Genomic DNA, 57,156 nt, shown 5'->3' on the forward strand with positions numbered 1-57,156 from the left:
CACCGCCCGGGCCAGCACATCACGAGCCCGCGGCGCCGCCCGTGCACCACGAGCCCGCGGCGCCGCCCGTGCACCACGAGCCTCAGGCGCCGCCCGCGCACCACGAGCCCGCGGCGCCCACGGCGCATCACGAGCCCGCGGCGCCTCACGAGACGCATCGACCGCGCATTTCCGCGACGACGCTTCCCGAGGGGCTCTCTCCCGAGGAGCTGCAGCGGCACGAACGGGCGCGGCGGCTGGCGCGCGTGCTCGCGTCGGACATCGCGATCTACAACCGGGAGAAGCGCGAGCGGGGGATCCGCGACGGGAATCTGGTCGCGGTGCTCGGCTATGAGATCAAGAAATCGTGGGAGACCTACAAGGAGCGGGTCGGGGTCGACTTCGCCAACTCCACTCCGTACTTCCGCGACGCCCTGAACGAGATCGTGGCGGAGGGGAAGAAGATCTTCTAGACGTCCGCGCGGCCGCGGGCCGCGCTCAGGCCGGCGCTTCCTTCCCGCGATCTCTTGCCCGCGCTCCCTTCCCGCGATCTCTTGTCCGCGCCGTGAACGCCAGCGTCAGAGCCCCCGCGATGAGCAGCGCGCCCGCTCCCGCGACCGCCCATTCCGCCCGCACCACACCGCGCCCGAGCAGCACGCCGCAGAGCCCCGCCGAAGCGAGCACCAGGAGCCGGGCCGTGAAGTCGCGCAGCGCGAAGACCCGCGCCCGCGCCACGGGGCCGATCGCGCCCTGGAGGGCGGCCTCCGTCGTGACGAGCAGGAGCGCCACGAAGGCCCCGGCCCCGAAGCCGAGCGCGAGGTCCGCGCCCGTGCGATGCGAGCGCGCGAAGAGGAGGAGCGCCGCTCCCGTTCCCGCGAGCCCGGCCGCCGTCCGGCCCCAGGGTGAGCCGCCGCCGCCGCGCGCCGCCAGCGCGAGGGACCCCGCCACCATGCCCGTGGCCGTCGCGGCGAGCAGCGCGCCCACGCCGGCCACGATCCCGCGCCCGCGGCTCGCGAGCAGGATCGGAGCGGCGACGTGAAGGGCTCCCCCCGCCACCCAGAGCAGTCCCGTCGCGGCGATCACGCCCAGGGCGCGGGGGCTGTGCAGCGTGATGCGGGCGCCCTCGCGCACGTCGGCGTAGAGGGCGCGATAGGCATCGCGCGCCCTCTGGGGCGGGCGCGGCACCGCCGGCACCGCGGCGAGCGTCTCGCCCGCCGCGCCCGTCGCGGCGTGCCGCTCTCCCGCGGCCACCGCCACCCGCGGCGGGACCCGGATCCAGAGGAGCGCGGCCACCGAGACGAAATAGGTGAGCGCGTCGAGCGCGAATCCCACTCTCCAGCCGAAGCGGGCGATGGCGACGCCTCCCGCGAGCGATCCCGCGATCGTCGCGCCGACGCCCGCCAGCGTGACGAGCGAGTTCGCCTCGACCAGGCGGTCCTCGGGGACCATCTCGGGCAGGATCGCCGAGCGTGCCGGGAGGAAGAAGGAGTTGGCGACATAGAGCGCGAAGACGAGCCCGAAGGCTCCGGTCAGGCCGGCGCGGGGCACCACGACGAGGAAGAGGAGCGCGACGATGCCGCGCGCCGCGTCGGAGAGGACCAGGACGCGCTTCCGGTCCCACGTGTCGACGAGCGCCCCGATCCAGGGGCCGAAGAGGATCGTCGGAAGGAAGGAGACGACCGGGATCCAGGAGAGCTCGGCGGCGGGGTTTGCGGGGGTGCGCGCGTGCTCGATGACGACCGCGAGCAGGGCGAGGTAGGTGAACCGGTCGCCGAAGACCGAGACGACCTGGCCGATCCAGAGGGCCCGGAAGCTCGTGTCGCGGAAGAGCCGGAGCGATGCCGCTCCTCCCATCAGACCGCGGCCGGCGTCTCCGGCGCCTCGGCCGCCGCCCGCTCCGGCGGCGCCGCGCCGCGGGCGCCCAGCACCGAGGCGTAGATCCGCTCCAGATCGCGCGCCACCCGGTCCCAGCCGTAGCGCGCCGCGGTGCGCACCCCGGCGGCTCCCATCCGCGCGCGCCGCGCAGGGTCCTCGATCAGGCTCCCGAGCGCGGCCGCAAGCGCCTCGGGGTCGCGCGGCGGCGTGAGAAGCCCCTCCACCCCGTGGCTCACGACGCATCGGTAGCCCGGGATGTCGCTCGCCACGACCGGGACGCCGAGCGCCATCGCCTCGAGGAGCACGAGACCGAAGCTCTCCGAGCCGCGCGCGGGCGAGCAGAAGAGGTCGGCGGTCGCGTAGTACTGCGGCAGCCGCTCGTGGGGCACCTGGCCCTCGAAGACGACGCGCCCCGGAAGCGCGCGGCGCGCCCGTCGCTCGAGGGTGCGCCGGAGCCGGCCGTCCCCGACCAGGATCAGGCGGAAGTCGGTCCCATGCGCCGCCAGCCGCTCGCAGGCCTCCAGCAGCTCCGGGAGGCCCTTCCGCGGATCGAACCGCCCCACGAAGAGAAGATTGGCGCGGCCGTCGGCGTAGCGCTCGACCGGCGGCACGCCGGGACGGAAGCGCGCGAGGTCGACCCCGTTGGGGACCACCGAGATGGGGCGCCTGAACGTGCGGAGCACGTCGTCCCGCGCGGCTTCGGAGACTGCGATCACGTGCGCGAGCCGCTCGAAATACGGACGCAGGATCGGCCGGAAGATCCGGAACGCGGCGTGGGAGTCGGACACCGAATGGAACGTTCCCACCACCGGCTGCCGCGCCGAACGGATGGCGAGCATCGGCAGGCTGGGGGAGAGCGGACAATGCACGTGCACCACGTCGTAGGCGCCGCGCTCGAGATGGTCGCGCAGCATCCCCTCGAGCCCGAGACCGAGCGTGATGTTGTTGTCGGCTCCGTTGTAGAGCAGCGTGAAGTTCCTGCCCATGCGGAAGACGCCCGGCTCGGCGCCGTTCGTCCCCGGATGGCGCGACGTGACGATGGTGACGTGATGGCCGCGCGCGCGCAGCGCCGCGGCGGTCCCGTCCACGTGCTGGGTGACGCCGCCCACCGTGGGATGGTAGGCCTGCGTGACGATCGCGATCCTAAGCGGCATCGGCCGGCGCCCCCGAGGCTCCGAAGAAGGGGCGGAAGATGCACCATTCGCCCACGTGCGCGGCGATGTTCCGCTCCTGCGCCGCGGCGACCCGCGCGGTCAGGCGCTCCAGATCGCGCCCGAGCGGAATCGCGCGGTCGGGGAGATCGGCGCCGTCGAAAACGACGCGGTGCCCGCCCGCTTCCCGCGCCGCATGCGCGTGGAGGAGCGGCGCGCCCGCGCGGCGTGCCAGGAGCGCCGGGCCGGCGGGAAAGGAAACGGCGCGCCCGAAGAACCGCGCGGTCAGGCCCCTCGTGTAGACGTCGCCGTCCACGAGCAGCACCACGAGCCCGCCCTGACGCAGCGTCGCGATCAGCGGGGTGAACCCGTCTTCGGGCGTGCTCACCGCGATGCCGGAGCGTTCCTTCAGCTCGCGCACCGCGCCGTGGAGCAGCGGGTTCCACTGGGTCCCGGTGACCACGTGGACGCGAAAGCCGAGCCGGGCGAGGGCCAGGCCGCCAAGCTCCCAGTTGCCCAGGTGCGATGCCGCGATCACGGCACCCCGTCCCGCGGCCGCGGCCCGGTAGAGGTGCTCGGTCCCCTCGAAGCGGAAGCGCGCGTCCCACGCGCTCGGCGAAAGGCGGCCCTGGCCGAGGAACTCGGCGAGGTGGCGATGATAGGCGCGAAAGACGGACCGCGCGCAGCGCTCCCGGTCCGCGGGGCGCGCGAGCAGGGGATGCCCCGCGCGCGCGATCTCCCGGAGGTTCGCGTGCACCGCTTCGCGCCGCGTCGGGCTCAGGCGGTACTCGAGCGAGGCGACGGCCGCGGAGGCGGCGTTGGCGAACGAGGGTGGAATCCGGCCCGCCAGGCCGAGCGCGATGCGGAGGAGGATGCGGGCGAGTGCCGGCGTTTCTCGTGAGGCGTCGTCGGGGACCGTCACCGCGGCAACTATAGAAGGCGAATCCGGCCTGTCAAGGCGCGCCGGGCGGCGCGGTGTCGCCCGTCCGGGTATCGCCCGTCCGGCGGCGGGCTTCCGAGCCCGAAACATTTGACTCGCCGGGGCGCCCTGACTAGAGTGGCGGGGCCTCCCCGCTCAGCACCATGTGGTCGATCGCGCAGTCAGGGCGTCGGGTCGTTTTCGCCGCCCGTATTCGGCTCGAAGAGCGCGTCGGCGGTTTCCACGCCGTGCAGGCAAGGACACGCCTCGGCGCGCTGCGCTTCGGGACACGATGCGACCATGCGATTTTCGCGGCGGCAATAGACTTCGGGGGTCAGCCGCGCGAGGAACCACGGGGCGGTGGAAATCACGGTGCGTTTCATGCGGTCCTCCGGGGCTCGCTGGGTCTCGAGCCTTGGTCCCGGTGCGATTCCGGCTCCGTTTCGGAGGTTGCATGACGTGTGCCATCGGCGGCTTCCACGGGCAGGGGTGAGGGGATGGCCAGTCAAAAACTCGTACGCTGCGAGTTGCGGAAACCGGGTGAAGACGCCGGAAGCGTCCGCTACGTCCCTCTGGAGATTTACGGTCTCTGGGAATTCCTGATGCGCAACAAGCACCGGTTCGACGTCGCGCGGAGCGTGGCGTCGCTCTGGATCGACGTGGACGAAAACCCCGAGGTGGCCTACGGGGAGAATCAGTACGAGCGGGTCACCGAGGTGACGCTGCTCCGCTACTCGGAAAGCGACGGCATGTTCAGCAAGGTGAACCGCTATTTTCCGACCCAGGAATGTTCGGAGCTAAAAAATCTGCTGCTCCGGCACTACGAGTCGGTCCACGAGCCCGGTGCTCCGGGTCTCCAGTTCCGGGAGCGCCAGGGGATCTGGATCCGCCGCGAGGCGAGGGGGCGCTGACCCTGTAAGCCCTTGCGATCGTGCGATCCGCACGATCCGTACCCCCGCCCGCACGCTCCCCCGGCCGCTTCCGGCCCTCCCGGGCGATCCCATGGCCGCGCAATCACTTGCGGCCACGAGGCTCCGCCGGACCATCCTCCTCTCCGGCTCGTCCTGGCACGTCTCGTGCTCATCAGGCCTGCGGCCGGCGCCAGGACAGGCGACCGCGCCTCGCACCCGAAACGCACATTTCAAGCCGGGAGCCCAGCCATGGTCGTGGTCAGCTATTCGGGACGGGAGATCAACGCCAAGATCGTCTACTACGGCCCGGGTCTGAGCGGCAAGACGACCAATCTCGAAAAGATCTACGACAGCGTCCCCGAGTCCAATCGCGGCCGCATGGTTTCCATGAAGACGCAGACCGACCGGACGCTCTTCTTCGACCTGCTCCCGCTCGATCTGGGCGAGCTGTCGGGCATGAAGACGCGCTTCCTCCTCTACACCGTTCCGGGCCAGGTCTACTACAACGCCACGCGGAAGCTCGTGCTGAAGGGCGTGGACGCCGTCGTCTTCGTCGCCGACTCCAGTCCCGACAAGATGGCCGAGAACCGGGAGAGCCTGACCAACCTCGAGCAGAACTTGAAGTCCTACGGCCTCGACCTCAAGACCATCCCGTGGGTGATCCAGTTCAACAAGCGGGACCTTCCGGACGCGCTCTCCACGGACCAGATGAACAAGGAGCTGAACCGCTGGAACGTTCCGACCTACGAGGCGCAGGCGGCGAACGGGACCGGCGTCTTCGAGACGCTGCGCGGCGTCTCGAAGCTGCTCCTCTCCAAGATCTCGAAGGACGTCGTGGAGAAGGACAAGGGGCTCGGCGCGCCGCGCGGATCCAAGGCGGAGCCTGCCGCGGCCGAAGAGCGTCCCGCCAAGCCCGGGATCCTGCAGGCGCTGAAGCGCGGCGGAAAGCCCAAGCCGGAGCCCGAGCCGGCGCAGGAAGCGCCGATGCTCTCCGAGGACGCCCTCGTCGAGGAGGCGCCGGCGCCGATGTACCTCGAGCGGAACCCGTTCGCGGATCCTCCTCCCGCTTCGATCCCGCCGCCGCGCGAGGAGATGGTGCTCGGCGATCAGGATCTCGTGGTCGAGCCCGAGGAGCCGCAGATCGTCCGCGCCAAGGACGACGGCATCGTCCGCTCCCGCGACGAGGACGGAATCCTGAGCGATGGGGAGATCGAGCGCGAGTCGTCGTACGAGGCGGAGCGCTCCACCGTCTCGTCGGCGGGCGGAAAGTCGATCGTCGTTCCGATCGACCTGGGTTCGCTCCCGCGCACGGGCCGCCTGCGCGTCACCTTCGAGTTCACGATCGACGTGGTCGACGGCGAGCCGAAAGCGGCCAAGGCGCGGCACACCCACATGCGCGACCTCGATCCCGTCTGACCGTTCGCGCGCCGCGCGACGAAAAATCGTATACAGGCCCGCTCCGCGGGCCTTTTTCGTTGACGGGAACGCGCCCGATTCCTAGGCTGCGGCGGTGGATCGCGCCATTCCCATCTCCGTCCCCGAAGGAACCCTCGCCGGCGCCGAATCGACGCGGGCCGAGAGCCTCACCGTCGCCGAGAACCTCGCCCGCGGCGCGGCCGACCCCGAGCACGCGCTTCAGGCGGCGCGCATCTTCTCCCTCGAGGGGCAGCGCGATCGTGCGATCGACATCCTCCGCCAGGGAACCCTCGCCCATCCGCGGCACGTCGGCCTTCTCGGAACGCTCGCCGATCTCCTCTCCAGGGGCGGAGCCTTCGAGGAGGCGGACCTCGTCTTCCGGCAGGCGCTGGAGTACGGCCCGGGGGACGCGGATGCGTGGTACCGCGCGGGGCTGCACGGCGCGCGCCAGGGACAGCTCGAGGCGGCCCGCCGCGCCTATGAAGAGACGGTGCGGCTCGACCCCACGCGCGTGCGCGCCTGGGTGAACCTGGGGCTGGCGCGGGCCGACCTGGGCGATCGCCGCGGCGCGCTCCAGGCGCTTCTTCGCGCGGTGCAGGCCGATCCCGCGTGCGCCGAGGCGCATTCGAACCTGGGCGTGCTCTATCACGAAGAGGGGATGCGCGCCGAGGCGATCGAGTCGTTCCGCCGCTCGGTCGAGCTCGCCCCCGACTCGAGCGAGGCGCACTTCAACCTGGGCTGGGCCCTCCTCGCCGACCAGGAGCTGGAGCAGGCCGAGACGATGCTCGAGGCCTCGGTTCGGCTCGACCCCGCGAACGTGGAGAGCCTGTACGCGCTGGCGCTCCTCCACATCCGCGTGGGGAAGTACGGCCGCGCGGTCGGCTCGCTCCGGCAGGCGGTCGAGCACCAGCCCGACGACGCGCGCCTCCACTATCAGCTGGGGGTCGCCTACAACCGCCAGGACGCCGTGGACCAGGCGATCCTCGCGCTCGAGACCGCCGCGCGGCTGAACCCCGACGATCCCCGCCCGCACCACCTGCTCGGCGTCGCCTACGACAAGAAAGAGCTCCCCGCGCTGGCGCGCGAGGCCTATCGGCGCGCCGCCGCGCTGAACGGCTGACCGTGCCGGGCGTCGGGCGCGCGTTCGATGCGGCCCGGCGCGAGCGCCGCGGCGCCTTCATCGCCTACCTCGCCTCCGGCTATCCCGACCTCGCGGAATCGGACCGCCTCGCGGGCGCCGCCTGCGAAGCGGGAGCGGACGTGCTGGAGCTGGGGGTCCCCTTTTCGGATCCCGTCGCGGACGGACCGGTCATCCAGCGCGCGACCCAGATCGCGCTGGAGGGCGGCGCGACGCTCGCGAGCGCGATGCGGCAGGCCGCCACCCTCCGCGCGGCGCACGGGACCCCGATCGTCCTCATGTCCTACCTGAATCCGATCCATCGCTACGGGGTGTCGCGCTTCGCCCGGGACGCCGCGGCGTCGGGCGTGGACGGCGTGATCCTGGTGGACCTCCCGCCCGAGGAAGATCCGGAGACGTGGGAAACGATTGTGGAAGCGGGGATCGACACGATCGCGCTCGCCACCCCGACCACCGCGCCCGCGCGCCTTCCGACCATCGCGGCGCGGGCCCGCGGCTTTCTCTACGTGGTCGCGCGCCTCGGCGTCACCGGCGCGGGAGGAGCCGATCCCGATACGGCGGCGCTCCTCGATCGGTGCCGCGGGCTATCGCCCCTGCCGCGGGCGATCGGCTTCGGCATGTCGCTCGAGAGCGATCTCGCGCCGTATCGCGGGCGGGCCGAGGGGGTCATCGTCGGCTCGGGGCTGCTCGAGCCGATGCTGCGCGAGCCGGATGCGGCCGCGCGCGAACGGACGCTCGTCGAGCACGTCCATGCTTTCCGGATGAAGATGGAGTCCCTGGGATGAGGGCTGAGAGGCGCGGCTAGGGAAGGTTCGAGAGCACCCAGAGGGCCTGACCGCCGCTGGTCGACACCGTCACGATCCTGGTCTCATCGGGCGACCAGCAGGGGGTGGCCACAACCGAGCCGATGTCGCCGAAGGCAACCGCCTTGAGGCTGGATGCGGCTCCTGATGGCGAGATGGTCCAGATCCCGGGGCGTCCCGTCCGTTTGTTCGACGCGAACAGAATGCGGGTACCGTCGGAGCTGAACCGGGGTGTCATGTCGAAGTAGGGCCCGGTCGTCAGCTGAACCGGCGTGCTGTCTCCTGCCGCCAGCGTGAGCATCCAGACGTGCCGGTACGTCGAGCTGTCCGCCGTGAAGCAAATCCGTTGCCCCGCCGCGTCCCATGCCGCCTCGCCACAGTCCTGCGTCGCGCCTGTGAGGTAAATCTGCTCCGGAGTGGCGACCGTGTAATCGGGAATCAGGACGAGGCGACCCTTGGCTTGCTGCTGCGTGTACACCAGCCCCGTCGTCCCGGGACGCGGCGCGGGCGAGGTCTCGCTGCCCGCGAACGCGGTCAGCTGCCGGATCTCATCGGTCGCGAGATTGCGTAACCACAAGTCGTACCCGGTCGTGGAGGACGAGGATCGCAGCCTGTAGATCAGGACCGAGTCGTCCGCCCACCTCGCCTCCAGCTGGTCCTCCGACGCGCCCTTGGAGAGATAGGTCATGTCCGAGCCGTCCGGCCGGCAGGTGGCGATGTTCGCGTGGGTGCCATCGGAGAAGGAGAACGCGATCCGGTCCCCTCGCCAGTCGGGATAGCTGGCCAAGGGGTTCGTCGAGGGGTTCGTGATCCGGCTCCATTGAACGCCCGTATTCACGGGGGCCGCGATCTGGCCGGAGTCGCAGCCCACCAGCGTGAGGCTCAGCGCTGCCACCAGCGCCGCTGCGCGCCGCGTCCAGAGCCGCTTTGTGCCGGGGATCACGCATTCCATCTTATCAGTGCCAGTGCCCATCCTCAAGGTATCGACAGGTTACGGCGGGTCGTGAGCCCCGAGCGGTGGCTGAATCGAACCGCTCGGCGGTTCGGGTTTCGCGCCGCCCCTTCCTTGCCGCTTCGCCGCCGCCATCGAGCGACGCGGTGAGGCGCCCGGTCGCCGTACGGTGCCCTTTCGCGTTCAGATGCCCACCCCCATTGCCGATCACAGGAACGAGGTCCGAGCGGCCCCGCGCACGAGGCGCGGCGGTCGTGGCAGGAACCCCGTCCGGCAGGAAGCCGGAGGTGCGAGGGCACGATGCTCCTCTTGACGCGGAAGCTCGGCGAGAACATCCGGATCGGTGACGACGTCAAGATCACCATCGTGGAAGTGAAGGGAAACCACGTGAAGCTGGGCATCGACGCGCCTCCGAGCGTGAAGGTGCACCGCGAAGAGATCTACGAGCGGATCCAGCAGGAGAACCGCCGGAATCAGGCCCAGGCCGCGGCGGGGGCCCAGCCGGGCGCCGCTCCGGGAAGCGCGGGAACGGATGCCTCGCAGTCCGCCAACGGATCGGACAGCGCGCCTCACGCCACGGAGGGGAAGGGCGATGCGAACGGTGAAGGCGCCTCGCGAGCCTGAGAGCGAGGAGTGGCTGGTCCGCGGCGAGGAGGTCACCGCGCTCTTCGACTGCGCGCTCCGCTACGTGGGCGAGGGAAACCGTCCGGTGGCCGAGCGCTCGGTTCTCGAGCTGATGCGCTGCCTGAACTCGGGTGGGCGCGGCGCGGGAGCGCGGGTCCTGGCGCACTTCGACGCCTGTCTCGCGCAGCTCGAGCGGGGTGATTTCGACGATGCCTTCGAGAATCTCCTGATGCTGAAGGATTCCTGGGTGGAAGCGCTCGCGGAGCTCCGGAGGGACCGCACCCGTGCCTCAAACATCAACTAAACGCCGCTCCGAATCGAAGAGCGACCTGCTCGATTCCGAAAGCACCGAAACGCCGGTGGAGCGCGCCCGTCGCCGCATCCGCCAGGGCTACTACGACCGCCCCGAGGTGCGCCGCACCCTGGCCACGCTCATCCTCCACCGCGCCGCCCGGAAGAACCTCGCCTGATTCCGCTTGACCCCTCCCGAGGGCCGCTGGTAAAGATGTAGCCGCTCCCGTAACCAGAATCCACAAGCGGAGATTGGCTCAGGGATGACGCCGACGATCGGCCTGGACGCCGCTTCGTGAGACCCCGCCCCGCCACCGATCTTTCCCCCGCGACCAGGCCCCGGCTGCGCCCGGCGCGGGCCGTGGCCGAGAGTCTCTATCGCTATGCGCCCTTCGGGGTTCTGGCGGTGGACCGCGAGGGACGGGTGGTCGCGGTGAACGAGACCGCCTGCCGGCTCCTCGGCTATGCGGCCGAGGAGATGCTCCAGGAGCCGGCCTCGCTCCATTTCCGGGCGCCGAAGGGAGACGGGCACGTCCTTCCGGGCGCGTGCGCCGCGCCGGAGGAGCCGCGCGAGGTCGAGGTGGCGACCAAGAACCAGGACGCCCTCCCGATCTCGCTCCGCCTGCTTCCCCTCGAGACCGAGTCGGGAGCGCTCGGCGGGACCCTCGCCCTCTTCGTGGACCTTCGCGGCGAGAAGTCGCGCGACGAGCAGTGGCGCCGCCGGGACCGCCTGGCCTCGCTGGGCGCGCTGGCCGCCGGCGTGGCGCACGAGATCCGAAACCCGCTCGCCGGGATCGGCGCCTCGGCGCAGATTCTCGCGCGCAGGCTTCCGGCGGGGGATCCGCGCGCCTCCTTCGCCACGCTCATCGTCGAGGAGGTGGCGCGCCTCGACCGGATCGTGGAGAGCCTGCTCCAGTTCGCGCGCCCCGCCACGCCCAAGCTGGCCCGGCAGTCGCTGCTGCCCGCGCTGGAGAAGGCGATCACGCTGATGCACGAGCCGGCGGTGCGGCAGAAGGTGTCGCTGGTCGCCGACCGCGCCGAGCGCGTTCCCGAGATCTACGTCGACGTCGACCAGATCCTCCAGGTGCTCGTGAACGTCGTGAAGAACGCGATCCAGGCGATGCCCGACGGCGGCGAGATCAAGGTCGGGATCGGCGTGAAGCGGAAGCGGCTGGTGGAGCGGAGCGCCATCGGCCGGCGGGCCTCCGACCGCCTGGAGTCGGCGCGGCCGATCCCGGAGCAGGAGGTCGTCGAGATCCGCGTGCAGGACAACGGCCCCGGGATCCCGGCGGCCACGCTGGCCCGCGTCTTCGATCCCTTCTTCACGACCCGTGCCCAGGGGAGCGGCCTGGGGCTTTCCATCTGCCAGACCATCGTGCGCGAGCACGGAGGCGTGATCACCGTCGAGAGCACCGTCGGACAGGGGACCACCGTCACGATCGACCTTCCCGTGGAGAAACGACATGGAGACCGACGCACCGATCCTCGCTAAGCCGTCCGCCGGCGTGCTCGTGGTGGATGACGAACGCTCGCTCCGCTTCACGCTCAGCGAGAGCCTCTCGGAAGAGGGCTACCGCGTCGAGACGGCGTCGGATGGCGCCGAGGCGCTCTCCAAGGTCGAGACCGGCGACTTCCAGCTGGTCCTGCTCGATCAGAAGCTTCCCGACTCCAACGGGATCGAGGTGCTCCGGAAGATCAAGACGAAGCGGCCGGAGCTTCCGGTGGTGATCATGACGGCGTACGGCAAGTTCGAGAACGCGGTCGAGGCGGCGCGAGCCGGCTGCTACGACTACATCGGGAAGCCGTTCGAGCTGGACCACATCAAGCTGGTGCTCTCCAACGCGCTCGAGCTGGCGACCGCTCGCGACGAGGTGGCGCGCCTGAAAGCGGCGGAGCGCCGGCGCGCCGGCTCGACGATCGTCTCCGGCGGCAGCCCCGCCATGGAGAAGATCTTCGGCACGATGAAGAAGGTCACGCAGAGCGGGAGCAGCACCATCCTGCTCGAGGGGGAGACCGGCGTCGGCAAGGAGCTCGTCGCCCGGGAGATCCACGACCTGAGCGCGCGCCGCGAGGGCCCGTTCGTGGCGGTGAACTGCAGCGCCTTCCCCGAGTCGCTGCTCGAAGGGGAGCTGTTCGGGAGCGAGAAGGGCGCCTACACCGATTCCAAGGGCCGGCGGCGCGGCGTCATGGAGCAGGCGAACGGGGGGACGCTGTTCCTCGACGAGATCGGGGAGATGCAGGCGAACCTTCAGGCCCGGCTCCTGCGCGCGCTGGAGCAGCGGCGCTTTCGCCGGCTGGGCGGCGAGACCGACGTGTCGGTCGACATCCGCGTCGTCGCGGCGACGAACCGCGACCTCAAGGTCATGGTGGACCAGGGAAAATTCCGGGAGGATCTCTACTTCCGGCTCGCGGTGATCCGCGTTCCCGTGCCGCCCCTCCGGGAGCGCACCGGCGACCTCCAGTCGTTGATCGACCACTTCGTGGATCACTTCAACCGGGAGTTCGGGAAGCGGGTGAAGGGGCCGAACGAGGACGCGCTCGCCCTGATGCTGGCCTACCGCTGGCCGGGGAACGTGCGCGAGCTGAAGAACGTGATCGAGCGCGCCGTCCTCCTCGAGAGCGAGGAGTGGATCCTGCCGGAGCACCTGCCGCTCGAGATCGTGGGCGCGGGCGGGTCGGCCCCCAAGGTGCTCGAGACGCGTCTCCACGTGGACGCGGGCGTCCTCACGCTGGCGAAGGCGGAGCAGATCGCGATCGAGATGGCGCTGGGGCAGGCGGGCGGCAACAAGACGCGCGCGGCGGAGGCGCTCGGGATCTCGCGCCAGACGCTCCGCACGAAGCTCAAGGAGTACCGGATGGAAGCCCCGGGGGGCCATGACGGCTGAGCCGGCGCCGGCGCCCGGCCCCGGAAGCAGCCCCCGGCCGCAGCCCCAACCGAATCCCTTCCGCCTGGAGCGCGGCGGCCCGGCGTCCCCGCGCGCCGGACTCCTCGCCACCGGCCACGGCGTCGTGCGCACCCCCGCGTTCATGCCCGTCGGCACGGCCGGGAGCGTGAAGGGGCTCGCTCCCGACGAGATCCGCGCGGCCGGCACGCAGATCCTCCTCGCGAATACCTATCACCTGATGCTCCGACCCGGCGCCGCGCTCGTGCGCGAGCTGGGCGGCCTTCACGCGTTCATGGGGTGGGACGGCGCGATCCTCACCGACAGCGGCGGCTATCAGATGGTGAGCCTGAAGGAGCGGGTGCGGATCTCGGAGGAGGGGGTGGAGTTCCGCTCCCACCTGGACGGCGCCCTCGAGTTCCTCTCGCCCGAGAGGGCCATGGAGATCCAGGCCGATCTCGGGCCCGACATCGCGGTGACGCTGGACCATGCCGTGCCGCTCCCGGCGCCCGAGGCCGACGTGCGGGACGGGGCCGAGCGGACGCTCCGCTGGACCGAGCGCTCGCTGGCGCGCGCGGCGTCGCTCACCACGCCCGCCGGCCTCCCGCAGCTCCACTTCGCGATCGTGCAGGGCGGGGGCGATCCGGCGCTGCGGGCGGAGATGGCGGCGCGCACGGCCGCCCTCCCGTGCGACGGGTTCGCGATCGGCGGGCTTTCCCTGGGCGAGACCAAGGCGGAGACGTGGGCGTCGGCGCGCGGCGCGAACGAAGCGCTCCCGGCCGACCGGCCGCGCTATCTCATGGGCATGGGCACGCCCGAGGATCTGCTCGACGGCATCGCCTCCGGGGTGGATCTCTTCGACTGCGTGCTCCCGACGCGGAACGCGCGGAACGGGATGGCGTTCACGTCGGAGGGCACCCTCAACATCCGGAACGCGGCCCACGCGCGCTCGCCCCTGCCGCTCGATCCGCGCTGCGCCTGCGCGGCGTGCGCGCGCTTCACGCGCGCCTATCTGCGGCACCTGCATCAGGCGGGGGAGATCCTGGCCCACCGAATGCTGACCTTGCACAACGTGACGTTTTACCAGACACTGATGAACGAGGCGCGCGAGGCGATCGATCGCGGCGCCTTCGACGTGTACGAGCGCGAGTTCCGCCGCCGCTATCGCGCGCGCCGGGACGACGCCTCCCCGCCCGAGGCCCAGGAGTAATCCATGCTGGATGCCGTCTACGCGCAGGCCGCGCCGGTTGCCGCGCCGTCGCCCGCCGATCAGATGCTGCACATGGTCGCGATCCTCGCGATCACGATCGGAATCTTCTACTTCCTCATCATCCGCCCCCAGCAGAAGAAGCAGAAGGAGGCCGAGCAGATGCTGGCGTCGATCCGGAAGGGGGACCGCGTCCTCACCTCCGGCGGCGTCTACGGCACCGTGATCGGAACGGGCGGGAAGGACGACGTGGTCGTGCTCCGCGTGGCGGAGGACGTGAAGATGGAGTTCTCCAAGCAGGCGATCGTCCAGGTCGTGGAGCGCGGGAGCTGAAGTGGCGCGGAGTCTCCGCTACTACGGCGATCCGGTGCTGCGCCGGAAAGCCGCGCCCGCCCAGGCGGGGCCCGAGCTGGCCGCGCTCGTGGCCGATCTCTTCGACGTGATGTACCGCGAGAAGGGGGTCGGTCTGGCGGCGCCGCAGGTGGGCGAGTCGACGCGCGTCTTCGTCGTGGACGTCGAAGACGACGCCGGACGCACGAAGCAGGCGTTCGTGAACCCGGTGATCACGAAGCGCGAGGGGACGATGAACGGCGAGGAGGGGTGCCTGAGCATCCCCGGGTATCGCGAGGACGTGAAGCGCTGGGCCGCGATCGAGGTCCAGGCCACGGACGAGACCGGCCGCCCCTTCACGCTCGAAGCCGAGGGACTCCTCGCCCGCGCGATCCAGCACGAGCTGGATCACCTGGACGGCATCCTCTTCCTCGACCGCTTGAGCCCGATCAAGCGGAAGCTCCTCGAGGCGCGCTTGAAGCGCTTCCAGGCGCCCGTCCATGCGATGGACGCCGAGGGCTCCCGCTCCTCGCTCTGACCGGCGTGCGGCCGACCGGCCTCCGCCCTCCACCCGTTCCCAGGGACTGACATGCGCCTCGTCTATTACGGCACGCCGGCGCTCGCCGTGCCGCCGCTCCGGCGCCTGGTCGAAGACGGACGCGCCCCCCTCCTCGTGGTGACGCGCCCCGACCGTCCCAAGGGGCGCGGCCTCGCTTCGTCGGCATCCCCGGTCAAGGAGGCCGCGCTCCAGCTCGGGCTGCCCGTCGAGACGCCGTCCCGGGCGGGCGCGCCCGAGGCGATCGAGCGCATCCGCGCGCTCCAGCCCGATCTCCTGATCGTCGCCGCGTACGGGCAGATCTTCCCCGCGGCGCTGCTCGCCACGCCGAGGCTGGGCGCCCTCAACGTGCACTACTCGCTCCTGCCGCGCCACCGCGGGGCCGCCCCGGTTCAGGCGGCCATCCTCGCGGGCGACGCCGAGACGGGGGTGACCACGATGTGGATGACCGAGGGGCTCGACGAGGGGCCGGTCTTTCTCAAGAGGAGCACCGCGATCGAGCCGGGCGAGGACGCCGGAGCGCTCGGCGCCCGCCTGGCCGCGCTCGGCGCCGCGTGCCTCGCCGAATCGCTCGAACGGATCGAGGCCGGGGAGATCCGGCGCGAGGAACAGGACCCCGCGCGCGCCACGATGGCCAAGAAGATCCGCCCCGCCGACGCGCGGCTCGATCCCGGCGCGTCGCCGGAGACGCTGGCCCGCCTCGTGCGCGCGTTCGCCCCCGAGCCGGGCGCCTATTTCGTCCTCGATGCGGCCGGGGCGTCCACCGAGGGCGACCGGCTCCTCCTGCTCGCCGCCGAGCCCGGCTCCGCGACGGTCCCCGCGACGGCCCCGGGGACCGTGCTCGCGATCGACCGCGCCCGCGGCGTGGAGATCGCGCTCTCGCGGGGGTCGCTCTGGCTCCAGCGCGTGAAGCCGGCGGGACGGAGAGCGATGTCGGGCGCCGAGTACGCGAATGGAAAGCGGCTCAAGCCGGGAGACCGGCTCCCGATCATCCTTGGCGCGCCCGCGCCCGGCGCGCGCTCGAAGGGTTCGTCGTGACGCGGCGTCCCGCCCTGCCGCGCCGGCGGAAGCCGGTCGGCCCGCGCGAGCTCGCGCTCCAGATCCTGGCCGCGGCGGAGAGCCGCCGCGCCTATTCCGACCGGCTGCTCGAGAGCCGCCTCCGCGATTCGGCGCTGGCCCCGCGCGACGCCGCGCTCGTCACGACGCTCGTGCAGGGGACGCTGCGCCATCGCGCTCTGCTCGATCACCACCTGGCCGCGCTGACCGGCCCCCGGTGGGACGAGCTTCCTCTCTGGATCCGCGAGACGCTTCGGATCGGGGCGTTCCAGATCCTGGTGCTCACGCGCGTGCCCTCCTCGGCGGCCGTGGACGAGAGCGTGAAGCTCGCGAAGAAGTACGGGCATCCGGGCACGGCCGGGCTCGTGAACGCCGTGCTGCGGCGGCTGGCGGGGGGCGCCCTGGCGCTGCTCCCGGACGCGGCGTCCGATCCGGCGGCGCGCCTCGCGGTCGAGCATTCGCATCCGCGCTGGCTGGTGGAGCGCTGGGTGGCGCGCTACGGCCCCGAAGAGGCGGGCCGCCTCCTCGCGGCCGACAACGTCGAGCCGCGCGTCTCGGTGCGCGCCAACCGGGCGCGCACCTCGACCGAAGCGCTCGCGGAAGCGCTGCGCGCCGAGGGGTTCGCCGTGGAGCCGGGGCCGAACGGGGGGCCGGTGCTGCTGGTGGCGGACGGGTTCACGGCGGCGCGCTCGCCGCTCTTCCGCGGAGGCTCCCTCTCGCTGCAGGACGAGGCGGAGGCGTGCGTCGTGCCGGTCCTCGATCCCCGGCCGGGGCATCGCGCGCTCGACGTCGCGGCCGCGCCGGGCGGCAAGGCCTCGCAGATCGCCGAAGCGGTCGCGCCCTCGGGTTCGGTGGTCGCGCTGGAGCGGCACCCGAGCCGCGCACGGGCCCTGCGCGCGAACCTCGTGGAGCGCCTGGGGCTCGCGCATGCCTGGACGGTGTGCGGGGACGCGACGGCACCGCCCCTGCGCGGCCCGTTCGACCGCGTGCTCGTCGACGCGCCCTGCTCGGGCCTGGGCGTGCTCCGACGCCGCGCCGACGCGCGCTGGCGCAAGGAGCCGGACGCGATCGCGGAGATGGCGGCGCTGCAGGCGGCGCTGCTCGATGCGGCCGCGCCGCTCGTCTTGGCCGGCGGCGTTCTGGTGTATAGTGTCTGCTCCCTCGAACCGGAGGAGACCGACGCGATCGTGACGCCGTTTCTGAGCCGACATCCGGAATTCTCCCTCGACGACGCTCGCCCGTTTCTCCCGCCTTCCTTCCGCGGTTCCGAGCCCTTCTTCCGCGCGCTGCCGCACCTCCACGGCACCGACGGCGTGTTCGCGGCGAGGCTCGCGCGCCGATGAGGGGCCGCCGGCGTCCGGTCGAGCCCTGGCGCCGCCGCGCGCTCGCGCAGCGCGAAGCCGATCGCGTGCGCGGGGCCGAGACGGGCGCCTCGCTGAGCACCGCGCCGGAGACCAAGCTGGCCGATCCGCCCCCTGAGGACGGCGACCGGCCCATCGACCGCTCGCCGATCGCGCTCGACGCGCTCTCGCCCGAGGCCGTAGCACCGCCCCGCGCGGAGCGCCGCCGCGGTCCGCGCTTCAACATCATCACGGGCACCCTCCTCCTCTCGGCGGTCGCGCTGATCGGCGGGTTTCTCGTGATCAACCTGGTGCTCATGCCCAGCTTCACCCGGCAGGGAGCGGAAGTGCCGGTGCCCGAGGTGACGGGACTCTCCGAGCGCGAGGCCGAGCGGGTGCTGGCCTCGGAGGATCTCCGCCTCTCCAAGATCTCCGAGCAGTGGAGCCCCGACGTGCCGCGCGGCTTCATCGCGGCGCAGGATCCGGCCGCCGGAGGCTCGGTGAAGCGCGGCCGGCGCATCTCGGTGGTGGTGAGCCTCGGTGCGCAGGGGACCAGCGTTCCCGTGCTGGACGGCATGTCCGAGCGGCAGGCCGGCATCCAGCTCGAAAGCTCGGGCCTCCGGCGCGGAAAGGTGGCGCGCGTCTACACCGACGAGATCGGCAAGGACCTGGTGATCGCGAGCGACCCTCCGGGGGAGACGGTCGTGGAGCAGGAGACGGTGGTGGATCTCCTCGTCAGTCTCGGCCCGCCGCCGCGCGGCTTCGTTCTCCCCGACCTGACGGGACGCGACGGCTCGGGGACCGCGCGGGGGCTTCGCGACGAGGGATTCTCCGTCGCGATCCGCCCGATGGGCGCGGCCCACGGACCCGCCGACGCCGTCACGGGACAGGATCCGCCGCCGGGACATCGCGTCGCTCCGCGCGACTCGATCGTCCTCTACGTGAACCCATGAAGGGCGCCCCGGAAGCGCGGGGCGCCGCCGGGACGTGGTCCGCTCCCGGGCGCCGCCGCGTCTGCCCCTCGATCCTCTCCGCCGACTTCGCCCGCCTCGCCGAGGCGATCGCGACGGTGGAAGCGGCGGGGGCCGACTTCATCCACGTGGACGTCATGGACGGGCAGTTCGTCCCCAATCTCACGTTCGGCCCGATCGTCGTCGCCGGGATCCGGAAGATGACCCGCCTGCCGCTCGACGTGCACCTCATGATCGTCGATCCGCTCCGCCACCTTCCCGCCTTCGCCGATGCCGGCGCCGATCACCTGATCGTGCACGTGGAGGCGGTGGACGATCCCGCGGCCGCGGCCCGGGCCATCCGCGCGCGCGGCCTGCGCGCGGGGCTCTCGATCAAGCCCGCGACGCCGATGGAGCGCCTGATCCCGGCACTCCCCGAGTGCGACATCGCGCTCGTCATGACGGTCGAGCCCGGCGCGGGCGGCCAGGCGTTCCTCCCCGGCTCTCCCGAGCGGATCGCCGCGGCGCGGCGGGTCGTCGCCGAGCGCGGGCTGGACTGCCTCGTCATGGTGGACGGCGGGATCGACGTCCGGACCGCGCCGATCGCCGAACGCGCGGGCGCCGACGCCTTCGTCGCGGGGCACTCGATCTTCCACGCCTCCGATCCCGCGGGGGCGGTCCGCGCCCTCGGCGCGTCGCTCGCCCGGCCGTGAACGCGCTGGTCGTCGGCGGCGCGGGCTACATCGGCAGCATCGTGGCCGAGGAGCTCGTGCGCGCGCGCCACTCGGCGATCGTGCTCGACGACCTCTCCACGGGGCACCGGGCGGCGGTGCCGCCGCTGGCGCTCCTCGTCGCGGGGGCCATCCAGGACCCCGAGAAACTCCGCGAGGCGTTCACGACCAAGGAGATCGACTGCGTCATCCACCTCGCGGCCAAGTCGATCGTGTCGGAATCGGTCGCGCACCCCGACCTCTATACGCGGGCGAACGTCGAGTACGGAAAGATCCTCCTCGACGCCATGCGCGACCACGGGGTGAAGCGGATGGTCTTCTCGTCCACGGCGGCGGTGTACGACGCGACGGCGCCGATGCCGCTCCGCGAGGACTCGCGCCTCATGCCCGGGAACCCCTACGGCGAGACCAAGCTCCGCTTCGAGCGGATGCTGCGGGAGCGGGGCGAGACCGACGGACTCCGCTACGTCGCCCTCCGCTACTTCAACGTGGCGGGCGCGAGCATCGACCGAGGCGAGGATCACCGGAACGAGACCCACCTGATCCCGCTGGTGATCGACGCGGCGCGCGGCGCCAAGGGCCCGGTCCCGGTCTACGGCAGCGATTATCCGACCGAGGACGGCACGGCGATCCGCGACTACATCCACGTCGTCGACATCGCCGACGCCCATCTGCGCGCGATGCGCTACCTGATGGAGGGGGGCGCGAGCGTGACCTTGAACCTGGGGACCGGCACCGGGAGCTCAGTCCGGCAGGTGATTCGAACCGTCGAGGAGGTCACCGGACGGCCCGTCCCGACGCAGGATTCCCCGCGCCGGGCGGGGGACCCGCCGGTCCTGATCGCATCCGCCGCCGAGGCGTGGCGCGTGTTAGGCTGGACCCGGCAATTCGAGGAACTGAGCGAAATGGTGGAGACTGCCTGGCAGTGGCGGCAGCGCTTCCCGGAGGGATACGAGGCATGACCGAGCGGCCGAAACACGACGAAGACGAGCTGGAGCCCGACAAGATCCCCGAAGAGCTGGTGCGGGTGCACGACGTGCCCGACGAGGCCACCGGCACGATGCTGGCCGATTTCCTGCGCGAGCAGGGGATCGACGCCTTTTTGCAGCCGGTCGAGATCTCGATGCTGCCCGGCGTGGAGTCGGTGGGGCACGGGTACTGGGGGAAGATCGAGGTGCTCGAGCGCGACGAAGCGCGGGCGAAGACGCTGATCCGCGATTTCCTGGCCTCGCGCCCGCGGACCACGACGCGCAAGAAGAGCCCGGAGGGCGAAGGAGGCGACGCGGCGTGAAGCCGCTTCCCAGCGCTCCTCCCGGAGCGGTGTCCGTTCCCGCGCGAGGGGCGGGCGGGGACCTGGCCGCCCGGGTGCGGGCGATGGCCGGGCGCACGGTCCTGGTCGTGGGCGACGTGATCCTGGATCGCTACCTCTGGGGGCGCGCGAGCCGCGTCTCGCCCGAGGCGCCGGTCCTGGTCGTGGACGTGGAGAAAGAAGAGCTCCGTCTGGGCGGTGCGGCGAACGTCGCGCACAACGTGCGCGCGCTCGGGGCCACGCCGATCCTCTGCGGCCTTCTCGGCGCGGATGCCGCGGGCGAGGAATGCGCCCGTCTCCTGGCCGAGCGGCGCGTGGAGCCGGAGCGGGGCGTGGTCCGGGATGCCTCCCGCCGCACCACGCTCAAGACCCGCATCATCGCCCACCACCAGCAGGTCCTCCGCGCGGACGAGGAGAGCCGGGAGCCCGCCGGGGCTACGGCCCAGGAGCTGCTCTGGGAGCGGATCCGCGCCGCGGCCGGCCGCGCCGACGCGGCTATCGTGAGCGACTACGGCAAGGGCGTGGTCACGCCCGAGCTCCTCGACCGGCTGCTTCCCGAGCTTTCGCGCCGCGGCGTCCCGGTGGCCGTCGATCCCAAGGAAGAGCATTTCTTCCGCTACCGGGGGGTTACCGTGATCACGCCGAACGTGGCCGAGGCCTCGCAGGCCTGGGGGCGGAAGCTTCGCGACGCCGAGTCGCTGCTCGAGGCCGGCTTCGGCCTGCGCGAGCGGCTGGACGCCCGCTCCGTCCTGATCACGCGCGGCGAAGAGGGGATGTCGCTCTTCACCGCCGAGGGGCACACGCACTTCCCGACGCGCGCCCGCGAGGTCTACGACGTCACGGGCGCGGGGGACACGGTCGTGGCCGCGATGGGCGCCGCCCTCGCGGCCCAGGCGACGCTGCCCGAGGCCTGCGTCCTGGCCAATCACGCCGCAGGGCTCGTCGTCGCCCACGTCGGGACGGCGGCCGCCGGGGCCGCCGAGCTGATCGCCTCGCTCGAGGAGCCCGCCCTTGGGTGAGGTGCTCACGTTCGAGGATGCGCTGCGCCGCCGGGCCGCGGCCCGGGTCCTCTCCCAGACCTTCGTCTTCACGAACGGCTGCTTCGACATCCTCCATCCGGGCCACGTCGCGCTCCTCGCGCACGCCAAGCGGCTGGGGCACTACCTCCTGGTCGGGATCAACTCCGACCGCTCCGTCCACGCGCTGAAGGGGCGGGGCCGTCCGGTGCAGCAGGAAGCCGACCGCGCCACGATCCTCGCCGCGCTCTCCGACGTGGACGGCGTCTTCGTCTTCGACGACGAGACGCCGCGTGGCGTCATCGAGGCGCTCCTGCCCGACGTGCTCGTCAAGGGAGGCGACTACAAGCCGGAAGAGGTGGTGGGACGCGAAACCGTGGTGGCCGCGGGGGGACGCGTCGACATTTTTCCGACGGTGGCCGAACATTCTTCGACGAAGCTGTTGAGCAAACAGCATGCCGAGATGTCCCGGCGCGTGTAACGCGCCGGAACACAATTCGTTCCTCGATTCACCGGCACGGGCGCGCCGGTCCGTGCCGTCGCCCGCCGCCGCCGCCGAGCGACCCACTCCCATCTCCCTCGATTGACCCGCTCCGTGGGAGTGCCTACCATTCCGGCCGTCGTACGTACGTCGACGCACGCGGAACGCTCCACGTTCCTTAACGATTGGAGAACGCCATGATCGAAACCATCGCTGTGCTGCTCGTGGTGATGTGGCTGCTCGGCATGCTCACCCACTACACGCTCGGCGGCCTCATCCATATCCTCCTCGTGCTTGCCGTCATCGCGATCATCATCCGTCTCGTCTCGGGGCGGAGGCCGGTGGTCTGACGGGCTCTCCGAGCCGAAACGCTTCACGCCGTGCCTGACGGGCGACCCTGGCCGTGGCATCGGGCACATGCCGCGGCCCTCGCACTCGGACTTTCCCAGGAGGGAATCGAATGAACCGATCGCTGTCGGTCCTGGCCGTGACCCTGTTCGCCCTGTTCACGATCGCGCCGTCGTTTGCGATCGCGCAGGACATGCCTCCCGCCGAGCACAAGAGCATCGCTCTAGGGTTCCACAACGATCTCGCGCCGATCGGCGTCCGCTGGTGGCTGGCGGGGCAGAAGGTCGGTGTCGATCTGGGCCTGGGATACGACCGGGAGCCGTCCTTCATCTATTCGAACGAGCACCTCTCCACGTTCCGCTTCGACGTGGGCATCCCGATCGTCCTGAAGAGCTGGTCGCGGCTCCATTTCCTCTTCCGTCCCGGCCTGGCGTACGAGAGCCGGCAGGTGGAGACCGATCCGCTCGGGATCGCTCCGTTCGACACCGACACCAACAAGGACCTGCTGATCACCGGCGAGCTGGAGGCGGAGGCGTTCCTCCTGGACAATTTCAGCGTCTCGGCGAGCCACGGGATCGGGTACGACAGCTTCGATCCCGCCGGCGGCGGCGACAAGGAGAACTCCTTCTTCACGCTCGGCAACAACTTCACCAACGTCGGCTTCCACGTCTATCTGTTCGGAGGCGAGCGCTGAGCTGAAACGGGCGCGTCCTCCAGGGCGCGCCGCTCATGGGCATGGACTCGGGCCTCCGGGAGCGCATCTCCGGAGGCCCGAAGCATTTGGGGCGCTCCGACGCCAGCTGGGGCGGCTGCGGAATCCCGCCCAGCCGGCCACCGAGGGGACCATTGACAGCGTAAGCCCCTAGTGTTTAATCTGTTGCACCTGATCGCCGTCCACGCAATGAAGATCCGTCCGGCGTCTCCCGAAGCCCGGCGAGCGGCTCGAAGATCCCGCCGCCTTGCCCCGTGAGCGCCGTCGCGACGACTCCAGAAGAAGGGGTGCCTCGAGTGAAACGCCAGAGAAGGGTCGTGATCATGGGCGCCGGCGGGCGCGACTTTCACAACTTCAACACGTACTTCAAGACGCGACCGGAGTACCAGGTCGTGGCGTTCACGGCGTCGGCTCAAATTCCGGGGATCGACGATCGCCGCTATCCGCGGTCTCTCGCCGGAAAGCTCTACCCCAAGGGGATCCCGATCTTCTCGGAGCAGGAGCTGCCGGAGCTGATCCGTGACCAGGACGTCGACCTGGTCGTCTTCGCCTACAGCGACGTCTCCCACGAGTACGTGATGCACAAGGCGTCGTGGGTGGCCAGCCTGGGCCCCGACTTCATGATCATGGGACCGCGCAGCACCATGCTGCAGAGCAAGGTCCCGGTGATCGCGGTGAACGCGGTCCGGACCGGCTCGGGGAAGAGCCAGACCACGCGCAAGGTGTGCGAGGTGCTGAAGGGGATGGGCAAGCGCGTCGTCGCGATCCGCCATCCGATGCCCTACGGCGACCTGGGGCGCCAGGGGGTGCAGCGGTTCGCCACCTACGCCGACCTCGACCGCCACAAGTGCACCATCGAGGAGCGCGAGGAGTACGAGCCGCACATCGACCGCGGCACCATCGTCTACGCGGGCGTGGACTACGCCGAGATCCTGGCCGCCGCCGAGAAGGAGGCGGACGTGATCGTGTGGGACGGCGGCAACAACGACTTCTCCTTCTACAAGCCGGACCTCCAGATCGTCGTGGCCGATCCGCACCGGCCGGGGCACGAGCGCACCTATCATCCGGGGGAGATCAACACCCGGATCGCCGACGTGGTCGTCATCAACAAGGTCGGCACCACCGACTACACGAACGTGGAAGCGGTGCGCGCCTCGGTGCAGCAGCTCAATCCCGGGGCGGTCATCGTGGACGGGGCCTCGCCGATCTCCGTGGACCGGCCCGACCGGATCAAGGACCGCCGCGCGCTGGTGATCGAGGACGGCCCGACGCTGACCCACGGCGAGATGAAGTACGGCGCCGGCGTGATCGCGGCCAAGCGCTGGGGCGCGCGGGAGATCGTCGATCCCCGTCCCTGGCTGGTCGGCGAGATCAAGGACACCTTCCGCCAGTATCCCGGGATCGGCGCCCTCCTCCCCGCCATGGGGTACTCGGGCACGCAGCTCCGCGACATGGAGCGGACGATCAACGCCTGCGAGTGCGACGTCGTCGTGATCGCGACGCCGATCGACCTCCGGCGCCTGGTGGACATCAAGCATCCCACCGTTCGGGTGGGCTACGAGCTGGAGGAGATCGGACGGCCGAAGCTGGAGGACGTGATCGGCGAATTCCTCGCGGCCCGCTCGGGGAAGTCCGCCGCGCGGAAGGGCGCCGCGCCGGTCCGTCCCGGCAAGGGGCGGGTGGCCCGGGCGGCGAACAAGCCGCCGGTGCCGACCGGCCGCTCCCGCGGGCGGGGGAAGCGATGAACCTGCACGAATTCCAGGGCAAGGAGCTGTTCCGCGCGGCGGGAATCCCGGTTCCGCCGGGCGAGGTGGCGCGCTCGGCGGACGACGCCGCGGCGATCGCCGACCGTCTCGGCTATCCCGTCGTGGTGAAGGCCCAGGTCCTGATCGGCGGACGCGGCAAGGCGGGCGGCGTGAAGATCGTGAAGAACCGGGACGAGGTGATGCGCGAGGCGGGGCGGATCCTGGGCATGGACATCCGGGGCCACGTCGTGCGGCAGGTGCTGATCACGCCCGCCACGGACATCGAGAAGGAGTTCTACGCCGGCATCGTGCTCGACCGGAAGTTCGAGACGCCCCTCCTCATGGTGAGCCCCTCGGGGGGCGTCGACATCGAGGAGGTCGCGCGCATGGCGCCGGAGAAGATCCTGCGCGTGCATCTCGACGGCCGCGGGCTCCCGGCGTACCGGGCCCGGGCCGCGGCGCGCTTTCTCGACCCGCGCTTCGCCGTGCAGAAGCAGATCGTTCCGATCCTGACGAAGCTGGCCGCGCTCTACCACGACCAGGACGCCTCGCTCGCCGAGATCAATCCGCTCGTGGTCTCCGCGAGGGGCGAGGTCGCCGCGCTCGACGCCAAGGTGGTCATCGACGACAACGCCCTCGACCGCCACGCCGAGCTCGCCGGGATGCGCGATCTGGGCGCCGAGGACCCGGGCGAGGTGGAAGCGCGCGAGAAAGGGCTCTCCTACGTGCGGCTCGACGGCACGATCGGCTGCGTCGTGAACGGGGCCGGGCTCGCGATGGCCACGATGGACCTGATCCAGTACCACGGCGGCAAGCCGGCCAACTTCCTGGACATCGGCGGCTCGTCGAATCCAGACAAGGTGACCGCCGCGATGAACATCCTGACCCGGGACGCGCGCGTGCGCGCGGTCCTGTTCAACATCTTCGGGGGCATCACGCGCTGCGACGACGTGGCGCGAGGGCTCCTGACCGCGCTCGACCGGATCGGCATGAAGCTGCCGATCGTGATCCGCCTCACCGGAACGAACGAGCAGGAAGCGCGGGATCTCCTGAGCGCGCGCGGCATGACGGCCCTGAGCGACATGGACGAGGCGGTCCGGGCCGTGATCGCGCGCGCGGCGGAGGCGGCATGAGCATCCTCATCGATCGCAGCTCCCGCGTGCTGGTGCAGGGAATCACGGGGCGGGACGGCTCCTTCCACGCCAAGCAGATGCGCGACTACGGCACCCGCGTCGTGGCGGGAGTGACCCCCGGCAAGGGGGGCACCGACCTGGACGGCATCCCCGTCTTCGACTCGGTCGAGGAGGCGGTCCAGAAGACCAAGGCCGACGTCTCCGTCATCTACGTTCCGGCGTCGCTGGCCCAGGACGCGATCTACGAGGCCGCCGATGCCGAGATCCCGCTCGTGGTCTGCATCACCGAGGGGATTCCGGCACGCGACATGATCGAGATCGCCGCCTACCTGAGCGGCCGCTCGACGCGGCTGATCGGACCCAACTGCCCGGGGCTCATCTCCCCGGGGCAGTGCAAGGTGGGAATCATGCCCGGGTTCATCCACGCGCCGGGGCGGATCGGCCTGGTCAGCCGGAGCGGAACGCTCACCTACGAGGTGGTCTGGCAGCTCACGCGCGCCAAGATGGGACAGTCGACCTGCATCGGGATCGGCGGGGATCCGATCATCGGCACGCGCTTCACCGACGCGCTGGCCCTCTTCGAGGGGGACGACAAGACCGACGCGGTCGTGCTGATCGGCGAGATCGGCGGCGCGGACGAGGAGGAAGCCGCCGCGCTCATCGAGTCCACCATGACGAAGCCGGTCGTGGCGTTCATCGCGGGGCAGACGGCGCCTCCCGGAAAGCGGATGGGCCACGCCGGCGCCATCGTCTCGGGCGGATCGGGCACGGCGCAGGAGAAGATCGCGCGCTTCGAGCGCGCGGGGGTGCCGGTCGCGAAGGTCCCGTCCGACATCCCGCGGCTGGTGAAGACGGCGCTGGAGCGCGGCCGGCCGAAGCTGCGCGTCGTGGCCGGGGGAGCCTCGCGCGCCGCGGCCGCAGGGAAGAAGGCGGCGCCGAAGAAGCGCGTCGCGCCGCGTCCGGCCGCGACGTCCGCGGCGAAGCGCGGGGCCACGAAGAAGCGGGCGGGAGCGCGCCCGGCGGCCAAGAGACGCGCCAAGCCGGCAAGGTCGAAATCGCGTCACTGATCGGAACGGAAGTGTTCGAGGCGCTGCCTGGAGCCATCCGGGGGCGCCTCAGTCTTGTCGCGCGCTGCGCGCGCGACGACATGGAGGGCGCGTGGAATCGACGCTGTTCATGATCAAGCCGGACGCCGTCCGGGCGGGGAAGATCGGCCTGATCCTGGCCGAGGTGGAAAAAGCGGGGTTCACGGTCGCCGAGATGCGGATGGTGCGGCTCACTCCGGATCGCGCGCGGCAGTTCTACGCCGTGCACGAGGGGAAGCCGTTCCTGGGTGACCTGGTGTCGTTCATGTCCTCGGGCCCCGCGGTCCCCTGCCTGCTGAAGCGCGAGAACGCCATCAAGGCGCTCCGCGATCTGATCGGCGCGACCGATCCCAAGGAAGCGAAGCCGGGGACGATCCGCGCGCTCTACGCGGAGAGCAAGCAGAACAACGCCGTCCACGCTTCCGACTCGCCCGAGTCGGCCGCGACCGAGATCCCGTTCTTTTTCGACGCCGTGGGAGCCGCCCGCTAATCTAAAGGGCCATGCAGATCGACCTGAGAGAGCTGGCCCAGGGCCAGACCCATCTGGAAATGGACGTTACGGGCGATTCCGTCGGGCTCTTGCCGACGGAGGCGGTCCTGGACGCGCCCATCCACCTGTCGCTCAACCTGGACCGTCGCTTCGATGAGATCTGGATCCGCGGGAAGGCGCAAACCACGGCGCACCAGGAATGTAGCCGGTGCCTGGTCGAGTTTCCCGAGAAACTGGAATTGGAGTTCGACGTCTTCTGTGCTAAGGTCCCGGCCTCGAACGTCCAGGGCCATCCGGCGTTGGATGAAGAAGATGGCGGGGTTCACTTCCACGACGGCCGGACCCTTTCCATCGACGACGAGATCCGGGAAGCGGTGATCCTGGGTCTCTCGATGAAGCCGCTCTGCCGCGAGGACTGCAGGGGCCTCTGCCCGCAGTGCGGCGAGGACCGGAACGCCGGACCCTGCCGCTGCGAACGCGCCGTCGCCCAGGGCGCGGCCCGATAGGCCGCACCGGAACCCGGCGTCCAGCCACGAGAGGAACGAACCATGGCGGTACCCAAGAGAAGGCACTCGAGCACCCGCGGCAAGAAGCGCCGGACGAACTGGAAGCTTCGCATGCCGTCGCGGTCGCTCTGCTCCCACTGCAGCCAGCCCAAGCTGCCGCACCGGGTCTGCGCGCACTGCGGCTACTACGCCGGCGAAGAGGTGATCGCGCGGGAGGGTCTCCGGGCTTCGTAGGCTTCCACGCCAACGACCATGCGCCAGCAAGGGAAGGGCCCGGTCATCGGGGTGGATGCCATGGGAGGCGACCTGGCGCCCCGCGTCGTGATCGAGGGCGCGCTCGAGGCGCTCGGCGAGCCGGGCGCCTCGTTCGACGTGGCCCTGATCGGTGACGAGCGGGAGATCCAGGCCGAGGCCGACCGCCTCGGCGTCCGCGACCGTCTCCCCCGCGTGATCCACGCCGCCGAAGTGATCGAGATGGCCGAATCCGCGGCGCAGAGCGTCCGGAAGAAGCGCGACTCCTCGATCAGCGTCGCGGCCCGCCTGCACAAGAGCGGCGAGACCGACGCCCTCGTCTCCGCCGGGAACACCGGCGCGGTCGTCGCGGCCGCCCTCTTCGAGATCGGGCGCATCGCGCAGATCCACCGCCCCGCCATCGCCACCGTGCTGCCGACGCCCCAGGGGAACGTCGTGATCCTGGACGTGGGCGCCACCTCCGACTGCAAACCGTCCCACCTCTACCAGTTCGCCGTCATGGGCAGCATCTACGCGCGCCTCGTGCTCGGGATCGAGCGCCCGCGCGTCGGCCTCCTGAACATCGGCGAGGAGGCGGAGAAGGGGAGCGAGCTCTACTACGAGGCGCACCAGCTCCTGAAGCGGAGCCCGATCCACTTCGTCGGAAACGTCGAGGGCAAGGACATCATCCTCGGCACGGCCGACGTGGTCGTGTGCGACGGCTTCGTCGGCAACGTGCTGCTCAAGTTCGCGGAGAGCGTGATTCCCAGCCTCTCCACCATGATCAAGGACGAGATCAGCGCCCACCCGCTCAGCATGACGGCCGGGCTGCTCCTGAAGCCCGCGTTTCGGCGGCTGAAGCGGCGCCTCGACTACGCCGAGGTCGGCGGCGCGCCGCTCCTGGGAGTGGACGGCACCTGCATCATCGGCCACGGCCGCTCCAACCCGCGCGCGATCAAGAACGCCATCAAGGTGGCCGCGCGCTGCGCCGAGGCGCGCGTGGCCGATTCGATCCGCCTGGAGCTGGAGCGCCTGACTCCGGCGGCCGCATGATCGCGACCGCGCGCGACGTCCACATCATCGGCACCGGGTCCCACACGCCCACGCGGGTCCTCACGAACAAGGACCTGGAACAGATCGTCGACACGTCCGACGAGTGGATCCAGAGCCGCACCGGCATCAAGGAGCGGCGGATCTCCGATCCGGCGACGCCCTCGTCGGTGCTCGCCACCGAGGCCGCGAAGAAGGCGCTCGCCGACGCCAAGATCGACGGCTCGGCGCTGGACCAGATCATCGTCGGCACCGTGACGGGGGACCGCGTCTTCCCGTCCACCGCCTGCCTCCTGCAAGACAACCTGGGCGCCGCCAAGGCGCATGCCTTCGACATCTCGGCGGCGTGCGCGGGCTTCCTCTATGGGCTCTCGCTCGGCTACAACGCCATCCGCGTCGGCGCGGCCGAGACCGTGCTGGTGGTCGGCGTCGAGACCCTCTCGCGCATCGTGAACTGGACCGACCGGAACACCTGCGTGCTCTTCGGCGACGCCGCGGGCGCGGTCGTGCTCCGGTCGACCGGAACGCCCGGGGGGATCCTCGCGATCTGCCTCCACAGCGACGGATCGCTGGTCCACCTGCTCGAGATGCCGGCGGGGGGATCGCTCCGGCCGCCGTCGCACGAGACGGTGGACCAGCGCCTTCACACCATCACGATGAGCGGCAACGACGTCTTCAAGCACGCCGTGCGCGCCATGGAATCGGTCGCGATGGAGTGCCTGGACGCATCGGGACACACGCCCGAGGAGCTGGACCTGATCATCCCGCACCAGGCGAACCTCCGGATCATCGACGCCACCGCGCGAAGGCTGGGCCTGCCGCAGGAGAAGGTGTTCGTGAACGTGGACCGCTACGGGAACACCTCCTCCGCCTCGATTCCGCTCGCGATGGACGAGGCGCGCCGGACCGGGCGGATCGGGCCGGGGAGCCTGGTCGAGCTGGTCACCTTCGGTGGCGGCTTCACCTGGGCCGCGGCGATGGTGCAGTGGTGAGCGCGACCGACCGGGCGGGCGCGGCCTTCCTCTTTCCGGGGCAGGGCTCGCAGAGCGTCGGCATGGGGAAGGCGCTGGCCGAGCGCTATCCCGAGTCGCGCGCCGCGTTCGAGGAAGCGGACGCGGTCCTGGGCTTCGGCCTGGCGAAGCTCTGCTTCGAAGGGCCCGAGGAGGAGCTGACCCGGACCGAGAACACGCAGCCGGCGCTGCTCGCCACGAGCGTCGCCGCGTTTCGCGCCCTGGAAGCGAAGGGTGTCGTGCCCACGGCTGCCGCGGGTCACAGCGCGGGAGAGTACGCCGCGCACGTCGCGGCGGGGACCTTCTCCTACGCGGACGGGCTCCGGCTGATCCGGGCTCGCGGCGAGGCGATGGCCCACGCCGGGGACGAGCGTCCCGGATCGATGGCGGCGGTCCTCGGGCTCACGGCGGAGCAGATCGCCGAGGTGCTGCGGGCCGTGGGCGCGCCGCGCGACCTCGCGGCCGCCAACTACAACTCGCCGGGGCAGGTGGTCCTCTCCGGGACGCCCGAAGCGCTGGCCCGGGCGTCCGACGAGGCGAAGCGGCTCGGCGCGAAGCGGGTCGTGCCGCTCTCGGTGAGCGCCGCGTTCCATTCGCCCCTCATGGAGGCGGCGGCGCGCGGCCTGGCCGCGGCCTTGGACCAGGTGGCGTTCGCGCGCCCGCGCTTTCCGGTCTACGCCAACGTCTCGGCGAAGCCGGTGCGCGAGCCCGAGGAGGCGCGCGCGACGCTGAAGGAGCAGCTCCTCCAGCCGGTGCTCTGGGAGCCGACGATGCGCGCGCTCATCGAGAGCGGGACGCGCCGGTTCGTGGAGGTCGGAAACGGGCGGGTGCTGCGCGGCCTGGCGAAGAGCGTCGACCGCGAGCTTGCGCTCTTCGGCTCGCAGGACCCGGACGAAGTGGAAGCGGCCGCCGCGGCGGGCGCCGCGGCTTCCGCCGCGCCGGCGGCGCCCCGATGAGCGGACGGTTCGACACGCGGGTCGCCGTGGTGACGGGCGGCGCCAAGGGGATCGGGCTTGCGGTGTCGCGGCGTCTCGCCTGCGAGGGCGCCAAGGTGGTGCTCACGGGGAGGGACACGGCGGCGCTGGAGTCGGCCGCCGCCGAGATTCGCGCGATGGGAGCCGAAGCGCTTCCCCTCGCGGCCGACGCCGCTCGGGAACAGGAAGCCGACCGGGTCTGCGCGGCGACCCTCGAGGCGTTCGGGCGGGCCGACATCCTCGTGAACAACGCGGGGGTGACCAAGGACGGGCTGTTGCTCCGGATGAGCGACGAGGACTGGGACCTGGTCCTCACGACGAACTTGAAGGGGGCGTTCCGGATGATGCGCGCCTTCGCCAAGCCGATGATGAAGCAGCGGTGGGGGCGGATCGTGAACGTCTCGTCGGTGATCGGGCTGATCGGAAACGCGGGGCAGGCCAACTACGCCGCCTCCAAAGCCGGCCTCCTGGGACTGACGAAGGCCGTTGCTAAGGAGTTGGCATCACGTCATATTACGGTGAATGCGGTCGCGCCGGGGTTCATCGAGACCTCGATGACCGAGGGGCTGGGGGAGAAGGTCAGGGAGGGGCTGCAGTCGCAGATCCCCCTGGGCCGACTCGGCAGCCCCGACGACGTCGCGCACGCGGTGGCCTTCCTGTGCTCCGAGGAGGCCGGTTACGTGACGGGGCAGGTGCTGCCGGTCGATGGCGGCATGGTGATGTAGCGTCCCGGAGGGTCGGGACGAATCTAAGCTCAGGGGAGGTGACCCAAGGGATGGCAGCTTTCAGCGAAGATCGCGTGAAGCAGATCATCGTGGATCAGTTGGGCGTGGCGCCCGAGCAGGTGACTCCCGAGGCGTCGTTCATCGACGATCTCGGAGCCGACTCGCTCGACACGGTGGAGCTGGTCATGGCCCTCGAGGAGGCGTTCGACATCGAGATCCCCGACGAGGACGCGGAGAAGATGACCACGGTGGCGGACGCCATCAAGTATCTGGAATCCCACGTGCCCAAGAACGCCTAGAGCACGACTGAATCGCGCCTGATTCGGCGGCGCGCCCGGTGGTCGGGGCGCGACGGGAGCAAAACGGCGGGAACAAGAGCCAGGGAATGGGAGAAGCGGAGCGCATGGTGCGTCGAGCGATAGAGCCGAGGCGGGTCGTGGTCACGGGCATGGGGGTCATTTCCCCGCTCGGGTCCGATCTCGCGCCGTTCTGGAAGCGGCTCACGGCGGGCGAGTCGGGGATCGGCCCCGTCACGCGTTTCGACATCACCCAATACGACACGCGGATGGCGGGCGAAGTGAAGGACTTCCGGGCCGAGGACTACATGGACCGGAAGGACGCCCGCCGCGCCGACCTGTTCGTCCAGTACGCCGTCGCGGGCACCCGAAAGGCCGTCGCGCAGGCGAACATCCAGGACGGAAACGTCGATCCCAACCGCTACGGCGTGGTGATCGGCTCCGGCATCGGCGGCATCGCGACCTTCGAGGACCAGCACAAGAACCTCATGGAAAAAGGTCCTTCCCGCGTGAGCCCCTTCTTCATTCCAATGATGATCTCGGACATGGCCTCCGGCATGGTGTCGATCCAGTTCGGAGCCAAGGGTCCCAACTACTGCACGGTGTCGGCCTGCTCCTCGGGTGCGCACGCGGTGGGGGACGCCTATCGGATCATCCAGCGCGGCGAAGCGGACGTGATGATCACGGGCGGCAGCGAGGCGCCCATCACGCCGGTCGCGTTCGCCGGTTTCTGCTCCATGAAGGCGATGTCCACACGCAACGACGAACCGACCCGGGCCTCGCGCCCCTTCGATTCCGAACGAGACGGATTCGTGATGGGGGAAGGTGCCGGCATTCTGGTGCTCGAGGAATACGAGCACGCGAAGCGGCGCGGCGCGGCCGCCCTGGCGGAGATCGTCGGTTATGGCGCTACGGGAGATGCCCATCACATGACCGCGCCCGCCCCCGAGGGTGAGGGTGCGGCGCGGGCCATGAGGGCGGCCGTCTGCGACTCGGGACTGTCCCTGGAGTCGTTCGGCTACATGAACGCCCACGGCACCTCCACGCCACTCAACGACAAGTTCGAAACACAAGCCATCAAGTCGGTGTTCGGGGAACACGCGAAGAAGCTGGCGATCAGCTCGACGAAATCGATGACGGGCCATCTTCTGGGCGCGGCGGGAGGACTGGAGACGATCATCTGCGTCCTGGCCCTCCAGAGCCAGTGCCTTCCCCCGACGATCAACTACGAGCACCCCGATCCCGACTGTGACCTCGACTACGTCCCCAACACTGCACGCCCGGTCGAGCTGCAGTCCGCCCTGAGCAATTCTCTGGGCTTTGGTGGGCACAACGTCACCCTGGCGTTGTCGAGGACCGTGGCATAAGGCGGAGCCCACGGGCTCCGGACACTGTGAACTTCATTCGAAAGCTGTTGGGGCTGGACGGCCCCAAGCCGCCCGCCCGAGGAAGCGCCCGCGATCGCGATTTCGATCTGCGGGGCCTCGAGCGGATCCTCCATTACAACTTCAAGAACACGCAGCTCGCGCGCCAGGCGATGACCCATCGCTCCTATCTCCACGCCACCCCCGGACGGAGCGGCGAATCGAACGAGCGGATGGAATTCCTCGGCGATTCGGTCGTCGGGCTCGTCGTGAACGAGTTCCTCTACAAGAAATTCACCAAGCTGCGCGAGGGCGAGCTGACGAAGATGAAATCGCTTCTCGTGAGCCGCGTCATCCTCTCGCGCGCCGCCAACCAGCTCGGGCTGGGGCACTACATCCTGCTCTCCGAAGCCGAGAAGGGCTCGGGCGGCCGGAACCGCGCTTCGATCCTGGCCGACACCCTCGAGGGGGTGATCGGCGCCATGTACCTGGACGGCGGAATCGAGCCGGCGCGGAAACTCACGGAGCGGCTCCTCCTGCGCGAGGTGAACGCCATCCTGAGCGACGCGAATCTCGCCAACTACAAGAGCATGCTGCAGGAGTACGTGCAGGGCGAGTTCAAGACCCACCCGCAGTACCGGATCTCCAGCGAGTACGGCCCCGACCATCAGAAGATGTTCACGGTCGAGGTCGTCGTGAGCGGGAAGACCTACGGCCGCGGGCACGGGAGCAACAAGAAGGAGGCCGAGCAGGAAGCGGCCCGCGACGCGCTCTTCCACTTCGAGAAGCTCGCCAATCCCGTCAAGGAAAAGGGCGCGGAGGGCGAGGTCGCGGCGGTGGACAAGGGCTTGGCGGCGGGCGATCGGCGCCGCCGGCGTCGCGGCGGGCGCGGCCGCCGGAACGGGCGCGGACGCGAAGGAGAAGCGGTGTCCGCGGTCGGAACGCCGCACGCGGGGCCGGGACCGGCCGCGGCCGGAACGCCGGCGCACGGCGGCGGAAGCCACGGGCGGCACGCCTCGGGAGGCGAGCGTCGAGGCCGCCGCTCGCGCGATCGAGACCGGGACCGGGAGGCCCCGCGCGATCGCGAGGCGCCGCGCGAGTTCGAGCCGGTGCCGGCGCGCGACGAGTCCACGCGCGATGGTGAATCGCCGCGGGAGTACGAATCACCCGTCGATCACGACGCCCCGCGGGACTATGACACGCCGCGGGACTACGACACGCCGCGGGACCACGACGAGCCGCGGGAGCACGAGCCCTCGCGGGATGATTCCCACGAACGGGAAGGCTCCGACGACCGTTCCACCGACCGTTCCGGCGCGCGCAGCGAGAAGCCGGAGCCCGGTCGCGGATCACCCTATGCGGCGGCCCGCTTGCACGAGTAGGCACCGGCTGGTATAATCCACGCATCGTCTCGAGAGGGGAGGAAGGCTGACCGCCTTCCTCCATCCTTTTTCGGGAGACGATACGTGACCATCAGCCTTCGACAGAGCTTCTTCCTTCTCGTTCTCGTCTTCACGGCGCCCGCCTTCGTCCCCCCGGTCGCACACGCCGACTCGCGCATGAATTCCTCGTACGGGATCCCGTCCGACCCCGTTCTGCTCGATCTTCTGACCCGCTCCGAGCTGGCCGAGGCCGCCGGGGACGGGGAGGCCGCCATCCAGTGGGCGGAATCGCTGGCCACGGCAGACCCCCGCAGCGCTTTCGGTTGCGCCCGCGCGGCGACCCTTCTCGAGACCATCGGCCAGGACAGCGAAGCCCTCGGCTGGGGACAGCGCGCCCTGGCCCGCGACAGCCTGAATCTGGACGCGGCCATGCTCGTGGCGCGGATGCACCTGCGCGGGGGAGAGAGCGACATCGCCGCCCAGGCGCTGACCCCCCCGCTCCGGATCCTGGGCGCGCCCCCCGAGGCGTATGCCCTCCGGGCGCTGGCCCACGAGCTTTCCAAACGCTATGACGCCGCCCTCGCGGATCTGAAGAGGACCGACGAGCTCCTGCCCGATTTTGCGTGGATTGCTACCGGGATCCTCGGCCTAGCGCTCGAGGATGGCCGGCTGGAGGAAGCGTCGCAGGCCCTTCAGTTGGCCCTGGAGCTGCGGTCCGACGACCCCCGCGTGCTGCACCTGGGGGTTTCGCTCGCCCAGCGCACCGACGACCCGGTGCTGGAAGAGCGCCTCCTGCGCACCCTCGCGCTCCAGTCCACCGCGCGGCCGACGGACATCGCCGCCTATGGGGCGTTCCTGGTCCGCGTGGGGAAGAAGGACGCGTTCCGGCAGCTCGAGGCCTGGGCCGATGCCGGCCCGATGCCGGCCGCCGACCTGCGCGCCGAGACGGGGGAGGCCCTGGTGCGCGAGGGGCGCTACCCCGAGGCGCTAGAGACCGTCCGGCCTCTGAAGGGCGACCCGCGCGCGATGCCGGTGCGCGCGCGCGCGTACGTCTCCCTGGGAGAGGATCGGAAGGCGCTCGAGTGCTACCGGATGCTGGTGCCGGGGCGGACGCTGTCGCGGGAGGAGTCGCTGGTCGTCGCGTATCTGGAAATTCGCGTGGGGGATCGCGCGCGTGGGGTGGAGACGCTCGAGCGCGCGCGGTCGGCGCGTCTCGACACCCCGCGTCAGGTTCTCACCGCGAGCCTGTGCTACTCTCTGCTCGGTTACCCGGACGAAGCGGTGGCGCTGATCCGCGATTCGGCCTCGCGCGGGGTCTCGAGCCCCTCGACTTTCGAGGAGCTGGGCTCGGCCGCGACCGTGATCGGCGACTCGTTGGTCGCCCAGTGGGCGTTCGAACGGATGCGCGGTCTGGGGAAGGAGACCTCCGAGTGCCTGTTCTTCCTTGCCACGGCGGAGCTGTCGCAGGGCCGCGAGGAGCACGCCATGGCCACCCTGGAGCGTGCGGTCCGCCTGAACTCCCGCAACGGACGTGCCCTCCTGCTCCTGGGGAAACTCCGGAGCGACCGGGGCCAATTGGAGCTGGCGCGGGAGACCCTTCGCTCCGCCTCCGCCTGTCCCGAGACCTCCTACGAAGCAAATCGCGCTTTGGCAAAGGTTTGCAGGAGCCTCCGGCTGGACGCCGAGGCCCGCGAGGCGGAATCGAAATCACGTGGGGCGCGGCCCCGTCCCTCTGCCGGCCTCACCCTCTTCCAGGATCGCTAACCCCCGGGACTTCAGGAACCTGCTCTCCCGGGGCGGGGTACCTAGGGCTAGTCCGGAGCCGAACGTGCCCATCGAGTCCTTGCGATTGAAAAAGCTCGACCCTCTCGCCGAGCTCAGTGATGAAGACGTCATGGAGCGCTGTGCCCAAGGCTCCGAGGCGGCCTTCCGCACCCTCGTGCAGCGGTACCGCTCTCGCATCATGAACCTGGTGTGCCGGTTCATCAACGACCGGGACCGGGCCGAGGAGATCGCGCAGGAGGTCTTCCTCCGCGTCTTCCGCAACCGCGAGCGCTACCGGAAGAGCGGCAAGTTCTCGACGTGGATCTTCACGATCGCCGTCAATCTCACGAAGAACGAGATCCGGAGCCGCGTGCGGCACCGCGGCACGTACAGCCTGGACGCCATGGACGAGGAGTCCGGCGGACAGGGGCTTCCGTTCCCCGACTGGAAGCCGCTGCCCGACGCGGACCTGAATGCGCGTGAAATACAGAGCAAGGTCGCCGAGGCGCTTCGCAAAATCCCCCCGCGCTATCGCGAGGCGGTCGTGCTCCGGGACGTGGAAGGACTCAGCTACGAGGAAGTCGGCGAGATCCTCCGCATCCCCGGCGGGACCGTGCGATCGCGGATCAACCGCGCGCGACTGATGCTCAAGGAACGGCTCAAGCCCTACTTGAAACTGGAGGACGTATGAACTGCCGGTCCGCGGAAAACCTCTTCTCGTCGTTCGTCGAAGACGAGCTGAGCCAGAGGGAGCGCCGCTCCCTCGAGGGTCATCTGGAGGAGTGCGCGGCATGCTCGGCCGCGGTGCAGGAGCTGCGCGTCACGGTGGAGCTCCTGAGCGCGCTCCCGTCCTACGAGACGGGCCCCGCGTTCGAGGAAGAGGTCATGGACCGCATCCGCTCGGGCGAGGCCCTGCGCCCCAGCCTGGTCGAGTGGCTCTCGGAGCATCTCGGCCCCGCGCGGCTCCGTCCGGTGTTCCTGGCCGGCGCGGCGGGCTGCGCGCTCTGGATCGCCTTCCTGCTGGTGAACCCGGGCCGGAACGCGGCGCCCAACGGCGACGCCCAGATCGCGGGCGCGGGCACGGCTCCGAAGACCGAGCAGACTGCGACTGCCCGGACTCCGGCCGTCGCGAGCGCCGTCCCGACTCCCGCGGCTCCCGCCGGCGACGTGGTCGCTTCGGCGCCCGCGCGCGTGGCGCCTTCGCGGACGAGCTCCGTCCCGGCCGCGCTGGAAGGAACGGCCGCCGCGTCCGGATCGGCCGACTCCGCCCGGATCAACGCGCCGTACCAGGACGAATACATCCTGGATCAGTTCTACCTGAACCGCTCCGGAGAAGACGGAGTCCACTCGATCGTGCCCGTCTCGGGTCGCACCACCGATGACGTGTACATCACGTTCTGACCGGAGTCGCGGTCATAGCGCCGCGATGAAGCTTCGCGCCGCCGCGGCGGGACTCGCGCTTCTCGCCGCGCCGTTCCTCGGGGGCGCCGCCGCCCCCGCCGCTCCGGGGCCGCTCCGCCCCGAGTCGAGCCCCTTCCTGGGCGTGCTCGACTCGCTCCAGGCCTCCATCCTCACCATCGTCGCCGTTCCCGAGGCGCAGCGCAGCGCGCCCGCGGGCGTGAAGCGCAAGCGCCTGATCGGGACCGGCGTCGCGACGAACGATCGCGACATCGTCACCACCGCCGGCCTCGCCTTCCCCAACGGCGACGTGCGCGTGATGCTGGGCGGCGGCGTCGAGCGCCGCGCGGTGCTGCGCGGCGTGGACCGGCAGTCCAACCTCGCGGTGTTCCGCCTGGAGGAGCCGGTGCTCCACACGCTCCGCCGCGCGGCCCCGCAGTCGCTCGCGGTCGGAACCTGGGTGGCGGTCATCTCCAACATCACCGTCTCCCGCCCGCAGGCCGCGATCGGACAGGTCGTCGGCCGCGGCGAGCGCGTCGACTTTCCCTACTCGGGCGACGTCATCGAGATCGACGCGCCCGGCTACCCGGCGTCGGCCGGAGGCGCCGTCGTGAACGAGGACGGCGAGTGGGTCGCGCTGGTCGTGGGGCGCGGGCTCCAGGGCCCCAACTCCGGCGAGACCTCGCGGGTCGGCGATCCCGAGCGGCCGGGAAGGCCACCGACCGGCGGGGTGCTCCTCGCCGTTCCGGTGGATCAGGTGGAGCGGATCGTCGCCGATCTGGGCGACCACGGCACCGTGCAGCGCGGCTTCCTGGGCATCCGGCTGAAGCGCGGCCCGGTTTCCCCCGAGGATACGCTCGGCGTGCGCGTCGACGACGTGATCGCCGGCAGCCCCGCCGCCGTCGCGGGCGTCCGCGCGGGGGACCACATCCTCGCCATGGACGGCCAGGAAGTGCGCTCGGCCGAGGAGCTGGTCTCGATGGTCTCCGCGCTGCGTCCCGGGTACGACACCGAGGTGACGATCCTGCGCGACGCCGAGATCCTTCCGCTCCGCATCGTCGTGGGCTCGAACCTCACCGGCCCCCGCCCCGAGGGGGCGCGCTCCGAGGCCCCGCCCGCCCTGAATGCCGCCGACAAGAAGGCGCTTCGGGAGCACCTGCTGAAGCTCCGCGAGGAGCAGCGGGCCCTGGAAGAGCGTCTCCGGGGGATGGAAGCGTCGGATTCGCTGGGCCAGAATCGCTAGGTCGCGCGGCTTTCGGTGAAGTTCCCACGCAGCGTGTGCTAGCCTGCGGCCGTCCATGACGGTCCGCTCCCCTTCATCCCGACCGAAATCGCGCGCGATCCGCGTCCGCGTGCGCGGCGCCGACTCGTCGTACGTCGTGCGCGTGGAGCGAGGGCTGCTCGCGCGCGCCGGAGCCTGCGTGCGCGCGGCCCTCTCCGGCCCGCGGAAACGCGGGCCCTCCCGCGTCGTGGCGCTCGTGACCGATCGCACCGTCGCGCGCCTCTACGGGGCGCGGGTGGAGGGCTCGCTCCGCCGCGCCGGATTCCGCGTCGTCCGGAGCGTGATCGCCCCGGGCGAGGAATCGAAGCGGTTCGAGACCGTGCGCGCGCTGGCCGAGGGATGGGCTCGGGCGGGCCTCACGCGCGACGCGGTGGTCGTGGCGCTGGGGGGCGGCGTCGTCTCCGACACGGCGGGATTCGCCGCCGCGGCGTACACCCGCGGACTTCCCTGGATCGCGTTTCCCACCACGACCCTCGCGCAGGCCGACGCCGCCATCGGCGGGAAGACCGGCGTGAACCTCGCCGCGGGGAAGAACCTCCTCGGCGCCTTCCACCAGCCGCGCGGCGTCTTCGCCGACCCCGACGCGCTCGCCACGCTCCCGGGGCGCGCGTTCCGCTCGGGGCTGGCGGAGGTGGCCAAGATCGGGATGATCCGCCGGCCCGCCCTCCTGCGCGGGCTCGACGCCATCGCGGAGTCGCTCGCGGGGAAGCGCGCGGCGCGCGACGCGGCCGCCGCGGCGCTGGGGCCGCTGCTGCGCGAGTGCGCGGCCACCAAGGCGTGGTACGTCGAGCAGGACGAGCGCGACACGGGGATCCGCCGCGAGCTCAACTTCGGCCACACGGTCGGCCATGCGCTGGAGGCGGCGGGCGGCTACCGCCTCTATCAGCACGGCGAGGCGGTCGCGGTGGGGATGGCGGCCGAGCTTCGGATGAGCGTGCTCCACGCGGGACTCGATCCCGTCGACGCGCAGGAGACCGAGCGGCTGATCGCGAGGCTCGGCCTCCCGACCCGGATCCCGCGCGCGCCCGGCGAGCGCTTCTGGAATGCGCTCGCCCGGGACAAGAAGCGTGGACGGACGCGTCTCCGAGTGGTATTGTGCCCCGCGATCGGCACCGCCGAAATATTTGAGTTGTCGTCGCTTACCTCCCTTCGGCGCGTCGTCGAAAGCCTCGTCATGCGATCCTGAGCGTGGGGAGACCATGCCCGACCAACTCGCCGAAACCCGTACGAAACGACTCGAAGAAACCGTAGCGCGCGATCCCTCGACCGCGCTCTATCTGCCGCTCGCGGAATGCCTTCGCGAGGAGGGGCGTGTCGAAGAGGCGATCCGCCTCTGCGAGGCGCGGAAGAACCGGCCCGGACACGGAGTCGGCGACGCCATCGTCCTCGGCCGCTGCTACCTGGCCGACGGACGCCTGAACGAGGCGCGCGCCGCGTTCGAGGCGGCGCTCGCGCTCGATCGCGAGAACGTGTCCGCCTTGAAAGCGCTCGCGGGGATCCTGGCTCACGAGGGGCGGCACGCCCGCTCGGTCGAGCTCTACCGCGCCGTCTGCCGCGTCGATCCCGGCGATCTCGAGTCCCAGACCGCGCTCCACCAGATCACCTCGGGCGAGTACGCCGACGTCTGTCCCGCCGACGTGGTCGTCGGCCAGGGGGACCTCGGCTGGCACCCGGTGCGCCTGCCGCGCGAAGAGGAGCACCTCTCCGCGCTCGGCCTCGGTCTCCGCACGATCGAGAGCTTCGGGGAGGAGTCGTCCGCGTCCGCCGCCGAGCGCGATCGCGCGCGGAGCTTCCAGGAGCTGAGCCTGGACGCGCCCGCGACGGCCGAGCGCGTCGCCGCGACGCCGCCAACACCGCCCGCTCCGCCCGCGCCCGCGGCATCCGCTCCCGCGGCGGCCGGGCCGGCGACGGCGCCCGCGGATCTCGGGACCGCGCCCGCCGCCTTCCGCGCCGCGCCCGGCATGAACGGCTCCAACGATCCCACTTCCAACGCCGCGCAGCCGCCGGAGGAACCGGTGGGCGGGAATCGTCCGGCGTTCGAGGACTGGCTCCGCCGCCTGGGCGGGGGCTCTTGATGGCGGCATCGCGGGACGTCTGGGTGCTCCATGGCCCGAACCTGGGCCTCCTGGGCCGCCGCGAACCCGAGCTCTACGGCAGGAACGCGCTCGCGGCCATCGACAAGCGCCTCGCCGCGCTCGGCGAGGAGCTGGGCTTGAACGTCACCAGCTTCCAGACCAACCACGAAGGGGCGCTGATCGACCGGCTGACGATCGCGATGGACGAAGCGGACGGCTGCCTGTTGAACCCCGCGGCGTTCACGCACACCAGCCTGGCGCTCGCCGACACGCTCCGCTCGGTCACGATCCCGGTCGTCGAGGTGCACCTCACCAATCTCTACGCGCGCGAGCGGGAGCGGCAGACCAGCCTCACCGGCTCCGCCGTGCGCGGCGTCATCATGGGGCTGGGCGCCATGAGCTACGATCTGGGCCTTCGGGCCCTCGATGCGCTGCTCCGCGCCGGCAAGCGAGGACGAGGGCAGGGACGATGAATCTCCGCAGGCAGATCACCGAGCTGGTGAAGCTCATGCGCGAGGAGGACCTGGCCGAGGTCGAGGTGCGGCGCTGGTTCTCGACCATCCGGATCCGCCGTCCCGGCGTCGAGATGGCGGCCGCGTCGGCCCCCGCGCGCGAGACGCACGCGGCGGCTCCCGCCGCGGCGGCCGCGGCGGAGGCCGAAGAGTCGAAGAACCTGGTGCCGATCAAGTCGCCGATGGTCGGGACGTTCTACCGCTCGCCCGCGCCCGACGCCGACCCCTACGTCGAGCAGAACAGCTACGTGGACGTGGGGCAGACGGTCTGCATCGTGGAAGCGATGAAGCTCATGAACGAGATCGAATCGGACGTGAAGGGGCGGATCGCCCGCATCCTGGTCGAGAACGCCCAGCCCGTCGAATACGGGCAGATCCTCTTCCTCGTGGAAACCGACGGGTCCGCCGAGCGGGCGGCCTAGGAGAATCGATGAACATCAAGCGCGTCCTGCAGCAGATGGTGGAGATGAAGGCTTCCGACCTCCACGTGAAGGTGGGCACCAAGCCCACGGCCCGGGTGCATGGACTGCTCGTCGCGATCGACGAGCCGGCGCCCTCGCAGGCCGATCTGGAAGCGGTCGTGGACCAGATCCTCACGCCGAAGCAGAAGAAGGTCTTCGAGGAGACGAAAGAGGTCGACTTCGCCTTCGGCGTCACCGGACTCGCGCGCTTCCGCACGAACTTCTACCAGCAGCGCGGCACGACGGCGATGGTCTTCCGCCAGGTGCCGGCCACGGTGCCGGCGTTCGAGGAGCTGAACCTCCCGCCGGTCATCGAAGAGCTGGCCGCCCGCCCGCGCGGGCTGGTCCTGGTCTGCGGCACGGTCGGCAGCGGCAAGTCGACCACGCTCGCGGCCATGCTCGACTCGCTGAACCGCCGCGAGGCGCGGAACGTCATCACGATCGAGGACCCGGTCGAGTTCCTCTTCCGCGACAAGAAGTGCACCATCAGCCAGCGCGAGATCGGCCTCGACACCGCCACGTTCGCCGAGGGGCTGCGGCACATCCTGCGGCAGGACCCCGACGCCATCATGATCGGCGAGATCCGGGACGCCGAGACGATGCGCATCGCGCTCATGGCCGCGGACACCGGCCACCTCGTCCTCTCCACGCTGCACACCGTGGACGCCACGCAGACGGTGAACCGGATCATCTCCTTCTTCCCGCCGCACCAGCACGAGGAGATCCGCTTCATGCTGGCCGGAACGCTCCAGGCGGTGATCGCGCTGCGCCTGGTGCCGCGCTCCGACCTCGAGGGGCGGATTCCCGCGGCCGAGGTGATGCTGGTCACGGCCACGATCCGCGAGTACCTGCAGGACCCCGACAAGACCTCGCTCATCAAGGCGGCGATCGCCGAGGGGGTCTCCCAGTACGGGATGCAGACCTTCGACCAGTCGATCATGAAGCACTACACCGAGGGGAAGGTCTCGCTCGAGAACGCGCTGCGCTACTGCTCCAATCCGACCGAGTTCGAGCTGCGGGTGAAGGGAATCCACGCCACGTCGGACGAGAGCTGGAAGAGCTTCGAGCGGAAGGAAGAAGTCGTCTAGCGCCCCATGTTCAAGAAGATCCTGATCGCGAACCGCGGCGAGATCGCGCTGCGGATCATCCGCGCGGCCCGCGAGCTGGGGATCGAGACGGTGGCGGTCTACTCCGAGGCCGACCGCGACTCGCTCCACGTGCGGCTGGCCGACGAGGCGGTCTGCATCGGCCCGCCCCCCTCCGCGAAGAGCTACCTCAACATCCCGCGCATCATCAGCGCCGCCGAGGTCACCGCCGCCGACGCCATCCACCCGGGCTACGGCTTCCTCTCCGAGAACGCGCACTTCGCGGAGATCTGCGAGACCTGCAAGATCCGCTTCATCGGGCCCACGTCGGAGATGATCCGGAAGATGGGGGACAAGGCGGAGGCACGACGCACGATGATGGCGGCCGGCGTGCCGATCACGCCCGGCAGCGAAGGGGTGATCGACTCGGTGGACGAGGCGGAGCGCGTCGCCAGGGAGCTGGGCTTTCCGGTCATCATCAAGGCCGCGGCCGGAGGCGGCGGCAAGGGGATGCGGATCGCCACGGACGAGGCCTCGCTCCAGAACGGGATCCGGATGGCGCAGGCCGAAGCGGAGGCGAACTTCGGCTCGGGCTCGGTCTACCTGGAGCGCTACGTCCAGAGGCCGCGGCACATCGAGGTGCAGGTGCTGGGCGACCGGCACGGCTCGATCGTGCACCTGGGGGAGCGCGAGTGCTCCATCCAGCGGCGGCACCAGAAGCTGATCGAGGAATCACCCAGTCCCGCGCTCACGCCCGAGCTGCGCGCGAAGATGGGGCAGGCCGCCGTCAAGGGAGCCTCCTCGATCCGCTACGAGGGGGCGGGCACGATCGAGTTCCTGCTCGGCCCCTCGGGCGAGTTCTACTTCATGGAGATGAACACCCGGATCCAGGTGGAGCACCCCGTGACCGAGGAGGTGACGCGCCTGGACCTGATCAAGGCGCAGATCGCCGTGGCCGCGGGGGATCCGCTTCCCTGGAAGCAGGAGGAGATCCGGATGGAGGGGCACGCGCTGGAGTGCCGGATCAACGCCGAGCGCCCCGACCAGAACTTCCAGCCCTCGCCGGGCCTGGTCCGCTACTTCCACGCGCCGGGCGGTCCCGGCGTGCGGGTGGACAGCCACCTCTATTCCGGCTACACGGTGCCGCCCCACTACGACTCGATGGTCGCGAAGATCATCTGCTGGGGTCGGGACCGGGCGGAATCGGTGGCGCGGATGCGCCGCGCGCTCGAGGAGACGGTGGTGGACGGCATCGACACCACCCTCTCCTTCCACATCCGCGTGCTGGACGACGAGGCGTTCCGCAAGGGGGAGATCCACACCGGCTTCATCGAAGAGTTCCTCACGCGCGAGCGGGCGGCCGCGGCGTGAGCCCCCGCCCGTCCAAGGTGGTCCCTCGCGCGAGCGAGGGTAGCGGCCTGAAGCGGATCGACCTCTACCTGACGCCGGCCGCCGCCGAGCGCGCGCCCCTGGAGGGGCGCTCCATCGTGGTCGTCGACGTGCTCCGCTCCTCGACCACCATCGCGTGGGCGCTCAAGAACGGCGCGGCGAAGGTGATCCCGGTCGAGACGGTGGAAGAGGCGACGCGCCTGGCCCACACGCTGGACGCGAAGACGCGCCTCCTGTGCGGCGAGCGCGACGGGCGGAAGGTCGGCGGGTTCGATCTCGGCAACTCGCCCCGCGAGTACACCCGGGAGCGGGTCGAGGGCAAGACGCTCGTCTTCGCCTCCACGAACGCGAGCCCGCTCATGGCCGGCGTGCTGGCGGGACAGGCGCAGCGGATCCTGGGCTTCGTGAACCTGAGCGTCGTCGCCGACGCCCTCTGGAACGACGGGGCCGACGTGGCGGTCGTCTGCGCCGGGCGGGTCGGGCGCTTCTCGCTGGAGGATGCGGCCTGCGCGGGCGCCCTCGCGCGGCGGTTGTCGGACCGGGCCGCCGGTCTCGCCCTGAACGACGCGGCCGAGATGGCCGCCGAATACGACCGCGCCCACGGCGCCGACCCCGAGGGGATCCTGCGCCGGAGCGAGCACGGCCGCTACCTCATCGAGCTGGGGTTCGAGGAGGACCTTCCCGTCTGCGCCGCCGTGGACCAGGTGCCTCTCGTTCCGATCCTCAAGGACGGCCGGATCACGGTCCCGGCGTCCACCCCCGCTTCGGTCTGAGCACCGGACCCACCCTCTCGCAATCACGGCAGTTGGCTCAAGCCGCCTTCCGCGCCCTCCGGAACAGCTCGAACGCCAGCACCCCGAAGAACAGGTTCCCGATCCACGCCGCCAGGAATGGCGGGAGCGCGCCGTTGTGCCCCAGCGCCTGGCCGGTTCGGATGAACGCGTAATAGAGGAAGGAGATGAACACCGAGAGCCCGAACCAGACCGCCAGGCCGCCCCGGCGGGCGCGGAGCGCGAGGGCGGTCCCGATCACCACGACGATCAGGTTGGTGAGCGGGAAGGAGACCTTCAAGTACAGGTCGACCAGGTACTTCTGCACGCGGCCGCCGCTCTGGTGGAGGCGGCTGATGTAGCGCGACAGCTCCCAGTAGGAGAGCGCGGAGGGATCCTCCTCGGTCTCGGCGAAATCCTCGGGGCGCTCGGGCAGGCCGGGGATCCGGAGCTCCGTGAAGTGGGCCGCGTTCTCCCCCTCCCGCGTGAAGCGGCGGACGTAGCCCTCCCGGAACACCCACTGGCCGTTGGCCCACCGCGCGGTCTCGGCGTCGATCCGCCCGGTCAGCATGTGGTTCTGGATCTCCTGGATCACCACCTCGCGCATCTCCCTGGTGGCGACGTTGTAATTCCGGATGAGGAAGGTGCGGCCGTTCGCCCCCAGGTAGGCCAGGTTCGTGCGAACGGCGGGGCCCTCCAGGCTCTGCTTCTTGATCTCGCCGCGATAGATCTCCACGCGCCGCGAGTTCAGGCGCGGGAGCAGGAGCTCGTTGGTCGCGAAGACGAGGCCGCTCGTCAAGAAGGCCGCGAGGAGGAGCGGGGTGGCGATCCGGCCCGGCCCGATTCCCGCGGCGCGCATGGCGGTGATCTCGTTGTTCCGCCCGATCTGCCCGAGCGCGAGCAGGCAGGACAGGAGCATCGCCATCGGCAATACCTGCAAGATGATGCCGGGGATCGACACCAGGTAGTAGAGGAGCACCGTCCCGAACGGCACCTGGTTGTCCAGGAAGGTGTCGATCTTCTCGAACACGTCCACGACGATGAAGACCGAGACGAAGAAGAGGAGCCCCGCCGAGAGGGCGACCAGCTGCTCGCGCAGGACGTAGCGGTCGAGGCGCCTCACGCGGCGGCCGGCCTGCGGGGACCCCGGCGGCGGCGGCCCGGACGCCAGATCAGCTCGGCCGTCTGCAGCGTGAGGACGAGGCCGATCGCGCCGATCACGATGTTGGGAATCCACATCGCGAGCCAGGGGGCCACGAGGCGGCGGTCGGCGAGCTCCTCGCCGCCGGCCAGGCACAGATAGTAGAAGACGAAGAAGAGGATCGAGACGAAGGCCACGGCGATGCCGCTCTTGCGCGCGCGCATGCCGAGCGGCGCCCCCACGAGCACGAAGACCAGGCAGGCCGCGGGGATCGAGAACTTCTTGTTCACCTCCACCTCCAGGCTGTTCAGCCGGCGCTCCAGCGCCTCGATCTCCAGCTGTCGCATCTGGATGGCGTCCATGGTCGCCGGGGCGATCGGCCGCGGCCGGACCGTCTCGGGCGCCGATCCCCGCGAGCCGATCGCGCCCACCGAGGAAAGGGTGTGCACCGCCGCGCGGAGCCAGGCCCCCACCCCTCGCGCCGGCTGGCGCGGGATGGCGGCCCGGACGAACTCGCCGTACGACGTGAAGCCGGCCGACTGGAGGATCTCGTCCCGCCCATGGGTCGAGATCGCCAGGGCCTTCCGGAGCTCTCCGATGTTGTCCTGCATCATCTTGAGGGTCATTTCCCGGTCCCCGCGCGCCTGCCGGTCGTGCCGCTCCAGATCGGCGCCGGGCGTCCGAATATTGATCGTCTGGGTCGCGAACTTGAGGCGCCGGTAGGTTCGCTCGTCCTCATTGGGCGGCACTTCATGGATTTCGCCGTCGTGAAGCTCCAGGGAGATCGTCCGGCCGTCGGGGGAGTTGTGGATCACCCCCCAGTCGGCCAGGATGGTCGTCGGCCGGGCGTTCGAGTTGAGCTGGTAGATCTTCACGCCGCGGATCTCGTTCGTCCGGCTGTTCACCTTCTCCACGAAGATGTTGTAGCCCACGAACCCGTCGTTGAAGACGCCCTCCGTGATCTGGGCGGTGGGGCGCTTCCGGCCGACGTCCGCCATGAGGTTCGCCAGAGCGTGGTTCGACTCGGGGAGGATGTGGTTGTTGAAGAGGACGAGGAGCACGGCGAGGACGGTCGCGGCGAACAGCGGCACGCCGACGATCCGGAGCAGGTTGACCCCGGTCGACCGCATCGCCACGACCTCGTTGTCCTGGGAGAGGCGGCCGAAGGTGGCCATGCAGGCGATGAGCACCGCGCAGGGGAAGGCCAGCGCCACCATGTAGCCCAGCGAGAGCACGAACATCTCGGCGACGATGCCCACCCCCACCCCCTTGCCGACCGCCAGGTCCACCAGGTCGAAGAGGAAGTCCAAGGTCAGCAAGAAGATGACGATGCTGAACCCCAGGAAGAAGGGGAACACGTGCTCGCGGAGGACGTACCGTTCCAGTATTCTCATGGGCATCCTGACGATGAAGGCAATTCCTTGCCAAATCAATAGGTTCGGGGCGAACTACTCGGCCCCGGGGGGGTTTAACGTCTGTCGCATCCTCGAGGGTCCGGGGGGCCCGCATCCGGGAACGCACCGAATGACACGATGCACCACCGACAGCTGAAGTCCCTGGGCGGAGCGGCGATCCTGGCGCTTGCGCTGATCGCCATCGCGTTCCCGCGCCCGGCGCGCGCCGAGCTCGAGTTTCGAGGGCTGCCCGACCCCGCCGAATACCTCTATCCCATGGATGACACCCCGGCGGGGCTTCCGCGCTCCTGGCGCTTCCCGACGCCCGGCCCGCTCCAGAACGGCTTCGGCGACCCCACCGTCTCGGTCAGCGTCGATCCGATCTCGGGCCTCGTCCGCGAGAACTATCTAGAGCAGAACGTCGATATCCGCGAGCCCTTTGTCGTGAGCGAGCCCGATTACAACCGGGTCCTGACGGCCCGCACGGCGCGCCGGCTGTGGCAGGACACGTTCCGGCAGAACCGCTCGATCCAGCGGAACGCCGGGCGCGTGGGGGGCAGCATTTTCCGCGTCGATCTTCCGGTCGTGCTTCCGAAGGCCGTCCGCTCGATCGTGGGCGACGGCGCCCCCAACCTCGAGGTGACCGGGAGCGAGCAGATCACGCTTTCGGGGACCAGCGACTGGACGGCGAACAAGACGGTCAGCACCGGGGAGCGCAAGCGTCAGGGCGCGTTCCCGTCGTTCGAGATGAAGCAGGAGCTGAACGTCAACCTGACCGGCTCGATCGGCGACAAGATCAAGGTGGACGTGGACCAGTCCAGCAACGTCCAGACCTCCCTCGACAACAAGGTGAAGCTCCGCTACGAGGGGGACGAGGACGACATGATCAAGTCGGTCGAGCTGGGGAACACCAACCTCTCCCTGCAGGGCGCCTCGATCCGCCAGGAAGGGCTGTTCGGCGTCAAGACGGCCGCCAAGCTCGGGAACGTGGACGTGGTCACGATCGCGAGCAAGCAGGAGGGGAAGAACGAGACCGCGCGCTTCACGCCGTCGGGGGACAATACCCAGGTCATCATCCGCGACGTGGACTACATCAAGCGGCAGTACTTCTCTCTGACCGACCACTTCGCGCTGATCGACTACAAGGGGGAGCAGGCGGGGCAGAAGCTGGAGGTCTACAAGCTCGACCTTTCCACGAACCACCTCGGCCTCACGGAGGGGATCGGCCGCGTCAACCCCAACGCCCCCTACGACTCCCTGACCAATCCGCAGACGAGGGGCTTCTGGAAGCTTCTCACCAACCTGACCGACTACACGGTGGAGGAGGACCACTGGCAGGGGCTGCCCAACGGCCTCAAGGTGCCGGTGATCCGCCTCACCGTCCCGCTCTCCGAACCCGAGGTGCTCGGCGTGGCCTACACCGAGATCTCCAACGGAGTCACGGAGGTGGTCGGGATCGGCGCGGACCGGCTCGGCCCGGAGAACGTGCCGCTCGGAAAGCCGGCCGGCCTGGTGCTCCTCAAGGTGATCAAGTTCGCCGGAAACGAGATCGACACCGACCCGGAGGGGCGCTATCTCGCGAGCGACCCCTGGTTTCCGACGCTCAAGTACGAGCTGCGCAATTTTTACGACCTGGGGGCGCGCAACATCGCCACGACCACGATGACCCTGAACGTGCGGCGCGTGCAGCAGGGGCAGGCCATCAACCCCGACCAGCTGGGCGGGAAGCCTTTGATCCAGGTCCTCGACCTGGACGAGAAGGACGTCTCGGGGGAGGTCGCGCCCGACGGCAAGGTGGACCTGAACCTGGTGGACGCCGAGCGCGGGATCCTCTTCTTCCCCGACCTGAATCCCTTCGCGCCGACCCTGGGGGACACCGTCACCTGCGGTCCCACGTTCTTCCCGCTCGCCTGCCTCAACAACTCCAAGTACGGGTGGAACCCGGGGAATCCGCGGCCCACCCCGAACACGCTCGAAGCCGATTCCTCGAACGAGAAGATCTACACCTTCCGCACGGTGAACAGCCAGGAGGACGCCCGCTACTTCATCGAAGGGCAGTTCCAGAGCAGCCGGAACGGCTACTACCTGGGCCGCTTCAACATCCTCGAGGGTTCCGAAGTGGTGAAGGTGGACGGTGTTCCCTTCCGGCGGGACACTGACTACACCATCGATTACGACACGGGGCAGCTCACGTTCCTCAAGGTCCCCGGCCCGAACCAGGTGGTCTCGGTGGACTACTCCTTCGCCCCGGGTGCGGGGCAGGTGCAGCGGACCCTGCTCGGGTTTTCCACGTCCTACAATCCGGCCAGCAACCTCTCCTTCTCCTCCAGCCTCCTCTATGAGAGCAAGGGGGCGCAGGAGGACCTGGTCAAGCTGGGGGAGGAGCCCGCCACCTCCATGATCGGCGACCTCTCGTCGGTCCTGGCCTTCCGCCCAAATTGGATGACCCAGCTCGCGAACCGGATCCCCGGGATCGCGACCAGCGCGCAGTCGGCGCTGAACTTCCAGGGGAGCGTCTCGGCCAGCGTGCCCGACCCCAACACGAAGGGGGAGGCGTACGTGGACGACATGGAGGGGAATCGCGAGTCGAACACCGTTCCGCTGAGCCGCGTGCAGTGGCTCTACAGCAGCATCCCGGTCGTGGACCCGATCACGGGGGAGAACGTCCCCGGCACCGACCCCGCCACCCACGCCCGGCTCCGCTGGTACAACCCGACCGGCGACAACAACGACTACGCCGTCAAGGAGCACGACCTGAAGCCGTCGCTCAAGGACGACGAGGGGGGCAAGAACCAGCGCCAGGTGCTCGCGCTGGACGTGGTGCCGCCGCTCGCCGACACGACGGCCCTGGTCACGCCGGAGATGTGGACCGGCATCACGGTGCCGCTCGGCACGGTGGGGCAGGATCTGACCCGGATCCAGTACTTCGAGGTCTGGGTGAACGACTTCCGCAGGGATCACACCCTGACGCAGGGGAAGATCCACTTCGACTTCGGCCGGATCAGCGAGGACGCCTTCTGGGACCCCAGGAACCCGCCCAACCACGAGCTGGACACCGAGGACAAGAATGGCGACGGCAAGCTCGACCGGCGCGATCCCGGAAAGCCGGGGTCGGCGGAGCATGAAGCGTACTTGAGCGACGACGAAGACACGGGCCTGGACGGACTTCACGATGAGGAGGAGCCGGGCTACGCGGGCCCGGGGTCGGACCCGAACCAGGACGACTACGTCTACGACGCCGACAAGGCCCGGGACGATTACTCCAAGATCAACAACCTCGAGGGGAACGCGCTCAACGACCCGAACGCCCGCCCCGACACCGAGGACCTGAACAAGGACGGCGGGCTGGACCTGGATAACGACTACTTCGAGCGCGGGATCGACCTCGCGGACACCGAGTTCGTGGCGGTCGATGTCCCGAACGAGTACGCCGGGTTCCCCGTGGTGGACACGCGGAAGGTGCCGAACGGCTGGCGCCTCTACCGGATTCCGATCGACTCCCTGTCCACGCGGGTGGGGAATCCCAACTGGGCCAACGTCCAGGCGGTGCGGATCTGGATCGACGGCATGCGGGAGCCGCTCAAGCTCCAGGTCGGCGGCATCGAGATGATCGGGAGCCGCTGGATCCGCCAGGCGGTGCGCGACAGCATGTTCTACCGGAATCGCGACTTCTTCGTGCTCGCCAAGAACAACAAGGACGACCCCGACTACGTGGCGCCCTACGACGTGAAGAACCAGGTCGGCATCACCGCGGACCGGCGGGAGCAGTCGCTGGCGCTGCGCTACGCGCGGATCCAGCCGGGCGACAGCTTGCTCGCCTTCAAGACCTACGGCGACGTGGGGAACGCGGTGGGGTGGACGCTCTACCAGGAGATCCGCTTCTACGTGCACGGCGACCTGGGCATCGAGTCGCAGAAGGCGCGGGCCATCGCGCGGTTCGGCCCCGACACGGTCAACTACTACGAGTACAGCATCCCCCTGAAGAGCGGGTGGCAGTCGGTGGTGATCCCGATGGAGCGCCTCTCCAGCTTGAAGGAGAAACCGGGCAGGGCCGTCGACTCGGTCCTGGTCGATCGCGAAACCGGCGCCGCGACGGGAGAGGTCTACTCGGTGCGCGGCAACCCCAGCTTCACGCGGGTGAACCGCGTCTCCTTCGGCGTGGCCCTGGACAGCGACGCCTCGCCGAACGCGGCGGGGGAGGTCTGGTTCGACGAGCTCCGCCTGTCGGCGGTGCGGAAGGACCGCGGGTACGCCTCGAACGTGACGGTCCAGGCGAACTTCGCCGACGTGCTGGCGCTGAACGGCACGTTCACCCAGCAGGACAAGGACTACTTCCGGGTGGGCCTGGGCTCGAACCAGGGGACCGGCTTCGACCATACCGCGACCGGGCTCTCGAGCACCCTCAACCTGGACCGCTTCATCCCCACGAGCGGCGTCCAGCTCCCGGTGCGCTTCTCGGTCCAGCATTCGCAGGACGTGCCCAAGTTCCGCACCGGCTCGGACGTCATCCTGGACGCCTCGCGCCAGGACATCGAGCGGACCGAGGCCAACTCCCAGTCGATCGATCTGTCGTACAACCGTTCGAGCCCCAAGAAGGGTCTCGCGCGCTACACGCTGGATGCCCTGAACGGCCGCCTGTCCTACGCCCGCGGGGGCTCGATCAACCCCCAGTCGGCGGATTCCAGCTGGAGCTTCATCACGAACACCAGCTACAGCATCCCGATCGGGGGCAACGGGGTGAAGCTGGGTCCGCTCCGCCTGAACCCGCTCCCGCGCACCGTGACCGTGGCCGCCGACTGGGTCTCCACGCGGCGCGTCTCCTACTCACGGGACTTCAACGACTCGGGCGGGGTGGAGCAGGAGCTGCGCAGCGACGTGAAGCAGCGCCTGCTGACGCTGCGCATGGACACGTCGGTCGAGCCCCTGGCCGGGGTCCGCATGACCTACCGGCTGAACTCGCAGCGCGACATGCTGCTCCACCACGACGACTTCTTCGGCTTCAATCGGGGGACCGAGATCCGGCACGAGCAGAACGTCGGCCTGAACTACCGGCCGCGCTGGCTCACGTTCTTGCAGCCGGAGATCGACCTGAAGGGAAACTACAGCGAGGACGCGGGACCTCAAGTGAGGCTCCTGGCGACCGACCCGATCGATCTCAAGCGGATCCAGAACTCGGGCACGGCGCACACGAACATCACGATCCCGCTCTCGCGCTTCGGGGGTCGGCGCGGCGCGGCGCACGACACGTCGGGATCGTTCTCGCCCCTGGCACCCCTCCGGTTCCTTTTCTCGAAGATGCAGGACCTCTCGGCGACGTTCGACCTGAACCGGAGCGCCGTGCTGGACCGCGTGGCGGGAAATCCGGGGCTCTCCTTCCAGACCGGCTTCACCGAGGTCTTCGACGATCAGGTCACGCGCTACTCGAACTCCACGTTCCAGACGGCGCGCCGCTACAGCACGCGCGCGAACACCTCGTTCCGGCCGCTCGACAAGCTGAGCTTCGACATCCACGGCGACTATCAGCTCCAGTTCACGGATCAGGTGGGCGGCGCCCTGCGCTCGGCCCAGACGGCCTGGCCGGACGTCAACGCGCGATGGGTGGACCTGCAGCGCCTGCTCGGGCTGAACGGGCCGCTCACCAGCCTGACCCTGAACTCCTGGTACGTGAAGAAGTCGCAGGAGAGCGGGCCGCCGAACCGCGAGCCCGACCAGCTCCTGGAGACCACGTCGTTCAGCCCGCTCCTCGGCTGGGACGCGATGTTCCGGAGCGGCGTCCACCTGACCGCGGCGAGCGGCTTCGACAAGTCGCGCAGCACCGACAACCGCGCGGCCGACTTCTATCGCGACCGCTCCAACAAGACGACGCGGCTCGCGGTGAGCAAGAATTTCCCGGCGTCCAAGGGGATCAAGTTCCCCTGGAGCAAGAAGCGGGTGCGGCTGCCCAACGACCTGAATCTGGGCATCCAGGCCGACCTGGGGTCGAGCCGAGGGTTGATCCACCAAGCCGGGAGAGACGAGATCGAGGAGGACCGTGGGACGTTGAATATCGGCAGCTCGACGAACTACAATTTCAGCCAGTCGATCACGGGCGGGTTCAATCTCGCCTTCCGCCAGACCACCGATCGGAAAGCCTTCTTGACCCAGCGGGGCATCACGATGTCCTTCACCGGCGCGTTCCGCTTCTAGCGTGCCGGCCCACATGCCCTCGCCACCGGGCGGCGCGCGCCGAGCGCGCGGTCTCGGTGTGTTCCAGGGCGCGGTCGCGGCGGCGCTCCTCATCGCCGTGGGCACCTCGTGCGCGCGCACGCCCAAGGCGGTCGCGTTCGACGGCAGCCGGGCCTACGAGTGGGTGAGGCGCCAGGTCGCCTTCGGCCCCCGCACCCCCGGCACGGCCGCCCACGACTCCTGTTTCGCCCTTCTCGTGGAGACGCTCCGGAAGAACGCGGACGTGGTCGAGACCGACAGCTTCCACTACTACGCCCCCGAGCTGAACAAGGACCTCCGGCTCATGAACGTCATGGCCCGCTACCGTCCGAACGAGAAGCGGCGCGTCCTCTTCGCGGCCCACTGGGACACGCGCCCGTGGGCCGACCGCGACCCCGACTCCACCCGCAAGAATCAGCCGATCCTGGGCGCCAACGACGGCGGCTCGGGGGTGGGCGTGCTGCTGGCCCTGGCCGAGCAGCTCCACCGGCATTCCCCGGGCATCGGCGTGGACCTGGCGCTGTTCGACGGGGAGGACCTCGGCACCGACACCAACCCTGCCGGGTTTTTCCGCGGCTCCAGGCGCTACCTCGAGTGGCGCGCCACCGAGCCCGCGCCCCTGTTCGTGGTGGTGATCGACATGGTCGGGCGGAAGGACGCCGCCTTCTACTGGGAGGGGAACTCGTACAACCGGTCGGCGAACATCGTGATGGTCCTCTGGAACCGGGCCAAGGAGATGGGATTGCGTCAGTTCCGGAGCGGGGTCAAGTTCACGATCGCCGACGACCACGTCCCCTTCCTGGAAGCCGACATCCCGGCGATCGACGTGATCGACTTCGACTTCCCGGCCTGGCACACCCACAGGGACGACCTCACGGCCGTGGACCCCGGCACCCTGGAAGCCGTGGGACGAGTGCTGCTTAGCCTCGTGAGCAACGTCGACTACCTGCAAAATTAACCGCGCGCCGATGTCCCGCGCGCCGCAGCGCGCGGAACCCCAGTTCCTTATCCGCCGCGCCCCTCAGAGCCATACCAGCATCCTTATATAGCCCCCCGTCCCACATTGCTGCTTGACCCCGAACGCTACCCCCCTTAGGGTCAGTGGTCCGAGTGGACCCACCCGTCCACTCGGTCCTTTTTCGGGCCGTGCCCGGGCTCGGGAGCGCCCGGGGGCTAGAAATGGACCGAAACCAGCTTCGAGATGACCTCTCCCGGCGCCTCCGCGCTCTTCTGGAGGAGGAGGCGTTCGACCTGTGGGACCTGGAAGTCACATTCCAGTCGGGACGGACGGTGGTGCAGGTCACGGTGGAACGCCCCGGGGGCGGCGTGACGCTGGACGAATGCGCCTATTGGAACCGGAAATTCGGGCGCTATCTCGAGGCTGAGAACGTCCTGCCCGGCTCGTACGTGCTGGAGGTGGGCAGCCCCGGCATCGAGCGGACGCTGACGCGCCCCGAGCACTACGCGCGGTACGTCGGCAGCTCGCTCGAGGTCAAGCTGCACGACCCCCGCGAGGGCCGGCGAACCTACCGCGGCGAGCTGCGCGCGGCGGGCCCGGAATCGATCGTCGTCGAGGATTCGGAAGCGGGAACGGTGTCGCTGCCGCACGCGGCGATCCGCAAGTCGCACCTGATCGTCGATCCTTGGGAAGGAATGCGCGGCAAGGACCGCCATAAAAAGGAATCCTGATCGTGGCTCGCGAGCCTCAAGTGAAGAACATGAACTACGAGCTGATGGATGCGATGGCTCAGATCGCGCGCGAAAAGAGCGTCGACAAGTCCATCCTCATCGAGACGCTCGTGGCGGGGCTCCTCCAGGCCGGCAAGAAGCGGTTCGGCCCCGAGGCCGACGTCGACGTGAAGTTCGACGAGCAGAGCGGGAAGATCGTGATGGCGCTGCGGCGCACCGTCGTCGAGGACGCCGACGACCTCGGCCGCGAGGTGGACCTGGCCGAGGCGCTGTCGCAGGACCCCGACGCGAAGATCGGCCAGGTGCTGGTCCAGGAGCTCTCGCTGGAGGATCTCGGCCGGAACGCCATCGCCACCGCCAAGCAGGTGCTGGTGCAGCGCGTGCGCGAGGCCGAGCGGGAGCGGATCTACGAGGACTTCCACGACCGGGTGGGCGAGATGGTGCGCGGCACGGTGCAGCAGGTGGACCGCGGCAACATCTACGTGAAGCTCGACCGGTCGGAGGCGATCCTGCCGCCGCGCGAGCAGATCGCGCGCGACCGCTTCCACCAGGGCGATCACATCAAGGCGTACATCATCGCGGTGGACAAGCTGGCGCGCGGGCCGCAGGTCATCCTGTCGCGGACCCACCCCGAGTTCCTGCGCCGCCTGTTCGAGTCCGAGGTGCCGGAGGTCGCGGAGAAGATCATCGAGATCAAGGGGATCGCCCGGGAGCCCGGCTCCCGCGCCAAGGTCTCCGTGGTCTCGAACGACGACAAGATCGACGCGGTCGGCGCCTGCGTCGGGATCAAGGGATCCCGCGTGCAGGCGATCGTGCGCGAGCTGGGGGGCGAGAAGATCGACATCGTCCCCTGGAGCGTGGACCCGATCGTGTTCGTGACGCGCGCGCTCTCCCCGGCCAAGGTGCTGGAAGCGCATGTGGTCGAGATGGAGCAGAAGATCCTGGTCACCGTGGCCGACGATCAGCTCTCGCTGGCGATCGGGAAGGGGGGCCAGAACGCGCGCCTCGCGGCCAAGCTCACGGG

General features: G+C 70.1%; 54 protein-coding genes and 3 pseudogenes (1 of these 57 only partly in view). 50 read left to right on the forward strand and 7 right to left on the reverse strand.

Annotation, left to right across the window (positions count from 1 at the left end; translation table 11 throughout):
- A partial coding sequence (locus VE326_11855; GenBank protein HYJ33904.1) for a hypothetical protein occupies window positions 1-452 on the forward strand: 452 nt, incomplete at its 5' end.
- A gap of 25 nt (window positions 453-477) precedes the next feature.
- Here VE326_11855 and VE326_11860 read toward each other — a convergent pair.
- From VE326_11860 to VE326_11875, 4 genes are all read right to left on the reverse strand, one after another.
- Window positions 478-1,833, reverse strand: a complete 1,356-nt coding sequence (locus VE326_11860) for an MFS transporter (protein ID HYJ33905.1) — start codon at window positions 1,831-1,833, stop codon at window positions 478-480.
- On the reverse strand, window positions 1,833-3,008 hold the full coding sequence (locus VE326_11865) for a glycosyltransferase family 4 protein (protein HYJ33906.1): 1,176 nt from the start codon (window positions 3,006-3,008) through the stop codon (window positions 1,833-1,835). Before VE326_11865 ends, VE326_11860 begins: the two co-directional genes overlap by 1 nt.
- On the reverse strand, window positions 2,998-3,927 hold the full coding sequence (locus VE326_11870) for a lysophospholipid acyltransferase family protein (GenBank protein HYJ33907.1): 930 nt from the start codon (window positions 3,925-3,927) through the stop codon (window positions 2,998-3,000). The genes VE326_11865 and VE326_11870 overlap by 11 nt, the downstream gene beginning before the upstream one ends.
- A gap of 179 nt (window positions 3,928-4,106) precedes the next feature.
- Window positions 4,107-4,307: a hypothetical protein gene (locus VE326_11875; protein ID HYJ33908.1), complete on the reverse strand. Its 201-nt coding sequence runs from the start codon at window positions 4,305-4,307 to the stop codon at window positions 4,107-4,109.
- A gap of 219 nt (window positions 4,308-4,526) precedes the next feature.
- Here VE326_11875 and VE326_11880 point away from each other — a divergent pair, with 219 nt between their 5' ends.
- The 4 genes and pseudogenes from VE326_11880 (at window position 4,527) to trpA (ending at window position 8,174) form a co-directional block, all read left to right on the forward strand.
- Window positions 4,527-4,835, forward strand: a complete 309-nt coding sequence (locus VE326_11880) for a hypothetical protein (GenBank protein HYJ33909.1) — start codon at window positions 4,527-4,529, stop codon at window positions 4,833-4,835.
- A 249-nt stretch (window positions 4,836-5,084) separates the two neighbouring features.
- A pseudogene (locus VE326_11885) lies at window positions 5,085-5,663 on the forward strand (ADP-ribosylation factor-like protein).
- 682 nt (window positions 5,664-6,345) lie between these two features.
- The gene (locus VE326_11890; protein ID HYJ33910.1) at window positions 6,346-7,371 is read left to right on the forward strand and encodes a tetratricopeptide repeat protein; all 1,026 of its coding nucleotides are present in this window, start codon (window positions 6,346-6,348) and stop codon (window positions 7,369-7,371) included.
- A 2-nt stretch (window positions 7,372-7,373) separates the two neighbouring features.
- On the forward strand, window positions 7,374-8,174 hold the full coding sequence (gene trpA, locus VE326_11895; protein ID HYJ33911.1) for a tryptophan synthase subunit alpha: 801 nt from the start codon (window positions 7,374-7,376) through the stop codon (window positions 8,172-8,174).
- A gap of 16 nt (window positions 8,175-8,190) precedes the next feature.
- Here trpA and VE326_11900 read toward each other — a convergent pair whose 3' ends face one another.
- Window positions 8,191-9,135: a hypothetical protein gene (locus VE326_11900; protein HYJ33912.1), complete on the reverse strand. Its 945-nt coding sequence runs from the start codon at window positions 9,133-9,135 to the stop codon at window positions 8,191-8,193.
- Window positions 9,136-9,444: 309 nt separating this feature from the next.
- On the opposite strand from VE326_11900, the pseudogene csrA reads away from it, so the two are divergent.
- The 41 genes and pseudogenes from csrA (at window position 9,445) to VE326_12105 (ending at window position 45,707) form a co-directional block, all read left to right on the forward strand.
- Window positions 9,445-9,615: pseudogene (gene csrA, locus VE326_11905) on the forward strand (carbon storage regulator CsrA).
- A 121-nt stretch (window positions 9,616-9,736) separates the two neighbouring features.
- Window positions 9,737-10,072, forward strand: a complete 336-nt coding sequence (locus VE326_11910; protein ID HYJ33913.1) for a hypothetical protein — start codon at window positions 9,737-9,739, stop codon at window positions 10,070-10,072.
- 282 nt (window positions 10,073-10,354) lie between these two features.
- A complete protein-coding gene (locus VE326_11915; protein HYJ33914.1) occupies window positions 10,355-11,551 on the forward strand; it encodes an ATP-binding protein in 1,197 nt (398 codons plus the stop codon).
- A complete protein-coding gene (locus tag VE326_11920; GenBank protein ID HYJ33915.1) occupies window positions 11,523-12,944 on the forward strand; it encodes a sigma-54 dependent transcriptional regulator in 1,422 nt (473 codons plus the stop codon). Before VE326_11915 ends, VE326_11920 begins: the two co-directional genes overlap by 29 nt.
- Window positions 12,934-14,151, forward strand: a complete 1,218-nt coding sequence (tgt, locus tag VE326_11925) for a tRNA guanosine(34) transglycosylase Tgt (GenBank protein HYJ33916.1) — start codon at window positions 12,934-12,936, stop codon at window positions 14,149-14,151. Before VE326_11920 ends, tgt begins: the two co-directional genes overlap by 11 nt.
- 3 nt (window positions 14,152-14,154) lie before the next feature.
- The gene (gene yajC / locus VE326_11930; GenBank protein HYJ33917.1) at window positions 14,155-14,481 is read left to right on the forward strand and encodes a preprotein translocase subunit YajC; all 327 of its coding nucleotides are present in this window, start codon (window positions 14,155-14,157) and stop codon (window positions 14,479-14,481) included.
- 1 nt (window position 14,482) lies between these two features.
- Complete coding sequence (gene def / locus VE326_11935; GenBank protein ID HYJ33918.1) at window positions 14,483-15,016, forward strand: peptide deformylase; 534 nt, start codon at window positions 14,483-14,485, stop codon at window positions 15,014-15,016.
- A 51-nt stretch (window positions 15,017-15,067) separates the two neighbouring features.
- Window positions 15,068-16,072, forward strand: coding sequence for a methionyl-tRNA formyltransferase (gene fmt, locus VE326_11940; GenBank protein HYJ33919.1), 1,005 nt, complete (start codon window positions 15,068-15,070; stop codon window positions 16,070-16,072).
- Window positions 16,069-17,433, forward strand: coding sequence for a 16S rRNA (cytosine(967)-C(5))-methyltransferase RsmB (gene rsmB, locus VE326_11945; GenBank protein HYJ33920.1), 1,365 nt, complete (start codon window positions 16,069-16,071; stop codon window positions 17,431-17,433). The genes fmt and rsmB overlap by 4 nt, the downstream gene beginning before the upstream one ends.
- Window positions 17,430-18,383 (forward strand): PASTA domain-containing protein, encoded by a 954-nt coding sequence (locus VE326_11950; GenBank protein ID HYJ33921.1) that lies wholly within the window; start codon window positions 17,430-17,432, stop codon window positions 18,381-18,383. Before rsmB ends, VE326_11950 begins: the two co-directional genes overlap by 4 nt.
- Complete coding sequence (gene rpe / locus VE326_11955; protein HYJ33922.1) at window positions 18,380-19,093, forward strand: ribulose-phosphate 3-epimerase; 714 nt, start codon at window positions 18,380-18,382, stop codon at window positions 19,091-19,093. The genes VE326_11950 and rpe overlap by 4 nt, the downstream gene beginning before the upstream one ends.
- Entirely contained in the window at window positions 19,090-20,073 is a 984-nt protein-coding gene (gene galE, locus VE326_11960) for a UDP-glucose 4-epimerase GalE (protein ID HYJ33923.1), read from the forward strand. Before rpe ends, galE begins: the two co-directional genes overlap by 4 nt.
- Window positions 20,070-20,402 carry a hypothetical protein gene (locus VE326_11965; GenBank protein ID HYJ33924.1) on the forward strand — a complete coding sequence of 111 codons (333 nt, stop codon included), beginning with the start codon at window positions 20,070-20,072 and terminating at the stop codon, window positions 20,400-20,402. Before galE ends, VE326_11965 begins: the two co-directional genes overlap by 4 nt.
- Window positions 20,399-21,439: a D-glycero-beta-D-manno-heptose-7-phosphate kinase gene (gene rfaE1 / locus VE326_11970; GenBank protein ID HYJ33925.1), complete on the forward strand. Its 1,041-nt coding sequence runs from the start codon at window positions 20,399-20,401 to the stop codon at window positions 21,437-21,439. Before VE326_11965 ends, rfaE1 begins: the two co-directional genes overlap by 4 nt.
- A gap of 1 nt (window position 21,440) precedes the next feature.
- Window positions 21,441-21,917 (forward strand): adenylyltransferase/cytidyltransferase family protein, encoded by a 477-nt coding sequence (locus tag VE326_11975; protein HYJ33926.1) that lies wholly within the window; start codon window positions 21,441-21,443, stop codon window positions 21,915-21,917.
- A gap of 197 nt (window positions 21,918-22,114) precedes the next feature.
- The gene (locus VE326_11980) at window positions 22,115-22,267 is read left to right on the forward strand and encodes a lmo0937 family membrane protein (protein ID HYJ33927.1); all 153 of its coding nucleotides are present in this window, start codon (window positions 22,115-22,117) and stop codon (window positions 22,265-22,267) included.
- A gap of 110 nt (window positions 22,268-22,377) precedes the next feature.
- Complete coding sequence (locus VE326_11985; GenBank protein ID HYJ33928.1) at window positions 22,378-22,959, forward strand: hypothetical protein; 582 nt, start codon at window positions 22,378-22,380, stop codon at window positions 22,957-22,959.
- Window positions 22,960-23,300: 341 nt separating this feature from the next.
- Entirely contained in the window at window positions 23,301-24,722 is a 1,422-nt protein-coding gene (locus VE326_11990; GenBank protein HYJ33929.1) for a cyclic 2,3-diphosphoglycerate synthase, read from the forward strand.
- Complete coding sequence (gene sucC, locus VE326_11995; protein ID HYJ33930.1) at window positions 24,719-25,855, forward strand: ADP-forming succinate--CoA ligase subunit beta; 1,137 nt, start codon at window positions 24,719-24,721, stop codon at window positions 25,853-25,855. Before VE326_11990 ends, sucC begins: the two co-directional genes overlap by 4 nt.
- Window positions 25,852-26,715, forward strand: a pseudogene (sucD, locus tag VE326_12000) (succinate--CoA ligase subunit alpha). Before sucC ends, sucD begins: the two are co-directional and overlap by 4 nt.
- 298 nt (window positions 26,716-27,013) lie before the next feature.
- On the forward strand, window positions 27,014-27,430 hold the full coding sequence (gene ndk, locus VE326_12005) for a nucleoside-diphosphate kinase (protein HYJ33931.1): 417 nt from the start codon (window positions 27,014-27,016) through the stop codon (window positions 27,428-27,430).
- A gap of 11 nt (window positions 27,431-27,441) precedes the next feature.
- Entirely contained in the window at window positions 27,442-27,936 is a 495-nt protein-coding gene (locus VE326_12010) for a DUF177 domain-containing protein (GenBank protein ID HYJ33932.1), read from the forward strand.
- A gap of 42 nt (window positions 27,937-27,978) precedes the next feature.
- Complete coding sequence (rpmF, locus tag VE326_12015) at window positions 27,979-28,170, forward strand: 50S ribosomal protein L32 (GenBank protein ID HYJ33933.1); 192 nt, start codon at window positions 27,979-27,981, stop codon at window positions 28,168-28,170.
- 18 nt (window positions 28,171-28,188) lie between these two features.
- A complete protein-coding gene (gene plsX, locus VE326_12020; protein ID HYJ33934.1) occupies window positions 28,189-29,220 on the forward strand; it encodes a phosphate acyltransferase PlsX in 1,032 nt (343 codons plus the stop codon).
- The gene (locus VE326_12025) at window positions 29,217-30,209 is read left to right on the forward strand and encodes a beta-ketoacyl-ACP synthase III (protein HYJ33935.1); all 993 of its coding nucleotides are present in this window, start codon (window positions 29,217-29,219) and stop codon (window positions 30,207-30,209) included. The genes plsX and VE326_12025 overlap by 4 nt, the downstream gene beginning before the upstream one ends.
- Entirely contained in the window at window positions 30,206-31,183 is a 978-nt protein-coding gene (gene fabD, locus VE326_12030) for an ACP S-malonyltransferase (GenBank protein ID HYJ33936.1), read from the forward strand. The genes VE326_12025 and fabD overlap by 4 nt, the downstream gene beginning before the upstream one ends.
- Window positions 31,180-31,926 carry a 3-oxoacyl-[acyl-carrier-protein] reductase gene (gene fabG / locus VE326_12035; GenBank protein ID HYJ33937.1) on the forward strand — a complete coding sequence of 249 codons (747 nt, stop codon included), beginning with the start codon at window positions 31,180-31,182 and terminating at the stop codon, window positions 31,924-31,926. Before fabD ends, fabG begins: the two co-directional genes overlap by 4 nt.
- A 50-nt stretch (window positions 31,927-31,976) precedes the next feature.
- Window positions 31,977-32,225 carry an acyl carrier protein gene (gene acpP / locus VE326_12040; protein HYJ33938.1) on the forward strand — a complete coding sequence of 83 codons (249 nt, stop codon included), beginning with the start codon at window positions 31,977-31,979 and terminating at the stop codon, window positions 32,223-32,225.
- Between the two features lie 104 nt (window positions 32,226-32,329).
- Window positions 32,330-33,589, forward strand: a complete 1,260-nt coding sequence (gene fabF, locus VE326_12045) for a beta-ketoacyl-ACP synthase II (protein HYJ33939.1) — start codon at window positions 32,330-32,332, stop codon at window positions 33,587-33,589.
- 26 nt (window positions 33,590-33,615) lie between these two features.
- Window positions 33,616-34,968: a ribonuclease III gene (rnc, locus tag VE326_12050; GenBank protein ID HYJ33940.1), complete on the forward strand. Its 1,353-nt coding sequence runs from the start codon at window positions 33,616-33,618 to the stop codon at window positions 34,966-34,968.
- A gap of 84 nt (window positions 34,969-35,052) precedes the next feature.
- Window positions 35,053-36,732, forward strand: coding sequence for a tetratricopeptide repeat protein (locus tag VE326_12055; GenBank protein ID HYJ33941.1), 1,680 nt, complete (start codon window positions 35,053-35,055; stop codon window positions 36,730-36,732).
- A gap of 130 nt (window positions 36,733-36,862) precedes the next feature.
- A complete protein-coding gene (locus tag VE326_12060; GenBank protein ID HYJ33942.1) occupies window positions 36,863-37,423 on the forward strand; it encodes a sigma-70 family RNA polymerase sigma factor in 561 nt (186 codons plus the stop codon).
- Window positions 37,420-38,133: a zf-HC2 domain-containing protein gene (locus VE326_12065; protein HYJ33943.1), complete on the forward strand. Its 714-nt coding sequence runs from the start codon at window positions 37,420-37,422 to the stop codon at window positions 38,131-38,133. Before VE326_12060 ends, VE326_12065 begins: the two co-directional genes overlap by 4 nt.
- Before the next feature lie 25 nt (window positions 38,134-38,158).
- A complete protein-coding gene (locus tag VE326_12070) occupies window positions 38,159-39,373 on the forward strand; it encodes a PDZ domain-containing protein (GenBank protein ID HYJ33944.1) in 1,215 nt (404 codons plus the stop codon).
- 55 nt (window positions 39,374-39,428) lie between these two features.
- The gene (gene aroB, locus VE326_12075) at window positions 39,429-40,598 is read left to right on the forward strand and encodes a 3-dehydroquinate synthase (GenBank protein ID HYJ33945.1); all 1,170 of its coding nucleotides are present in this window, start codon (window positions 39,429-39,431) and stop codon (window positions 40,596-40,598) included.
- Window positions 40,599-40,611: 13 nt separating this feature from the next.
- Window positions 40,612-41,487, forward strand: a complete 876-nt coding sequence (locus tag VE326_12080; protein ID HYJ33946.1) for a tetratricopeptide repeat protein — start codon at window positions 40,612-40,614, stop codon at window positions 41,485-41,487.
- Entirely contained in the window at window positions 41,487-41,960 is a 474-nt protein-coding gene (locus tag VE326_12085; GenBank protein HYJ33947.1) for a type II 3-dehydroquinate dehydratase, read from the forward strand. Before VE326_12080 ends, VE326_12085 begins: the two co-directional genes overlap by 1 nt.
- The gene (accB, locus tag VE326_12090) at window positions 41,957-42,421 is read left to right on the forward strand and encodes an acetyl-CoA carboxylase biotin carboxyl carrier protein (GenBank protein ID HYJ33948.1); all 465 of its coding nucleotides are present in this window, start codon (window positions 41,957-41,959) and stop codon (window positions 42,419-42,421) included. The genes VE326_12085 and accB overlap by 4 nt, the downstream gene beginning before the upstream one ends.
- An 8-nt stretch (window positions 42,422-42,429) precedes the next feature.
- The gene (locus VE326_12095) at window positions 42,430-43,548 is read left to right on the forward strand and encodes a type IV pilus twitching motility protein PilT (protein HYJ33949.1); all 1,119 of its coding nucleotides are present in this window, start codon (window positions 42,430-42,432) and stop codon (window positions 43,546-43,548) included.
- A gap of 6 nt (window positions 43,549-43,554) precedes the next feature.
- The gene (gene accC, locus VE326_12100) at window positions 43,555-44,916 is read left to right on the forward strand and encodes an acetyl-CoA carboxylase biotin carboxylase subunit (protein ID HYJ33950.1); all 1,362 of its coding nucleotides are present in this window, start codon (window positions 43,555-43,557) and stop codon (window positions 44,914-44,916) included.
- Complete coding sequence (locus tag VE326_12105) at window positions 44,913-45,707, forward strand: 2-phosphosulfolactate phosphatase (protein HYJ33951.1); 795 nt, start codon at window positions 44,913-44,915, stop codon at window positions 45,705-45,707. The genes accC and VE326_12105 overlap by 4 nt, the downstream gene beginning before the upstream one ends.
- 37 nt (window positions 45,708-45,744) lie before the next feature.
- On the opposite strand, the gene lptG is transcribed toward VE326_12105, so the two are convergent.
- Together lptG and VE326_12115 are read right to left on the reverse strand one after the other, a co-directional pair.
- The gene (gene lptG, locus VE326_12110) at window positions 45,745-46,827 is read right to left on the reverse strand and encodes an LPS export ABC transporter permease LptG (GenBank protein HYJ33952.1); all 1,083 of its coding nucleotides are present in this window, start codon (window positions 46,825-46,827) and stop codon (window positions 45,745-45,747) included.
- Complete coding sequence (locus VE326_12115; GenBank protein HYJ33953.1) at window positions 46,824-48,239, reverse strand: LptF/LptG family permease; 1,416 nt, start codon at window positions 48,237-48,239, stop codon at window positions 46,824-46,826. The genes lptG and VE326_12115 overlap by 4 nt, the downstream gene beginning before the upstream one ends.
- A 138-nt stretch (window positions 48,240-48,377) precedes the next feature.
- Here VE326_12115 and sprA point away from each other — a divergent pair, with 138 nt between their 5' ends.
- From sprA to nusA, 4 genes are all read left to right on the forward strand, one after another.
- A complete protein-coding gene (gene sprA / locus VE326_12120; GenBank protein HYJ33954.1) occupies window positions 48,378-54,425 on the forward strand; it encodes a cell surface protein SprA in 6,048 nt (2,015 codons plus the stop codon).
- Window positions 54,426-54,438: 13 nt separating this feature from the next.
- Window positions 54,439-55,401 (forward strand): M28 family peptidase, encoded by a 963-nt coding sequence (locus VE326_12125; GenBank protein ID HYJ33955.1) that lies wholly within the window; start codon window positions 54,439-54,441, stop codon window positions 55,399-55,401.
- A gap of 221 nt (window positions 55,402-55,622) precedes the next feature.
- Window positions 55,623-56,132 carry a ribosome maturation factor RimP gene (rimP, locus tag VE326_12130; GenBank protein HYJ33956.1) on the forward strand — a complete coding sequence of 170 codons (510 nt, stop codon included), beginning with the start codon at window positions 55,623-55,625 and terminating at the stop codon, window positions 56,130-56,132.
- Window positions 56,133-56,134: 2 nt separating this feature from the next.
- A protein-coding gene (gene nusA, locus VE326_12135; protein HYJ33957.1) for a transcription termination factor NusA crosses the window boundary here: on the forward strand, window positions 56,135-57,156 show its 5' portion. 643 nt of this gene lie beyond the right edge of the window; the window shows 1,022 of its 1,665 coding nt (coding positions 1-1,022); its start codon is at window positions 56,135-56,137; the stop codon falls past the right edge of the window.

Source organism: Candidatus Binatia bacterium (assembly GCA_035631035.1).
Classification (GTDB): Bacteria; Eisenbacteria; RBG-16-71-46; order SZUA-252; family SZUA-252; genus DASQJL01.

Excerpts from the sequence above, each read along its gene's own strand:
- VE326_12025 (HYJ33935.1), top strand. The coding sequence starts at position 29,217 with ATGATCGCGACCGCGCGCGACGTCCACATCATCGGCACCGGGTCCCAC.
- VE326_11980 (HYJ33927.1), top strand. The coding sequence starts at position 22,115 with ATGATCGAAACCATCGCTGTGCTGCTCGTGGTGATGTGGCTGCTCGGC.
- VE326_12085 (HYJ33947.1), top strand. The coding sequence starts at position 41,487 with ATGGCGGCATCGCGGGACGTCTGGGTGCTCCATGGCCCGAACCTGGGC.
- VE326_12115 (HYJ33953.1), bottom strand. The coding sequence starts at position 48,239 with ATGAGAATACTGGAACGGTACGTCCTCCGCGAGCACGTGTTCCCCTTC.
- fmt (HYJ33919.1), top strand. The coding sequence starts at position 15,068 with ATGCGCCTCGTCTATTACGGCACGCCGGCGCTCGCCGTGCCGCCGCTC.
- rimP (HYJ33956.1), top strand. The coding sequence starts at position 55,623 with ATGGACCGAAACCAGCTTCGAGATGACCTCTCCCGGCGCCTCCGCGCT.
- fabF (HYJ33939.1), top strand. The coding sequence starts at position 32,330 with ATGGTGCGTCGAGCGATAGAGCCGAGGCGGGTCGTGGTCACGGGCATG.
- VE326_11920 (HYJ33915.1), top strand. The coding sequence starts at position 11,523 with ATGGAGACCGACGCACCGATCCTCGCTAAGCCGTCCGCCGGCGTGCTC.
- VE326_11950 (HYJ33921.1), top strand. The coding sequence starts at position 17,430 with ATGAGGGGCCGCCGGCGTCCGGTCGAGCCCTGGCGCCGCCGCGCGCTC.
- VE326_11965 (HYJ33924.1), top strand. The coding sequence starts at position 20,070 with ATGACCGAGCGGCCGAAACACGACGAAGACGAGCTGGAGCCCGACAAG.
- accB (HYJ33948.1), top strand. The coding sequence starts at position 41,957 with ATGAATCTCCGCAGGCAGATCACCGAGCTGGTGAAGCTCATGCGCGAG.
- tgt (HYJ33916.1), top strand. The coding sequence starts at position 12,934 with ATGACGGCTGAGCCGGCGCCGGCGCCCGGCCCCGGAAGCAGCCCCCGG.
- VE326_12065 (HYJ33943.1), top strand. The coding sequence starts at position 37,420 with ATGAACTGCCGGTCCGCGGAAAACCTCTTCTCGTCGTTCGTCGAAGAC.
- VE326_11990 (HYJ33929.1), top strand. The coding sequence starts at position 23,301 with ATGGGCGCCGGCGGGCGCGACTTTCACAACTTCAACACGTACTTCAAG.
- sucC (HYJ33930.1), top strand. The coding sequence starts at position 24,719 with ATGAACCTGCACGAATTCCAGGGCAAGGAGCTGTTCCGCGCGGCGGGA.
- VE326_11880 (HYJ33909.1), top strand. The coding sequence starts at position 4,527 with ATGCGCAACAAGCACCGGTTCGACGTCGCGCGGAGCGTGGCGTCGCTC.
- VE326_12125 (HYJ33955.1), top strand. The coding sequence starts at position 54,439 with ATGCCCTCGCCACCGGGCGGCGCGCGCCGAGCGCGCGGTCTCGGTGTG.
- VE326_12095 (HYJ33949.1), top strand. The coding sequence starts at position 42,430 with ATGAACATCAAGCGCGTCCTGCAGCAGATGGTGGAGATGAAGGCTTCC.
- accC (HYJ33950.1), top strand. The coding sequence starts at position 43,555 with ATGTTCAAGAAGATCCTGATCGCGAACCGCGGCGAGATCGCGCTGCGG.
- VE326_12060 (HYJ33942.1), top strand. The coding sequence starts at position 36,863 with ATGGAGCGCTGTGCCCAAGGCTCCGAGGCGGCCTTCCGCACCCTCGTG.
- sprA (HYJ33954.1), top strand. The coding sequence starts at position 48,378 with ATGCACCACCGACAGCTGAAGTCCCTGGGCGGAGCGGCGATCCTGGCG.
- VE326_12070 (HYJ33944.1), top strand. The coding sequence starts at position 38,159 with ATGAAGCTTCGCGCCGCCGCGGCGGGACTCGCGCTTCTCGCCGCGCCG.
- VE326_12010 (HYJ33932.1), top strand. The coding sequence starts at position 27,442 with ATGCAGATCGACCTGAGAGAGCTGGCCCAGGGCCAGACCCATCTGGAA.
- yajC (HYJ33917.1), top strand. The coding sequence starts at position 14,155 with ATGCTGGATGCCGTCTACGCGCAGGCCGCGCCGGTTGCCGCGCCGTCG.
- VE326_11985 (HYJ33928.1), top strand. The coding sequence starts at position 22,378 with ATGAACCGATCGCTGTCGGTCCTGGCCGTGACCCTGTTCGCCCTGTTC.
- VE326_11865 (HYJ33906.1), bottom strand. The coding sequence starts at position 3,008 with ATGCCGCTTAGGATCGCGATCGTCACGCAGGCCTACCATCCCACGGTG.
- VE326_11910 (HYJ33913.1), top strand. The coding sequence starts at position 9,737 with ATGCGAACGGTGAAGGCGCCTCGCGAGCCTGAGAGCGAGGAGTGGCTG.
- plsX (HYJ33934.1), top strand. The coding sequence starts at position 28,189 with ATGCGCCAGCAAGGGAAGGGCCCGGTCATCGGGGTGGATGCCATGGGA.
- acpP (HYJ33938.1), top strand. The coding sequence starts at position 31,977 with ATGGCAGCTTTCAGCGAAGATCGCGTGAAGCAGATCATCGTGGATCAG.
- rpe (HYJ33922.1), top strand. The coding sequence starts at position 18,380 with ATGAAGGGCGCCCCGGAAGCGCGGGGCGCCGCCGGGACGTGGTCCGCT.
- VE326_11875 (HYJ33908.1), bottom strand. The coding sequence starts at position 4,307 with ATGAAACGCACCGTGATTTCCACCGCCCCGTGGTTCCTCGCGCGGCTG.
- aroB (HYJ33945.1), top strand. The coding sequence starts at position 39,429 with ATGACGGTCCGCTCCCCTTCATCCCGACCGAAATCGCGCGCGATCCGC.
- fabG (HYJ33937.1), top strand. The coding sequence starts at position 31,180 with ATGAGCGGACGGTTCGACACGCGGGTCGCCGTGGTGACGGGCGGCGCC.
- rpmF (HYJ33933.1), top strand. The coding sequence starts at position 27,979 with ATGGCGGTACCCAAGAGAAGGCACTCGAGCACCCGCGGCAAGAAGCGC.
- VE326_11860 (HYJ33905.1), bottom strand. The coding sequence starts at position 1,833 with ATGGGAGGAGCGGCATCGCTCCGGCTCTTCCGCGACACGAGCTTCCGG.
- VE326_12080 (HYJ33946.1), top strand. The coding sequence starts at position 40,612 with ATGCCCGACCAACTCGCCGAAACCCGTACGAAACGACTCGAAGAAACC.